This window comes from Pseudomonas sp. c313 (assembly GCF_055407145.1).
In genome coordinates this window covers 625976-680833 of record NZ_JBUZRD010000003.1, presented here as the reverse complement: position 1 = coordinate 680833, position 54858 = coordinate 625976, and the positions used below count along the sequence as shown (strand labels likewise).

At 59.0% G+C, this 54858-nt stretch carries 59 protein-coding genes, 1 tRNA gene and 1 pseudogene (1 of these 61 running past the window's edge); 30 read left to right on the top strand and 31 right to left on the bottom strand.

Features of this window, described 5'->3' with window-relative positions; translation table 11 throughout:
- Nucleotides 1-661: the start of an MDR family MFS transporter gene (locus ACZRKZ_RS12715; RefSeq protein WP_463970352.1), read on the bottom strand. 872 nt of this gene lie to the left of the window's left edge; the window shows 661 of its 1533 coding nt (coding positions 1-661); it begins with the start codon at nt 659-661; its stop codon lies beyond the left edge, outside the window.
- Between the two features lie 72 nt (nt 662-733).
- Entirely contained in the window at nt 734-1918 is a 1185-nt protein-coding gene (pobA, locus tag ACZRKZ_RS12710; protein ID WP_463970383.1) for a 4-hydroxybenzoate 3-monooxygenase, read from the bottom strand.
- Nucleotides 1919-2107: 189 nt separating this feature from the next.
- On the opposite strand from pobA, the gene ACZRKZ_RS12705 reads away from it, so the two are divergent.
- A complete protein-coding gene (locus ACZRKZ_RS12705; RefSeq protein ID WP_463970353.1) occupies nt 2108-2998 on the top strand; it encodes a helix-turn-helix domain-containing protein in 891 nt (296 codons plus the stop codon).
- On the opposite strand, the gene ACZRKZ_RS12700 is transcribed toward ACZRKZ_RS12705, so the two are convergent.
- Both ACZRKZ_RS12700 and ACZRKZ_RS12695 read right to left on the bottom strand, forming a co-directional pair.
- Nucleotides 2991-3167, bottom strand: a complete 177-nt coding sequence (locus ACZRKZ_RS12700; RefSeq protein ID WP_178114512.1) for a hypothetical protein — start codon at nt 3165-3167, stop codon at nt 2991-2993. The two genes, ACZRKZ_RS12705 and ACZRKZ_RS12700, sit on opposite strands and share 8 nt — an antisense overlap.
- Before the next feature lie 99 nt (nt 3168-3266).
- Complete coding sequence (locus ACZRKZ_RS12695) at nt 3267-4172, bottom strand: LysR family transcriptional regulator (RefSeq protein WP_463981744.1); 906 nt, start codon at nt 4170-4172, stop codon at nt 3267-3269.
- Nucleotides 4173-4276: 104 nt separating this feature from the next.
- Here ACZRKZ_RS12695 and ACZRKZ_RS12690 point away from each other — a divergent pair, with 104 nt between their 5' ends.
- Nucleotides 4277-5149 carry an MBL fold metallo-hydrolase gene (locus ACZRKZ_RS12690; protein WP_463981743.1) on the top strand — a complete coding sequence of 291 codons (873 nt, stop codon included), beginning with the start codon at nt 4277-4279 and terminating at the stop codon, nt 5147-5149.
- Between the two features lie 33 nt (nt 5150-5182).
- Nucleotides 5183-5797 (top strand): NAD(P)-dependent oxidoreductase, encoded by a 615-nt coding sequence (locus ACZRKZ_RS12685; RefSeq protein ID WP_463981742.1) that lies wholly within the window; start codon nt 5183-5185, stop codon nt 5795-5797.
- Nucleotides 5798-6366: 569 nt separating this feature from the next.
- Here ACZRKZ_RS12685 and ACZRKZ_RS12680 read toward each other — a convergent pair.
- Nucleotides 6367-7230, bottom strand: a complete 864-nt coding sequence (locus ACZRKZ_RS12680) for a LysR substrate-binding domain-containing protein (RefSeq protein WP_463981741.1) — start codon at nt 7228-7230, stop codon at nt 6367-6369.
- A gap of 110 nt (nt 7231-7340) precedes the next feature.
- Here ACZRKZ_RS12680 and ACZRKZ_RS12675 point away from each other — a divergent pair, with 110 nt between their 5' ends.
- From ACZRKZ_RS12675 to ACZRKZ_RS12665, 3 genes are all read left to right on the top strand, one after another.
- Nucleotides 7341-8966, top strand: a complete 1626-nt coding sequence (locus ACZRKZ_RS12675) for a 5-guanidino-2-oxopentanoate decarboxylase (protein WP_463981740.1) — start codon at nt 7341-7343, stop codon at nt 8964-8966.
- A gap of 98 nt (nt 8967-9064) precedes the next feature.
- Nucleotides 9065-10252, top strand: a complete 1188-nt coding sequence (locus tag ACZRKZ_RS12670; RefSeq protein WP_463981739.1) for a cyanate transporter — start codon at nt 9065-9067, stop codon at nt 10250-10252.
- Nucleotides 10253-10402: 150 nt separating this feature from the next.
- On the top strand, nt 10403-11344 hold the full coding sequence (locus ACZRKZ_RS12665) for a LysR family transcriptional regulator (protein ID WP_463981738.1): 942 nt from the start codon (nt 10403-10405) through the stop codon (nt 11342-11344).
- A 35-nt stretch (nt 11345-11379) separates the two neighbouring features.
- On the opposite strand, the gene ACZRKZ_RS12660 is transcribed toward ACZRKZ_RS12665, so the two are convergent.
- Nucleotides 11380-11745, bottom strand: coding sequence for a 5-carboxymethyl-2-hydroxymuconate Delta-isomerase (locus ACZRKZ_RS12660; RefSeq protein ID WP_463981737.1), 366 nt, complete (start codon nt 11743-11745; stop codon nt 11380-11382).
- An 80-nt stretch (nt 11746-11825) separates the two neighbouring features.
- Nucleotides 11826-12755, bottom strand: a complete 930-nt coding sequence (locus ACZRKZ_RS12655; protein ID WP_463970361.1) for a LysR family transcriptional regulator — start codon at nt 12753-12755, stop codon at nt 11826-11828.
- A 60-nt stretch (nt 12756-12815) separates the two neighbouring features.
- On the opposite strand from ACZRKZ_RS12655, the gene ACZRKZ_RS12650 reads away from it, so the two are divergent.
- Entirely contained in the window at nt 12816-13070 is a 255-nt protein-coding gene (locus ACZRKZ_RS12650; protein ID WP_463970362.1) for an LPXTG cell wall anchor domain-containing protein, read from the top strand.
- Between the two features lie 258 nt (nt 13071-13328).
- Nucleotides 13329-13721 (top strand): VOC family protein, encoded by a 393-nt coding sequence (locus ACZRKZ_RS12645; RefSeq protein ID WP_463981736.1) that lies wholly within the window; start codon nt 13329-13331, stop codon nt 13719-13721.
- 40 nt (nt 13722-13761) lie between these two features.
- Here ACZRKZ_RS12645 and ACZRKZ_RS12640 read toward each other — a convergent pair whose 3' ends face one another.
- The 6 genes from ACZRKZ_RS12640 to dapA all read right to left on the bottom strand — a co-directional run bounded on the left by ACZRKZ_RS12640 (nt 13762) and on the right by dapA (nt 17923).
- The gene (locus ACZRKZ_RS12640; RefSeq protein ID WP_178114513.1) at nt 13762-13908 is read right to left on the bottom strand and encodes a hypothetical protein; all 147 of its coding nucleotides are present in this window, start codon (nt 13906-13908) and stop codon (nt 13762-13764) included.
- 323 nt (nt 13909-14231) lie between these two features.
- Nucleotides 14232-14321: transfer RNA gene (locus tag ACZRKZ_RS12635), tRNA-Ser, on the bottom strand.
- Nucleotides 14322-14404: 83 nt separating this feature from the next.
- Nucleotides 14405-15118: a phosphoribosylaminoimidazolesuccinocarboxamide synthase gene (purC, locus tag ACZRKZ_RS12630; RefSeq protein WP_133101880.1), complete on the bottom strand. Its 714-nt coding sequence runs from the start codon at nt 15116-15118 to the stop codon at nt 14405-14407.
- 28 nt (nt 15119-15146) lie between these two features.
- Nucleotides 15147-15905 (bottom strand): MBL fold metallo-hydrolase, encoded by a 759-nt coding sequence (locus tag ACZRKZ_RS12625; protein ID WP_463981735.1) that lies wholly within the window; start codon nt 15903-15905, stop codon nt 15147-15149.
- A 6-nt stretch (nt 15906-15911) separates the two neighbouring features.
- Nucleotides 15912-17027 carry an outer membrane protein assembly factor BamC gene (gene bamC / locus ACZRKZ_RS12620; RefSeq protein ID WP_463981734.1) on the bottom strand — a complete coding sequence of 372 codons (1116 nt, stop codon included), beginning with the start codon at nt 17025-17027 and terminating at the stop codon, nt 15912-15914.
- A gap of 17 nt (nt 17028-17044) precedes the next feature.
- Entirely contained in the window at nt 17045-17923 is an 879-nt protein-coding gene (dapA, locus tag ACZRKZ_RS12615) for a 4-hydroxy-tetrahydrodipicolinate synthase (RefSeq protein ID WP_463970372.1), read from the bottom strand.
- Nucleotides 17924-18184: 261 nt separating this feature from the next.
- Between dapA and ACZRKZ_RS12610 the strand changes: the two genes are divergently transcribed.
- Nucleotides 18185-18745, top strand: coding sequence for a glycine cleavage system transcriptional repressor (locus ACZRKZ_RS12610; protein WP_133101884.1), 561 nt, complete (start codon nt 18185-18187; stop codon nt 18743-18745).
- Nucleotides 18746-18755: 10 nt separating this feature from the next.
- Nucleotides 18756-19229, top strand: a complete 474-nt coding sequence (locus ACZRKZ_RS12605; RefSeq protein ID WP_463981733.1) for a peroxiredoxin — start codon at nt 18756-18758, stop codon at nt 19227-19229.
- A gap of 108 nt (nt 19230-19337) precedes the next feature.
- Here ACZRKZ_RS12605 and ACZRKZ_RS12600 read toward each other — a convergent pair whose 3' ends face one another.
- A complete protein-coding gene (locus tag ACZRKZ_RS12600; protein WP_463970374.1) occupies nt 19338-20408 on the bottom strand; it encodes an AI-2E family transporter in 1071 nt (356 codons plus the stop codon).
- A 29-nt stretch (nt 20409-20437) separates the two neighbouring features.
- A complete protein-coding gene (locus ACZRKZ_RS12595; protein WP_133101887.1) occupies nt 20438-20677 on the bottom strand; it encodes a sulfurtransferase TusA family protein in 240 nt (79 codons plus the stop codon).
- Nucleotides 20678-20772: 95 nt separating this feature from the next.
- On the opposite strand from ACZRKZ_RS12595, the gene ACZRKZ_RS12590 reads away from it, so the two are divergent.
- Nucleotides 20773-22206 (top strand): M48 family metalloprotease, encoded by a 1434-nt coding sequence (locus tag ACZRKZ_RS12590; RefSeq protein ID WP_133101888.1) that lies wholly within the window; start codon nt 20773-20775, stop codon nt 22204-22206.
- A 130-nt stretch (nt 22207-22336) separates the two neighbouring features.
- On the opposite strand, the gene acs is transcribed toward ACZRKZ_RS12590, so the two are convergent.
- Nucleotides 22337-24292 carry an acetate--CoA ligase gene (gene acs, locus ACZRKZ_RS12585; protein WP_463981732.1) on the bottom strand — a complete coding sequence of 652 codons (1956 nt, stop codon included), beginning with the start codon at nt 24290-24292 and terminating at the stop codon, nt 22337-22339.
- Nucleotides 24293-24687: 395 nt separating this feature from the next.
- On the opposite strand from acs, the gene ACZRKZ_RS12580 reads away from it, so the two are divergent.
- The gene (locus ACZRKZ_RS12580; protein ID WP_133101900.1) at nt 24688-24957 is read left to right on the top strand and encodes a DUF2790 domain-containing protein; all 270 of its coding nucleotides are present in this window, start codon (nt 24688-24690) and stop codon (nt 24955-24957) included.
- Nucleotides 24958-25070: 113 nt separating this feature from the next.
- Here ACZRKZ_RS12580 and ACZRKZ_RS12575 read toward each other — a convergent pair whose 3' ends face one another.
- The gene (locus tag ACZRKZ_RS12575; protein WP_463981731.1) at nt 25071-25325 is read right to left on the bottom strand and encodes a pyocin S6 family toxin immunity protein; all 255 of its coding nucleotides are present in this window, start codon (nt 25323-25325) and stop codon (nt 25071-25073) included.
- A gap of 666 nt (nt 25326-25991) precedes the next feature.
- Between ACZRKZ_RS12575 and ACZRKZ_RS12570 the strand changes: the two genes are divergently transcribed.
- The 5 genes from ACZRKZ_RS12570 to ACZRKZ_RS12550 all read left to right on the top strand — a co-directional run bounded on the left by ACZRKZ_RS12570 (nt 25992) and on the right by ACZRKZ_RS12550 (nt 30499).
- Nucleotides 25992-27242 carry a ribonucleotide-diphosphate reductase subunit beta gene (locus ACZRKZ_RS12570; RefSeq protein WP_463981730.1) on the top strand — a complete coding sequence of 417 codons (1251 nt, stop codon included), beginning with the start codon at nt 25992-25994 and terminating at the stop codon, nt 27240-27242.
- A gap of 186 nt (nt 27243-27428) precedes the next feature.
- On the top strand, nt 27429-28145 hold the full coding sequence (locus ACZRKZ_RS12565) for an HNH endonuclease (RefSeq protein ID WP_463981729.1): 717 nt from the start codon (nt 27429-27431) through the stop codon (nt 28143-28145).
- A gap of 72 nt (nt 28146-28217) precedes the next feature.
- Entirely contained in the window at nt 28218-28859 is a 642-nt protein-coding gene (locus tag ACZRKZ_RS12560) for an HAD-IB family hydrolase (RefSeq protein ID WP_463981728.1), read from the top strand.
- Between the two features lie 107 nt (nt 28860-28966).
- Nucleotides 28967-29917, top strand: a complete 951-nt coding sequence (locus ACZRKZ_RS12555) for a hypothetical protein (protein ID WP_463981727.1) — start codon at nt 28967-28969, stop codon at nt 29915-29917.
- A gap of 195 nt (nt 29918-30112) precedes the next feature.
- Complete coding sequence (locus tag ACZRKZ_RS12550) at nt 30113-30499, top strand: XRE family transcriptional regulator (RefSeq protein ID WP_463981726.1); 387 nt, start codon at nt 30113-30115, stop codon at nt 30497-30499.
- A gap of 138 nt (nt 30500-30637) precedes the next feature.
- On the opposite strand, the gene ACZRKZ_RS12545 is transcribed toward ACZRKZ_RS12550, so the two are convergent.
- Complete coding sequence (locus ACZRKZ_RS12545) at nt 30638-31081, bottom strand: hypothetical protein (protein WP_463981725.1); 444 nt, start codon at nt 31079-31081, stop codon at nt 30638-30640.
- A 463-nt stretch (nt 31082-31544) separates the two neighbouring features.
- Nucleotides 31545-32600, bottom strand: a complete 1056-nt coding sequence (locus tag ACZRKZ_RS12540) for an MBL fold metallo-hydrolase (RefSeq protein WP_463981724.1) — start codon at nt 32598-32600, stop codon at nt 31545-31547.
- A gap of 131 nt (nt 32601-32731) precedes the next feature.
- Between ACZRKZ_RS12540 and ACZRKZ_RS12535 the strand changes: the two genes are divergently transcribed.
- From ACZRKZ_RS12535 to ACZRKZ_RS12525, 3 genes are all read left to right on the top strand, one after another.
- Nucleotides 32732-33352 carry a TetR/AcrR family transcriptional regulator gene (locus ACZRKZ_RS12535; protein WP_463981723.1) on the top strand — a complete coding sequence of 207 codons (621 nt, stop codon included), beginning with the start codon at nt 32732-32734 and terminating at the stop codon, nt 33350-33352.
- 221 nt (nt 33353-33573) lie between these two features.
- Entirely contained in the window at nt 33574-34632 is a 1059-nt protein-coding gene (locus ACZRKZ_RS12530) for a diguanylate cyclase (protein WP_463981722.1), read from the top strand.
- Between the two features lie 151 nt (nt 34633-34783).
- A complete protein-coding gene (locus ACZRKZ_RS12525; protein ID WP_149413832.1) occupies nt 34784-35299 on the top strand; it encodes a DUF1003 domain-containing protein in 516 nt (171 codons plus the stop codon).
- On the opposite strand, the gene ACZRKZ_RS12520 is transcribed toward ACZRKZ_RS12525, so the two are convergent.
- Nucleotides 35296-36186: a LysR family transcriptional regulator gene (locus ACZRKZ_RS12520; RefSeq protein WP_463981721.1), complete on the bottom strand. Its 891-nt coding sequence runs from the start codon at nt 36184-36186 to the stop codon at nt 35296-35298. The genes ACZRKZ_RS12525 and ACZRKZ_RS12520 overlap by 4 nt on opposite strands.
- A gap of 80 nt (nt 36187-36266) precedes the next feature.
- On the opposite strand from ACZRKZ_RS12520, the gene ACZRKZ_RS12515 reads away from it, so the two are divergent.
- Together ACZRKZ_RS12515 and ACZRKZ_RS12510 are read left to right on the top strand one after the other, a co-directional pair.
- On the top strand, nt 36267-36962 hold the full coding sequence (locus tag ACZRKZ_RS12515) for a CTP synthase C-terminal region-related (seleno)protein (RefSeq protein ID WP_463966839.1): 696 nt from the start codon (nt 36267-36269) through the stop codon (nt 36960-36962).
- Nucleotides 36959-37279, top strand: coding sequence for an antibiotic biosynthesis monooxygenase family protein (locus tag ACZRKZ_RS12510; RefSeq protein ID WP_463966840.1), 321 nt, complete (start codon nt 36959-36961; stop codon nt 37277-37279). The genes ACZRKZ_RS12515 and ACZRKZ_RS12510 overlap by 4 nt, the downstream gene beginning before the upstream one ends.
- On the opposite strand, the gene ACZRKZ_RS12505 is transcribed toward ACZRKZ_RS12510, so the two are convergent.
- Nucleotides 37276-37599 (bottom strand): DUF2025 family protein, encoded by a 324-nt coding sequence (locus tag ACZRKZ_RS12505; RefSeq protein ID WP_463966841.1) that lies wholly within the window; start codon nt 37597-37599, stop codon nt 37276-37278. The genes ACZRKZ_RS12510 and ACZRKZ_RS12505 overlap by 4 nt on opposite strands.
- 246 nt (nt 37600-37845) lie before the next feature.
- On the opposite strand from ACZRKZ_RS12505, the gene ACZRKZ_RS12500 reads away from it, so the two are divergent.
- On the top strand, nt 37846-38973 hold the full coding sequence (locus ACZRKZ_RS12500) for a glycerophosphodiester phosphodiesterase (RefSeq protein ID WP_463981720.1): 1128 nt from the start codon (nt 37846-37848) through the stop codon (nt 38971-38973).
- A gap of 99 nt (nt 38974-39072) precedes the next feature.
- On the opposite strand, the pseudogene ACZRKZ_RS12495 reads toward ACZRKZ_RS12500, so the two are convergent.
- Nucleotides 39073-39294 (bottom strand): annotated as a pseudogene (locus tag ACZRKZ_RS12495) (sterol desaturase family protein); the annotation flags it as partial.
- Nucleotides 39295-39461: 167 nt separating this feature from the next.
- Here ACZRKZ_RS12495 and ACZRKZ_RS12490 point away from each other — a divergent pair.
- Nucleotides 39462-39767 carry a PepSY domain-containing protein gene (locus ACZRKZ_RS12490; protein ID WP_133099475.1) on the top strand — a complete coding sequence of 102 codons (306 nt, stop codon included), beginning with the start codon at nt 39462-39464 and terminating at the stop codon, nt 39765-39767.
- 140 nt (nt 39768-39907) lie between these two features.
- Here ACZRKZ_RS12490 and ACZRKZ_RS12485 read toward each other — a convergent pair whose 3' ends face one another.
- The gene (locus ACZRKZ_RS12485) at nt 39908-41536 is read right to left on the bottom strand and encodes a methyl-accepting chemotaxis protein (protein ID WP_463966844.1); all 1629 of its coding nucleotides are present in this window, start codon (nt 41534-41536) and stop codon (nt 39908-39910) included.
- Nucleotides 41537-41815: 279 nt separating this feature from the next.
- Here ACZRKZ_RS12485 and ACZRKZ_RS12480 point away from each other — a divergent pair, with 279 nt between their 5' ends.
- A complete protein-coding gene (locus ACZRKZ_RS12480; protein WP_463981719.1) occupies nt 41816-42838 on the top strand; it encodes a transporter in 1023 nt (340 codons plus the stop codon).
- A gap of 206 nt (nt 42839-43044) precedes the next feature.
- The gene (locus ACZRKZ_RS12475; RefSeq protein WP_463966846.1) at nt 43045-44661 is read left to right on the top strand and encodes an inorganic phosphate transporter; all 1617 of its coding nucleotides are present in this window, start codon (nt 43045-43047) and stop codon (nt 44659-44661) included.
- A gap of 121 nt (nt 44662-44782) precedes the next feature.
- On the opposite strand, the gene ACZRKZ_RS12470 is transcribed toward ACZRKZ_RS12475, so the two are convergent.
- Nucleotides 44783-45220: a multidrug/biocide efflux PACE transporter gene (locus ACZRKZ_RS12470; protein WP_463966847.1), complete on the bottom strand. Its 438-nt coding sequence runs from the start codon at nt 45218-45220 to the stop codon at nt 44783-44785.
- Between the two features lie 89 nt (nt 45221-45309).
- Here ACZRKZ_RS12470 and ACZRKZ_RS12465 point away from each other — a divergent pair, with 89 nt between their 5' ends.
- Nucleotides 45310-46164 (top strand): LysR family transcriptional regulator, encoded by an 855-nt coding sequence (locus tag ACZRKZ_RS12465; RefSeq protein ID WP_463966848.1) that lies wholly within the window; start codon nt 45310-45312, stop codon nt 46162-46164.
- Between the two features lie 47 nt (nt 46165-46211).
- Here the strand turns inward: ACZRKZ_RS12465 and ACZRKZ_RS12460 are convergent, their stop codons facing one another.
- The 3 genes from ACZRKZ_RS12460 to ACZRKZ_RS12450 are packed head-to-tail and all read right to left on the bottom strand — an operon-like array spanning nt 46212 to nt 48322.
- A complete protein-coding gene (locus tag ACZRKZ_RS12460; RefSeq protein WP_463981718.1) occupies nt 46212-47453 on the bottom strand; it encodes an RNA polymerase sigma factor in 1242 nt (413 codons plus the stop codon).
- Nucleotides 47450-47944, bottom strand: coding sequence for an SRPBCC family protein (locus tag ACZRKZ_RS12455; RefSeq protein WP_463966849.1), 495 nt, complete (start codon nt 47942-47944; stop codon nt 47450-47452). The genes ACZRKZ_RS12460 and ACZRKZ_RS12455 overlap by 4 nt, the downstream gene beginning before the upstream one ends.
- Nucleotides 47945-47977: 33 nt before the next feature.
- Nucleotides 47978-48322 (bottom strand): YciI family protein, encoded by a 345-nt coding sequence (locus ACZRKZ_RS12450; protein ID WP_149413817.1) that lies wholly within the window; start codon nt 48320-48322, stop codon nt 47978-47980.
- Between the two features lie 279 nt (nt 48323-48601).
- Here ACZRKZ_RS12450 and ACZRKZ_RS12445 point away from each other — a divergent pair, with 279 nt between their 5' ends.
- Nucleotides 48602-49096, top strand: coding sequence for a GNAT family N-acetyltransferase (locus ACZRKZ_RS12445; protein WP_463981717.1), 495 nt, complete (start codon nt 48602-48604; stop codon nt 49094-49096).
- An 8-nt stretch (nt 49097-49104) separates the two neighbouring features.
- Here the strand turns inward: ACZRKZ_RS12445 and aac(6') are convergent, their stop codons facing one another.
- Both aac(6') and ACZRKZ_RS12435 read right to left on the bottom strand, forming a co-directional pair.
- Nucleotides 49105-49566, bottom strand: coding sequence for an aminoglycoside 6'-N-acetyltransferase (aac(6'), locus tag ACZRKZ_RS12440; RefSeq protein ID WP_463981716.1), 462 nt, complete (start codon nt 49564-49566; stop codon nt 49105-49107).
- Nucleotides 49567-49623: 57 nt separating this feature from the next.
- Nucleotides 49624-50106, bottom strand: coding sequence for a GyrI-like domain-containing protein (locus tag ACZRKZ_RS12435; RefSeq protein ID WP_463981715.1), 483 nt, complete (start codon nt 50104-50106; stop codon nt 49624-49626).
- A gap of 196 nt (nt 50107-50302) precedes the next feature.
- Here ACZRKZ_RS12435 and alaC point away from each other — a divergent pair, with 196 nt between their 5' ends.
- Entirely contained in the window at nt 50303-51511 is a 1209-nt protein-coding gene (alaC, locus tag ACZRKZ_RS12430) for an alanine transaminase (RefSeq protein WP_463966853.1), read from the top strand.
- Between the two features lie 59 nt (nt 51512-51570).
- Here alaC and ACZRKZ_RS12425 read toward each other — a convergent pair whose 3' ends face one another.
- Nucleotides 51571-52923, bottom strand: a complete 1353-nt coding sequence (locus ACZRKZ_RS12425) for a GntT/GntP/DsdX family permease (protein WP_133099489.1) — start codon at nt 52921-52923, stop codon at nt 51571-51573.
- Nucleotides 52924-53008: 85 nt separating this feature from the next.
- Entirely contained in the window at nt 53009-53542 is a 534-nt protein-coding gene (locus ACZRKZ_RS12420) for a gluconokinase (RefSeq protein WP_463966854.1), read from the bottom strand.
- Nucleotides 53543-53753: 211 nt separating this feature from the next.
- On the opposite strand from ACZRKZ_RS12420, the gene gntR reads away from it, so the two are divergent.
- Nucleotides 53754-54785, top strand: a complete 1032-nt coding sequence (gene gntR, locus ACZRKZ_RS12415) for an HTH-type transcriptional regulator GntR (RefSeq protein WP_463967406.1) — start codon at nt 53754-53756, stop codon at nt 54783-54785.
- Nucleotides 54786-54858 lie beyond the last annotated feature (73 nt).

Genomic DNA, 54858 nt, shown 5'->3' with positions numbered 1-54858 from the left:
CCGTGAGGCCAACGATCATCAGCACAGTGCCGAAGTAATCGATGATCGGCTTGCGCTGCGGTACCGGCAGCCCCACCAGGGTGCGATGGGCCACCCACCAGGCGCCAGCGCCCAGGGGCAGGTTGATCAGGAACACCCAGCGCCAGGACAGGTACTCGGTCATATAACCGCCCAGTACCGGCCCGGCCACGCTGGCCACCGCGTACATGCTGCTGAAATACCCCTGATAACGGCCGCGCTCACGTGGCGGGATAATGTCGCCAATGATCGCCTGGCTCACCGAAATCATCCCGCCCGCGCCGATGCCCTGAAGGATGCGCGCCAGCACCAGTTGCTCCATGCTTTGCGCCATGCCACAGAACAGCGAGGCGATGGTGAACAGGCCCATGCCAATCAGCATCATTGGCCGCCGCCCATACAGGTCGCCGAGCTTGCCGTAGATGGGTACCGCCACCGTCATCGCCACCATATAGCCGGAGATCACCCAGGCCAGCAGGTTAACGTCGTTGAACTGGGCGGAAATGGCCGGCATCGACACGGCGACGATGGTCTGGTCCAGAGCCCCAAGAAAAATCGCCAGCATCAGGGCGACCAGGACACTGCGGATGGCAATGACTGGCTTGGGTTGAGCGGGTTGAGCGCACTGATTGAGGTTGGTCACGACAGAGCCTGCTGGCAAGGCCCACGAGGAAAAGGGCCCGCGGGAATGCTCGTCAGTGTACTCGATAGGTCGCTATTCGATAGCCTCACAAGGAAGTCCGACGTAATTTTCTGCGATGGTTTTGCGCCCGGCTTCGGAGTCAACAAAGTACTCCAGTTCACTTTGGGCGATGCGCTGGCTGAATCCGTCCGCCTCCGGGAAGTGGTGCAGCATCGAGGTCATCCACCAGGAAAACCGTTCGGCCTTCCAGATCCGCCGCAAGCAGATGGCCGAGTATTTCTCCAACAGGTCCACCCTGCCCTCGCGGTAAACCTTGAGCAGAATATTGAACAAGGTGCTGACATCGCTGGCCGCCAGGTTCAAGCCCTTGGCGCCGGTGGGCGGCACAATGTGAGCGGCGTCCCCCAACAGGAACAGGCGGCCGTACTGCATCGGTTCGACCACAAAACTGCGCAGCGGCGCGATGCTCTTTTCGATGGACGGCCCAGTCACCAACTGCGCAGCCAGGTCCTGGGGCAGACGGGTTTTCAACTCATCCCAAAAGCGCTGATCGGACCAGTCTTCAATCGGCTCCTCTGCGGGTACTTGCAGGTAATAGCGGCTGCGGGTGGCCGAGCGCATGCTGCACAGGGCGAAGCCACGCTCGTGTTTGGCGTACACCAGTTCATCATGAATCGGCGGGGTATCGGCGAGAATGCCCAGCCAGCCAAACGGGTAGGCCCGCTCGAAAATCTTCAGGGCGTCGGCCGGGATCGACTGGCGCGCCACCCCGTGGAATCCGTCGCAGCCAGCAATGTAGTCGCAGTCCAGGCGAAACGTTTCGCCCTCATAGTCAAAGGTCAGCCAGGGCTGTTCGCTTTTCATAGCGTGCGGCTGCACATTACTGGCTTCATACAGCGTGATGGCGCCTGCGGCTTTACGTGCGGCCATCAGGTCGCGGGTGACTTCGGTCTGGCCGTAGATCATCACCGTCTTGCCGCCGGTCAGGGCCTTGAGGTCGATATGTTTCAACTGGCCGTTCAGCGCCAACTCGAAACCGTCATGGACCAGGCCTTCAGCGTCCATGCGTTGGCTGACGCCAGCCTGGCGCAATAGATCGACCATGCCTTGCTCCAGCACACCGGCACGGATACGACCTTGCACATAGTCGGGCGTCTGGCGCTCTAGAATAAGGGTCTCAATGCCTGCGTTGTGCAGCAACTGGCCGAGCAACAGCCCGGAGGGACCTGCGCCGATAATGGCGACTTGGGTTTTCAGCGTTTTCATTATTTTTATGGCCCGCAAACTTCACGCGAACGTATTCGGTGAAAGAGTTGTCTTTGGTTCTGCTGCTGGCATTTTTCACTTGAGTGGTCGGCATGAGAAGGTGAAAACTGCGCCAAACCCTGCGCTTTTTGCCAATAGGGGCGATTACCGCACCACCATCCTGAGTACCGGATTTAAAACATGACTAAAACTGCCAGCCCCGTGATTCCGGTGTTCAAACTCTACGGAGAAAGCCAGCAGTGGCCGACGCCGGATTTGTTGCACTGTGAAACCATCTCCCGGCGCAGCCGTGAGTACCAGTGGGAGATCCAGCCCCACCGGCACGCGGACCTGTGTCAGTTGCTGTATGTGCACAAGGGCCAGGCGCAACTGGAGATCGAAGGCCAGCGCAGTACGCTGACCGAGTCGACGCTGCAGGTGCTGCCACCGCTGTGCGTGCATGGTTTCCGTTTTTCCGAGGACATCGAAGGTTATGTGGTGACGCTAGCGGCACCACTGGTGGCGCACTTGCAGGGGCAACTGGGCTCGACGGTGGACGGTTTGAGCGCCTTGGGCAATTATCCGGCGGGCAGGGACAATAACTACCTCAACAGCCTCTTCGCCCGCCTGCAGGACGAATACAACGACGACTTCCCGGCGCGGGACATGATGATGCACGCCCTGGTCAGTGTGCTGCTGGTGTGGGTCAGCCGTCAGGCCATCCGGCACCGCCATCCTCGGGCGCCGCGGGGTCGCGAGTACTTTCGCCGCTTCACCCAACTGGTGGAGCAGCACTACCGCGAACACCCGAAGATCGAGGACCTGGCGCACAAGCTGGGGATCTCGGTGTCGCACCTTAACGGCACTTGCCGGGAACTGGGGGGACAACCGGCGCTGCAGATCATGCATGACCGCCAATTGCTGGAGGCCAAGCGCCTGCTGACCTACACCAGCATGACCATCAATGAAATGTCGGAAGTGTTGGGCTTTTCCGACCCGACCAATTTCTCACGGCTGTTTCGCCGACGTGTCGGGTTTTCGCCCAAGGCGTTTCGGGAGCAGTTGAAGGTCGATTCCCAGGCAACTACCTGAGGGCACTCAACGTCGCTGTATATGGAATGCATTGATCATGGTTGCAACTGGCAGCCATGCTCGGCTGCATGCGGGTCTGTTCGGCGCGATACGCGGCAGTGCCGTAGAGCAGTGTAGCGCCGGCGCACAGGGTGAAAATCATCAGGTACTTTCTTGTTTTGATCGTCATGGCATTGACCTCTAAACAGATCAAGAAGGTGCTGTACTAAGCATAGGCCAGCCAAAGCGAGTTGCCAGTATCGGGCGGTATTCAGCACCTTTATGACGTTTAAAGACCGACATCCCACGCCGGCTCTTGCGCAAACCTGAGCACCAGGAAATCCAGCAGGCTGCGCAGCGCCGACGGCATGTGTTTGCGTGAGGCATACACCGCGTACATGTTCATCTGACGCGGCTCGGCGCCAGGCAACAGGCGGATCAGTTCGCCACTGCGGATGTAATCGCCGGCCTGGTAGCTGGGCAACATCGCCACTCCCGCTCCGGCGAGTGTCACCTTTAGCAAAGTGCTGGCCTCGTTGGCGGTGATATTGCCTTGCACCTGCACCGAGACGGGCTCGCCGTCTTCCTCGAAGTGCCAGAGACTTTTGCCGAAGTAGGAATGGGTCAGGCAGTTGTGCCGCGCCAGGTCTTCCACCCGCTGTGGCTGGGCATGTTCCAGCAGATAAGCGGGCGATGCGCAGATCACCGAACGACACACCGTCAGCTTGCGGGCGATCAAGCTGGGGTCCAGGTCGTTGCTGGTGCGGATCGCTAGGTCGATGCGTTCATCCACCAGGTTCACCGTGCGGTCGAGCATCTGCAGGTCGACACTGACCAGCGGGTAGCGCTTGACGTATTCAGCCATGGCGTCCGCCAATTGCGCCTGGCCGAACGAAGTGCTGACACTCAGGCGTAACTGGCCACGGGGCGCGTCATCTGGCTCGCTGACGGCGGCCTGCATGTCGCTGCACAGCTCCAGCATCTGTCGGCAGCGAGGCAAGGTTTCGCTGCCGGCGGCGGTCAGGCTGAGTTTTCGGGTGGTGCGGTGCATCAGGCGCGCGCCGACCCAGTCCTCCAGCTCCGCCAGGTAACGCGACACCACCGGGCGCGACAGATCCAGATGATCGGCAGCGGCCGATTGGCTGCCCAGGTCGACCACCGCGACAAACACACGCATTGCTTGAAGACGATCCATGATTTGCCCGATTTTAGAAACAAACTATGTCCCAGCATCGCATTTTTTGTAGCGTTCAGTGCAACTAAGCTCTGCCCATCGCCTACCGATTGCTGGAGTTGCACATGTTTGGATTCTCGACCCTCAACCGCTTTGCACTGGCTTGCGCCGTCCTGGGCTTTGCCGCCCATGCCGCAGCCGCCGACCTGACCCTGGACGTCTATAACCCAGGCGAGGCAGCAATCTTCCCGGTCAGCTCGGTGCTGGTCAGCGGTGAGAAAGACGCCATCCTGGTGGACGCGCAATTCGGCAAGGGCCAGGCCGAGCAACTGGTGCAGAAAATCCGTGCCAGCGGCAAGCAACTGACCACCATCTATATCAGCCATGGTGACCCGGACTACTACTTCGGCCTCGATACCCTGACCGCTGCGTTCCCCAAGGCCAAGGTCCTGGCACCGCAGCCGGTGGTGGACCATATCAAGGCCACGGCTGCAGGAAAAATTGCGTTCTGGGGCCCGAAAATGGGTGCCGACAAACCCGCCAAAACCATCATCCCGCACGTGCTTGAAGGCCATAGCCTGACCCTCGAAGGGCAGACCCTGGAAGTGATCGGCCTGGACGGCCCGCAGCCGGACCGCAGCTTCGTGTGGATTCCATCGATCAAGGCCGTGGTCGGTGGCGTGGTGGTCTCGGAAAACATCCACCTGTGGATGGCCGATACCCAAAGCGCACAATCCCACGCCGACTGGCTGGCGACCCTGCAACGCATTGAAAGCCTGAAACCGAACACCGTGGTGCCGGGTCATTACCTGGGCACGCCTTCGCTGAAGTCGGTGGCGTTCACGGCTGACTACATCAAGGCCTTCGACCAGGAAACCGCCAAGGCCAAGGACTCTGCCGCACTGATCAATGCAATGAAAAAGCGCTACCCGAACCTGGCCGACGAAAGCTCCCTGGAGCTGAGCGCCAAAGTCGCCAAAGGCGAAATGAAGTGGTGAATTGATCCAACCCTTACCGCACTGGAGAACGTCATGAGCAAGATTGCAATCATTGGTGCCACCGGCCGCACGGGTAGCCAGCTGTTGGAAGAAGCCCTGCGTCGTGGCCACAGCGTCACGGCCATCGCCCGTAACACCGACAAGATCGAAACACGTCCTGGAGTGACCATCAAACAAGTGGATGCCCTGGACGCCGAAGCTCTGCAAAAGGCCATTAGCGGTAGCGACGTAGTGATCAGCGCGGCGCACTTCGCTACGCTGCCTGCCACCGCCGTGATCGGCCCAGTGAAAAAGGCCGGGGTGAAGCGACTGTTGGTAGTGGGCGGTGCGGGCTCGTTGTTGTTGCCTGGTGGTCAGCGAGTGATCGACAGCGCTGGTTTCCCTGAAGAGTACAAGGCTGAGGCCAGCGCTGGCAGTGTGTTTCTTGACACTCTGCGTCAGGAGAAAGAACTGGACTGGACTTTTCTTTCGCCGTCGGCGGAGTTCGTTGAGACCGAACGCACCGGCAAATTCCGCGTGGGCCAGGATGATTTACTGGTAAGCAGTGAAGGCAGGAGCTGGATCAGCTTTGCTGACTATGCCATTGCGTTGGTGGATGAAGTGGAAACACCCAAGCATTCCCGCCAGCGGTTTACCGTCGGATATTAAGGCTGGCGCGGGCTATGTGGGAGTGGGTTGCGGCATAGGTTGGGTTGGGTACAAAAAGCGGCAAAGTAACCAAAGCGCTCTTGCCCCACCACTTGATGCCTCGCTTAGGCCATCGTGGTTAACGGGGCGCCTAAGATCAAAATCAAAAACCTATCCCATGCCCACTGTAGGAGCGAGCTTGCTCCGGGCGGCGTTCCGACGATGGTCGTTAACGATGACGCTGGCATCCTGAATCACCGCGGCGCCCTCAGGTTCTTCGCGAGCAAGAACTAGGCGTCCCCCTCGCTCCTACAGGAAAGCGGATTGGCACTGGCTTTTGCTCTGCCTGCCCATAAAACCAGAGGCCGAACGCAGGTGTTGCGCAGTGGGTGAGTCATACCCCAGCAGGAGCGCTTTGGTTACTTTCGTCTGGGCCGGCATTCCGGCTTTTCGAAAGTGACACGCCGTAAGGGCGTAACCCTAAGCAGCCGTTACCGCAACAACGGATATGTACTCAAACCTGCCCCCAAATATCAGCAACGGCAACCTCAAGAAATGAACTGACCCCACAAAGTTGGACGGTTTTCTATCTACGCCTGCCCGACCAACCAGTTCATCAACGCCTCAAGCCCCACCGAAGGCTTGGTCCCCGGTGGATACACCAGGTAATAGCCCATCCCCGTCGGCACCTTCAATTCAAACGGTGTCACCAGCCGCCCGGCCTTGAGGTCTTCGCCGATCAATGCGCTGTCGCCAATGGCCACGCCAGAACCTTGGGAAGCCACGGTCATGGCCAGATCCAGTGTCTCAAAATGATGCCCTTGGTTGAGGTTACTCAAGCGCGTACCGGCCGCCTTCAGCCACAACGCCCAATCCCGACCATCGCGCGTGGGGTGCAACAGCACCTGCTGCTGCAAGTCCGCCGGGGTACACAAGCCGCCGAGCAAGGCCGGCGCACACACCGGCGTCAGTTGCTCATCAAACAAATGCCTGGCCTGGGCCGACTGCTCGGCAATCGGGGCGTAGACCACCGCCGCATCAAACTGCTCGCGGCGAAAATCCACGGTGTAGGCCACGGTAGTGGTCAGTTCCACCGGCACGTCCGGCCGCTCCTGTTGCCACTGCATCAAGCGCGGCAACAACCAGCGCATCACGCAGGTGGAGGCTTTCAACTGCAAGGTCTCGCGACGGGAGCCGATCTGCTCTGCCGCCTGCGAGATCAGGCCGAATACCTGTTGCACCCGCAGCGCCCATTCACGGCCCTCCTCGGTCAGGCTCAAGCCTCGGGCCTGACGCTGGAACAGCGCGTAACCCAAATGGCTTTCCAACCCGGCAATCTGCCGGCTCACCGCGCCTTGGGTGATGTGCAACTGCTCGGCCGCGCGGGTGAAGTTGCAGTACTGGGCGGTGACCCAGAACGTGTGCAATGCGGGCAGCGGCGGAAGGCGTTTCATCAGATGACAGCCATGACGTGAGGACATGGCTAGTATGACTTTTAATCGATTGTGGTCGCTACAGCCCAGCCGTTCCAATACCGCCTTCAATCAATAACAAGAGCGACGATATGGCGACGTGCGGCGAAGTATTGGTCAACCTTCTGGAAGGCTACGGCGTGGAACAGGTGTTCGGCATCCCCGGCGTACATACCGTGGAGTTGTACCGTGGCCTGGCCCGCTCCGGCATCCGTCACGTCACCCCACGCCACGAACAGGGCGCCGGTTTTATGGCCGACGGCTACGCACGCACCAGCGGCAAGCCCGGCGTATGTTTCATCATCACCGGCCCTGGCATGACCAATATCAGCACCGCCATGGGCCAGGCCTACGCCGATTCGATCCCGATGCTGGTGATTTCCAGCGTGCAGTCCCGCAACCAGTTGGGCGGCGGGCGCGGCAAGTTGCATGAACTGCCGAACCAGGGCGCGATGATCGCGGGCGTCTCGGCGCTCTCCCATACTTTGATGTCGGCAGCAGAATTGCCCGGCGTACTGGCGCGGGCCTTTGCCTTGTTTCAGGCCGGACGGCCGCGCCCGGTGCATATCGAAATCCCCCTCGACGTGCTGGTGGAAAACGCCGACGCCCTGCTGGGCAGCGCACCCGTCAGCGTAGCCCGCGCCGGTGCCGCGCCCTCGGCAATCAAGCAGATGAGCCAGCTACTGGCCGCCGCCAAACACCCGTTGATCCTCGCGGGCGGCGGCGCCATTGATGCTGCCCCCGCGTTGACCCGCCTGGCCGAAACCCTCGGCGCGCCGGTGGCCCTGACCATCAACGCCAAAGGCATGTTGGCGGCCAATCATCCGTTGCTGATCGGCTCGACTCAAACACTGGTCGCCACCCGCGCCCTGGTGGCCGAGGCCGATGTGGTGCTGGCCATCGGCACGGAACTGGCGGAAACCGACTACGACGTCACCTTCGCGGGTGGCTTCGAGATTCCCGGCGCCTTGCTGCGCATCGACATCGACCCCGACCAGACCGTGCGCAACTACCCGCCACAAGTGGCGCTGGTGGCCGACGCACAGATCGCCACCGAAGCGTTGCTGGCCGAGTTGAGTGCTCAATCAATGGCCCCTCGCAACACTGACTGGGGCACAAACCGCGTCGCCCGACTTTGGGCTGAGTTGGCGCCCACTTGGGATGCTGCCACTCGCGCGCAAACCCTGTTCCTCAATACAGTGCTGGAAGAGTTGCCCGACGCCGTGATCGTGGGCGACTCCACCCAACCGGTGTACACCGGCAACCTGACCCTGAACCTCGACCAGCCACGCCGCTGGTTCAACTCATCCACTGGCTACGGCACCCTCGGCTATGCCTTGCCAGCGGCCATCGGTGCGTGGCTGGGGCGCGGCGCTACTGCGCCAGTGGCGTGCCTGATCGGCGACGGCGGCCTGCAATTCACCTTGGCAGAACTGGCCAGCGCGGTGGAAGCACGCACACCGATCATCGTCCTGCTGTGGAATAACCAGGGCTATGAAGAGATCAAGAAATACATGGTCAACCGCGCTATCGAACCCGTAGGAGTGGACATCTACACCCCGGACTTTATCGGTGTGGCCAAGGCGCTGGGGTGTGCGGCGCAGGCGATCAAGGGTGTTGAAGAGCTGCGCCAGGCATTGCGCGCCGCCATGGATCGCCAGGGGCCGACGTTGATTGAAATCGATCAAGGCATTTGGACCAAGGCAGTATTGGTATGAGCGTCGGCGCATTTTTTCAATAGCCCCAGCGACTTTCTCATTTGCGCCCCTCCCCCGTGCGCGGCCTAATAATGCCCTTGTCATTTCAAGGCCCGCCCATGGAAAACGTTCACGCAAAACCCGCCACTGCCCTCTGGCTGATGATCAGCGTGGTACTGGTTGCCCTTAACTTGCGCCCGTCGATGGCGGCGGTCGGCCCCTTGCTGTCATCGATTCGCGGCGATGTGCCGTTGAGTTTCAGCAGTGCGGCGTTGCTGACCATGTTGCCGGTGATGGCCATGGGTTTGGCGATGTTTTTCGGCATGGGCCTGGCCAAGCGCTTTGGTGAGCACCGCAGTATCGTCGCGTCACTACTGGTGATTGGCCTGGCGACTGCGTCGCGGCTGTTTCTCGACTCCGCCGCCGAGTTGATCGTCAGCGCCATTGCCGCCGGGGTGGGCATTGCGATGATTCAGGTGCTGATGCCGGCGCTGATCAAATCCCGTTTCAGCGATAACGTTTCGCTGTTTATGGGCCTTTACGTCACCGCGATCATGGGCGGTGCCGCCCTCGCCGCGTCGTTCTCGCCGCTTGTCCAGGTGCAGACCGGCAGCTGGCGCATCGGCCTGGCAATCTGGGCCGTGCTTGCTGTGCTGGCGCTGGTGTTCTGGTACGCACAACGCTCGACATTGCCGCCACTGCCGCAAACCTCTGCGGGCCCTCAGGAATCGTTTTTCGGCAATCGCCGGGCCTGGTTGCTGGCGATCTTTTTCGGCCTTGGCACCGCGTCCTACACCTGTGTACTGGCCTGGCTGGCGCCGTACTACGTTGAGCAAGGCTGGAGCGAACAGAACGCCGGTTTGCTGCTGGGTTTTCTGACTGCCATGGAGGTGGTTTCCGGCCTGATCACCCCGGCCATCGCCAACCGGCGCCGGGACAAGCGTAGCGTGGTGGCGGTGTTACTGGTGCTGATCATCGCCGGGTTCTGTGGCCTGATCCTTTCCCCGCAGCACCTTAGCCTGCTGTGGCCGTGTCTGTTGGGCCTGGGAATTGGCGGTTTGTTTCCAATGAGCCTGATCCTGTCCCTTGATCACCTGGACAACCCGCGCCGCGCCGGTGGCCTGACGGCCTTCGTGCAGGGCATCGGCTACTTGATCGCGGGTCTGTCGCCGCTGATCGCCGGGATGATCCGCGATCAACTGGGCAGTTTCGAATGGGCCTGGTGGTCGCTCACCGCCGTCGTGGTCGTGATGCTGCTGATCGTGTTGCGCTTCGATCCACGGCATTACCAGCAGCATATTCAATAGCGCGGACTAGAGCGTCGCGTTCGAAACATTATTTGTCCCACAGCAAACATAGAAGAGCCCTACAGACCTTTCTATTGGTACGAGCGTTCCGTTAACATTTTGTCCTTGTCGTGCGCTGTACCAGTGCCAAGGGCTTACCGGACGGAACAGATGCTAAACAGCAACTTGCTTAGAAAGCTCGATATGCAGGACTTGATGGTATTTATCGCTGTGTATGAGCAAAGCAGCGTCACCGACGTGTCCGAAACCCTCTTTGTCAGCCAGTCCACGGTCAGCTACAGCCTGAAGAAACTGCGTACCAGCTTCGAGGACGAGTTGTTTATCAACACCCGCGCGGGCATGCGTCCGACCTACAAGGCCGGTGCCATGTACGGTCATGTGCAAAAGATTCTGGAAAGCATCAACCTGTGCCACGCAGGTAGCCAGGTGTTCGACCCGACCCAAAAAGCCGCGACGTTCAACGTCTGTGCCCCCGAGTATTTTGAGCAGTTGATCCTGCCTCGCCTGCTGAAGAACTTCGACAAGGCCGACCTGCCGGTGATCGTTAATGTGCAGAAGCTGGAAACCGATATTCCCGCCGAGGCCTTGCGCGACGGACGACTGGATCTGGTGATCTGCTTCGGGCCGCACTTTCATCGCGAGCACAAGGATTTGAAGACGCAGAGGCTGCTGGAAGATGACTTGGTGTGTGTCTTTGACAAGCATGCGGCGCCACGGGAACCGGCGTTCAGCCTGCAATCCTTCGTCGCACGCCGTCATGTGTTTCCGACGCCCTGGACCTCTACCACCAACATGATCGACGGCTGGCTGGCACGCCAGGCCCACAAGCGCCAGGTGATTGCCCGCGCCAATAGCTATAGTGCGGCGCTGAAGATGATTACTGGCACCGACTTTATCGTCACCCTGCCCCGCCGAGTGCAGAAGCTGCTGGCGCTGGAACCGGTATTTGGCCACTGCGAAGCGCCCAACGGCCTGCCGGGGTTCACCCTGGACATGCAATGGAACGAGTCAAGCGAGCAAGGCTGCGCCAACGCCTGGTTCCGCGAGCAAGTGCTGAAGGTGTGTGCAGGAGAGCTACAAGCTAAAAGCTAAAAGCTAAAAGCTGCAAGAACTTAGATAGCTTGCAGCTACTGTCCTATAGCGACCTTACTGTAGGACTCACGATCAATGTCCAGCAACTCGACACTGAGTTGAACTTGAATATCGGCAGGCCACGGCCCCAACTCCTGCAACACCGCCAGCAGGTTTTCCGAGAGTTGCTTCTTGATTTGCGGCGAACGTCCGCTGAGCAAGGCCAACCTCACCGCGACAAAACCGCGTGGGTTCATCGCAGTACCCACACGAAAGCTTTCGACCTTCACCGCACGGCTCTTGATGTCGAACTCGGCACCGAACTGCCCCGAGGTCACCAAGGTGTGATTGAGCCGCAACAGGGCCTTGTCAGTGTCCAGCTCCGGCAGGTTGGCGGTGTATTCCAGATGCAGGTGAGGCATGAAAGGCTCCGAGTTATTGCAGGAAAAGAGTCATAGATATAGCACGAGACGCAAAGTGCTCCGGATGAAAGCGGTTTCACTCAGGGCTTTGCCAACGGCAACAATTCCCGATCACTCATGAACGCTTCCAACCGCGAGCGCATCCAGCGTTCCGCCGGGTCAGTGTCGACATGGCTGAGCCAGACCATGGACAAATCCAGGGTCGGGGTTTCAAACGGAAACGGCTCGCAGAACAGGTTGCCCGAAGCGGCCATGGCCTGGGCGGTGTAGTCCGGCAGGCTGGCGATCATGTCGGTGCCGGCCAACAGCGCCGGCAGAGAGCTGTATTGCGGCACCGACAACACCACATGGCGTTTGCGGCCGATTTCCGCCAGCCATTCATCGGCGAATCCGGCGACGTTGGCGGTGTGGGACACCAGCACATGGGGCCGCGCACAGTATTCATCGAGGGTCAGCGGGCGATCCGAGGCATCAGCGCGCAACACACTGGGGCGGATATGGCGCAGCAACTTGCGCTTGGCATTGGCCGGCAAGCCACGGGTTTGGGTAATGCCGACGGTGATATCGCCGGAGGCCAGCAGGTCCGGAATGCGCCAGTAATCGACATGCTGTACCACGAACACTACCTGAGGCGCTTCCACTCGCAGGGTGCGCAGCAACGGCGGCAGCAGGCCAAACTCGACGTCATCGGACAGGCCGATGCGAAAGGTCATGGTGCTGATGGTCGGATCGAAATCATGGGTCAGGCTCAAGGCCACCGACAACGAGTCCAGGGCCGGCGACAAATACCGGATAATTTCCTCGGCCCGCGCCGTCGGCTCCATGCGATGGCCGACGCGGATAAACAGTGGGTCGTTAAACAGGGTGCGCAGGCGATTGAGGGCAGAACTGATGGTCGGCTGGCCGAGAAACAACTTCTCCGCCACCCGCGTCACATTGCGCTCAAGCATCAGCGTTTCGAAGACCACCATCAGGTTGATGTCGGCCTTGCGTAGTTCATTACGATTCATCGGCGCCCGCCCACTGCACAAAACAAGGGGCAGTTTAGAAACACAGTGGGCCCTGCGTCTATGCGCAGACTATCCAACCGCCTTCATTGGGACTATAAATCAGCTTCCACGGGTTACGAGAACACCAACGTGCTGGTCATTCTTGCCTTGGCCGTCCTGATGGCCGGGTTCTTTATCTGGCTAATCAAATTCATTGCCCATCCGACCGCCAGGACCCTGTTGCGGGTGTTTGTCGGAGTGTGCCTGGCGGCCGTCGTGGCGTTTTTGTTTCTCGCTTCAGGATTTCCCACCTCATTACTGCTCTCGTCTGGCTGACCTCCGTACCGCAGTTGTCGAGCCCCTGCGAGGCTACGTCGGCCACAACACCGCCATCAGATCAGCCCCCTGGCACAAACGCAGCGCCGCCATGGCCGCCGATAATGTTGGCCGGGCATACACCCAAGAGGAAATAACCGGTGGCACGGGCCCGCCGCCCCAGCGCACAACCGCCGCCGCATGTAGTGGTGACCGTCATGGCCCGTTGATGATTAACTGGCCGCTCATTTCAACCACGTACGCAAGGATCGCTCACCCATGAAATTCGCCTACACCATCGTCTACGTTCCCGATGTATCCGCTTCGCTGCAGTTTTTCGAAAACGCCTTCGGATTTACCCGCCGTTTCCTGCATGAATCGGGCACGTATGGCGAGTTGGAAACGGGGAGTACCACCCTTTCCTTCGCGGCGCATGAATTGGGCGAGATGAATTTCAGCGGTGGGCATGTTGAGGCTCATGCATCAAGGCAGCCTCTGGGGATGGAGCTGGGTTTTGTCACGAATGATGTCACCGTCGCACACGCCAAGGCGCTGGCCGAGGGGGCTATTGAGTTGTCGCCGCCCGCCGCCAAACCCTGGGGACAGGTGGTGTCTTATGTGCGTTGCCCAGACGGAACATTGGTAGAGCTGTGTACCCCAATTCAAGGCTAAAAAAAAGCCCCGCCAAGTAGGCGGGGCTCCGACGCCTGGGTCATGGCTTGAGCGGGCGCTCTTCGTCCCGCTCGGAAAGCTCCTTGCCATCGTCCGGATGCTTCCAGGTCTGGGGCCGCTCTTCCTCATGACCTGGTTTGGAGCGCTCGTGATCCGAATCTTCCTGCTGCTTTTGTTCTTTGGTCATACCCACCTCCCATCCGTAAGAATTGGACACACTGGGCAAGCATAGAACAGAGAAGGCTCTTGCGTGACAGGATTGGTTTGGGTGTGTTTGATACCCTCGATACGAATGCATCCGCCATCGCAGCTAGAATTCTGAAGCTGAGGCAATAAACGCTATCAAATACCTTGAGATGACGGAGAGATTACCGCGCGGCATGCTCTGAGCGAGATACCGGAATGCAGCTGATAGCGCGGGAAAAAAGTAGTACCACTGAGTAGTACAGTCGGAAATGAAAAAGCCCCCGGAATCAGCAACGATTACGGGGGCTTAGTCTTATTCAATAATGGCGGAGAGATAGGGATTCGAACCCTAGGTACCGGTGAAGGTACAACGGATTTCGAATCCGTCCCATTCGGCCACTCTGGCATCTCTCCAACGGCGCGCATCATAACAGCCTGTTACCGGGAAGCAAAGCTCCTGGTGGATTTTTTTCCGTGCTATCAGATGCTTGCGTCGATTACAGCGGTACGCCGAGACGGTTGGCGACTTCTTCGTAGGCTTCGATGACGTCACCGAGACCCTGGCGGAAGCGGTCCTTGTCCATCTTCTTGCGAGTCTCCTTGTCCCACAGGCGGCAGCCGTCCGGGCTGAATTCGTCGCCCAGGACGATGGAGCCGTCGTGGAACACGCCGAATTCGAGTTTGAAGTCGACCAGCAACAGGCCCGCGTCGTCGAACAGTTTGCTCAGGACGTCGTTGACCTTAAGGGACAGTTCTTTCATGCGCACGAGCTGTTCAGCGGTGCCCCAACCGAACGCCACGACGTGGGATTCGTTGATGAACGGGTCGCCCTTGGCGTCATCCTTGAGGAACAGTTCGAAGGTGTAGGGGTTGAGCTTGAGGCCCTCTTCCACGCCCAGGCGCTTGACCAGGCTGCCGGCGGCGTAGTTACGCACGACGCACTCGACCGGGATCATGTCGAGCTTTTTCACCAGGCATTCGTTGTCGCCCAGCAGTTTGTCGAATTGAGTCGGCACGCCGGCTTCTTCGAGTTTCTGCATGATGAAGGCGTTGAACTTGTTGTTCACCATGCCTTTGCGGTCGAGCTGTTCGATACGCTTGCCGTCGAACGCCGAGGTGTCGTTGCGAAACAGCAGGATCAAGCGGTTAGCGTCGTCGGTCTTGTAAACCGATTTGGCTTTGCCGCGGTAGAGTTCTTCACGTTTTTCCATGATGGGCTCCGCTTGCTAAGTAGGTGGGCTAGGCGATATGTCGCCAGTCGAGCCCTGAATCTTGATCGGCCAGTTGCAGCCAGTCCGGGTCGCACCCGAGGGTGTCGACAAAACATTGCCGGGCCAGCTGCGGCAGGTTGTTCTTGCTGCTCAGGTGGGCCAGGACCAGGTGTTGCAGGTCTTGCCAGCCCAACTCATACACCAGGTACGCCGCCTGATGGTTGTTCAAATGTCCCAGTTCCCCACCAACCCGCTGCTTGAGAAAGTACGGGTAGTGACCACGGGCAAGCATGTCACGGCAGTGGTTGGACTCGATCATCAATGCATCGAGGTCCCGATAACCGTCCAGCACCTTGGCGCAGTAGGAACCCAGGTCGGTGAGCAGGCCGAAGCGTCGCTCACCGTCACTGAACACGTACTGTGTCGGTTCCTGGGCATCGTGAGCCACGGCAATGACGTCAATGCTCAAGGCACCAATCTGCAGTTGCTCGCCACCGGCCAACAAACCTGCGGGCTCTATGGGTTTGCGCATCCCGCGCAAGGTACCGCGACTCAGGTACACCGGAAGATTGTAGCGCCGAGACAGCAAACCCACGCCATGCACGTGGTCGGCATGTTCGTGGGTCACCAGAATCGCGCTCAACTGCGAGGGGTGAACCCCCAGGCGCAGCAGGCGCCGCTCGGTTTCCCGCAGGGAGAAACCACAATCCACCAGGACGTACGTGTCGTCGTGGGCTACTAGCGTGCCGTTCCCTTGGCTACCGCTGCCGAGAACGGCAAACCGCATTGGATATCAGCCCAGGTTGTCCTGAATCACGCCCAACACTTTGCGCGCCACTTCTGCCGGCGCCACGGTGTTGATGTTTTTCTCTACGGTGACTTGCACGTTGTCGCCTACCTTGCTCAGGCGAACCTGATAACGCTCGGCGCGGGTTTCGACTTCTTCCTTGCTTGGCTTGCTGCCGAACAATTTGCCGAAGAAACCTGGCTCTTCGTCTTTCTTCTCGGCTTTTTCGGCCAAGTTGATGTAGTACAGGCCCAGGCTGCGGTTGATGTCTTCAACGCGCCATTCGCCTTGTTCCAGCGCACGGCCGACACTCGACCAGGCACGGTCCAGGTCTTCACCCAGGTTGAGCACGACGTTACCGCTACCGTCTTCGGTGAGGCTGACGCGGTTAGGCGTGTCGTAATCACGAGCGGCCAGAAGGGAGACGGAACCGCCCTTCTCGGAAATGCGGCTCATGCTGGCGAGCATCTCGTCGACCAGCGCGGAATCGACACCGGTGTTGACCGAGCGATTGGTGAAGTCGACGTTGGCGGTGCTGCCGGCAGGACGCTCGGCGCTGACTACGTAGACTTCACTGGTATTGCGTTGCACGCCAGGTTCGATGCGCACACGAATGCGGCTTTCGCCGTCAGCCGCGATGCCACCGGCTTGCAGGCGCTTGGCCATGTTGGCCGATAATTCATTGGGCTGCTGCCACGCGGTGGTGAACTCACCGGTCTGCGGGCGCTGCTCATCGATACGGAAACCGTTGTCCTGGAAGAACTGCAAGGCTACCGGCCAGACTTCGGCAGGCGGGCGCTGAGCCATGATCCAACGGGAATCACCGCTCTTCTGCAGGCTGTAGTCGCTGGCATCGGCCACGGCCGAGATCGGCAGTGGGCGTGGCACTTCGTACTCGCCCTTGACGGTGTCGTCGGCCACGTTGCGCGGAATCGGCAGCAACGGGTCAAGACGCTTGGCGACGTTGACGTCCGGCGGCAATTGCATCGGTGCGGTTTGTTGTGCTTCCAGGTAATCGCTGCCGCGGTCACGGAAGTAGCCTTCCGGGCCCCAGATCCAACCGCAGCCACTGGTGCTGGAGATAATCAAGGCAAGTGCGGAAAGTCCGGCCAATCGCTTCATGCGTAATGCTTCCTCAATTAAACCAGGACGCCGGACTGGCGCAGGGCCTGTCGCAGCGGTTCGTGACAGGCTTCGCTGAGCCAGGTGAGCGGCAGACGGATACCGTCCGGCATCATACCCATCTCATGCAGCGCCCATTTCACGGGAATAGGGTTGGATTCGATAAACAGGTTTTTGTTGAGCGGCACCAGTTGCTCATGGATCGCACGGGCCTTGACGGCATCGCCAGCGAGAGCAGCGGCACACAGCTCGCTCATGAGACGGGGAGCAACGTTGGCAGTTACCGAAATATTGCCCTTGCCACCCAGCAGGATCAGCTCGACAGCAGTCGCGTCGTCACCGGAATACAGCAGGAAGTCGCTGCTCACGCCCGCCAGGATGTCCTTGGCGCGTTGCAGGTCGCCAGTGGCTTCCTTGATGCCAATGATGTTCGGCACGGTAGACAGGCGAATCACGGTCGCAGCCTGCATGTCGCAAGCAGTACGGCCTGGGACGTTATAGAGGATCTGCGGGATGTCGACGGCTTCGGCGATGGTGCGAAAATGCTGGTACAGGCCTTCCTGGGTCGGCTTGTTATAGTACGGCGTCACTAGCAGGCAGGCATCGGCGCCGGCTTTCTTGGCGTTGGTGGTCAGCTCGATCGCTTCGCGGGTCGAGTTGGCGCCGGTACCGGCGATCACCGGGATGCGCCCGGCAACCTGCTTGACGACAAACTTGATCACCTCGATATGCTCTTCCACGCTGAGCGTCGCGGACTCACCAGTGGTGCCGACCGCCACAATGGCGTTGGTGCCCTCTTGCAGGTGAAAGTCCACCAGTTTGCCCAGGCTGTCCCAGTCGAGATTACCTTGTGCATCCATGGGTGTGACCAGTGCCACCATACTGCCCGCAATCATGCAACCGCTCCTGCCGGAAAAAGAGAGCCGTAATGGTACTGGCGCCAAGATGCTTGTACAAGCGAAGTACCGCCTGAGTATGCGTTCTGGATCAACTTAGCGCTCGTCGACGCCATCATTGGGCGAAAGCAGGGTTTGATGAGGGTGATTACGCAATGAAAACGCCACCTCCTAGCCCTCGGCGACGGTTTTCGCTACCCTTCATCCTTTGATCGAGACGCCTATCGACGTATCGACCGCTCATCGCTTTAGGAAGGCTGCATGTCCACCCCCACAGTCCGCGAACAATTCCTTGTCATCAGTGCCCTCGGCGCCAACCCCATGGAGCTGACTAACGTCCTGTGCCGCGCCAGCCATGAAAACCGCTGCGCCGTCGTAACTTCCCGCCTGACCCGCCATGGCGAGTGCAGCGCGCTGGTCCTGCAGATCTCCGGGACCTGGGATGCTCTTGCACGCCTGGAGACCGGTTTGCCGGGCCTGGCCAAGAAGCACGACTTCACCGTTAACATGGTGCGCAGCGCTGCCCTGGAGAATCGTCCACAGGCCCTGCCCTACGTCGCCTATGTCAGTTCGGCCTACCGTTCGGACATCGTCAACGAGCTGTGCCAGTTCTTTATCGACCATAACGTCGACCTGGAAAACCTGACCTGTGACACCTATCAGGCCCCACAGACCGGCGGCACCATGCTCAACGCCACCTTTACCGTGACCTTGCCGGCCGGCGTGCAGATCAGTTGGCTGCGCGACCAGTTCCTGGATTTCGCCGATGCCCTGAACCTCGACGCACTGATCGAGCCATGGCGCCCACAGAACCCAATGTAAGGAAGTTTTCATGGCGGTAGTCATCGACAAACCGGTAGCCGACTTCGAAGCCCAGGCCACCAGCGGGCAAACCTTCAGCCTCGCCGGGCTCAAGGGCAAACAAGCGGTGATCTACTTCTACCCAAAAGACAACACCCCCGGCTGCACCACCGAAGGACAGGGTTTTCGTGACCAGTACGCAGCGTTCCAGACGGCCAACACCGAGGTGTTTGGCGTGTCCCGGGACAGCGTGAAGTCCCATGAAAACTTCAAGGCCAAGCAGCAATTCCCCTTTGAGCTGATCAGCGACAAGGATGAAGCGGTGTGCCAGTTGTTTGATGTGATCAAACTGAAGAAGCTGTATGGCAAGGAATACCTGGGCGTTGATCGCAGCACCTTTCTGATCGACAAGGACGGTGTGCTGCGTCAGGAATGGCGTGGTGTGAAAGTGCCGGGGCATGTGGATGCTGTTCTGGCAGCGGCCCAGGCTTTGAATAAGGCCTGATGCATACCTGAATTGTAGGAGCGAGCTTGCTCGCGAAGGACTCGCAAACACCGCGCTCATTCAGAATGGGCGCGTTATCGTTCACGCCCATCGCGAGCAAGCTCGCTCCTACAGTAGCGGCGCTACGACAGGCTCCTGCCGCGGCCACGCATCCAGCACCGCCTTGAACAGCGTCGCCAGGGGAATCGCAAAAAATACCCCCCAGAAGCCCCACAACCCGCCAAACAACAACACCGCACAGATGATCGCCACCGGATGCAGGTTCACCGCCTCGGAGAACAGCAGCGGCACCAGCACGTTGCCGTCCAGGGTCTGGATGATGCCGTAGACCGCCATCAGGTAGATGAACTGATCGCTCCAGCCCCACTGGAACAGTGCGATCAACATCACCGGCACGGTGACCACCACGGCGCCGACGTAGGGCACCACCACTGACACGCCTACCAGCAGCGCCAGCAACGCGGCGTAGTTCAACCCCAGCGTCACGAACGCGATGTAGGTCACCCCGCCGCAAATGAAAATCTCGATGACCTTGCCACGAATGTAGTTGGCGATCTGTCGGTTCATTTCCTGGGCCACCCGAGTAATCAGCGCTCGTTCGCGCGGCAGATAGCCGCGCGCCCAGCGTCCGATCATTTCCCGGTCCTTGAGGAAGAAAAAGACCAGGATCGGCACCAGCACCAGGTAGATCATGATGTTGACCAGCAATGGCAGGCTGGACAGGGAAAAGGTCAGCGCCCATTGCCCGAACTTTCCGATCTCGCCCCGAGCGACTTCGATGGCCTGCAGCACTTGCTCGTCCGACACCAGGTGCGGATAGCGCTCGGGCAACAGCAGCAACAGCGACTGCCACTTGGCAAGCATGCCCGGCAGTTCGTTGAACAACGTGATCAACTGATGCCACAACAACGGCAGCACCACCACGATAAACACCAGCAACAGGCCCATGAACAAGGCAAACACCAGCCCCACTGCCACGCCGCCCGGCAAGCGCATGCGCTCCAGGGTTGTGACCAGGCCTTGCATCAGGTAAGCCAGAACCATCCCCGCCAATACCGGCGCCAGCATGCCACCCAAGGTAAGTACGGCCGTAAAGGCCAGAAACAGCAGGACTGCCAATATCACCGCTTCTTCGTCGGAGAAGTAGCGCTGAATCCAGTCGCGTAACACTTTGAACATCAATCAACCTCGGGTAATGGGGGCGGGCTTTAGGCCTTGCGCAACCAGTAACGATAGACGCCAGCGTCTTCTTCTTCGCGCAACAATGTGTGACCAGCCAACTTGGCGAAGGTCCGGAAATCTCGCAGGGAGCCCGCGTCCGTGGCAATCACTTTAAGTACCGCGCCACTGGCCAGCCGATTGAGCTCCATCTTGGCCTTGAGCAATGGCAACGGGCAGTTGAGGCCGCTGGCATCAAGCTCGGCATCAAAGGCGACAGAGTCGGTCATGGTTTAGCTCCTGGCGGGCATCGGGGGTGCTTAGAATATCTGGTCCCAAGCTCAGTGTCCGGCTACAGTAAGGTCTTTGTCGAAAGGCTTTGTGCATGACTTTTTTGCGCCCTACCCTGCTGACGCTGGCTTGCCTGCTTGCCTCTCCAGGCTTCGCTGACGACCTGCCGTCACTTGGCGACGCCAGTTCTGCCATTGTCTCGCCTCAGCAGGAATACCAACTGGGCCGGGCGTGGCTGGCTTACCTGCGCGGCCAGGTCTCGGCACTCAACGACCCCCAGCTCAAGGATTACGTCGAAACCAGCGTGTACAAACTGGTGGAGACCAGCCAGGTCAATGACCGACGCCTGGAATTCATTCTGATCAACAGCCCGCAATTAAACGCCTTCGCCGCGCCCGGTGGCATCATCGGGGTCAACGGTGGGTTGTTCCTCAACGCCCAGACCGAAGGTGAATATGCTTCGGTACTGGCCCACGAACTGGCTCACTTGTCCCAACGCCACTTCGCCCGTGGCGTCGAAGCCCAACAACGAATGCAGATTCCGATGATGGCCGCCCTGCTCGGCGGGATCATCGCGGCTGCAGCCGGGGCAGGTGATGTCGGCATTGCCGCGATTGCCGGCAGCCAGGCCGCAGCCATCCAGGAACAGCGACGCTTTTCCCGGCAAAACGAACAAGAGGCTGACCGCATTGGCATTCTCAACCTGGAGAAAGCCGGTTACGACCCGCGCTCCATGCCGACCATGTTCGAACGCTTGATGCGCCAGTATCGTTTCGATGCCAAGCCACCCGAGTTCCTGCTGACTCACCCGGTGACCGAATCGCGGATCGCCGACACCCGCAACCGCGCCGAACAGTCCAAGGCCGGCGGCAAGGAAGACAGCCTGCGCTATCAACTGATTCGCGCCCGTGTGCAGTTGTATTACGAAGACACTCCGGGACTGGCTGCCAAGCGCTTCCGTGCCCAACTGGACGAAAACCCGAAAAGCGATGTGGCGCGCTATGGCCTGGCCATTGCCCAGATCAAAGGCACCCAGCTCAACGAGGCGCGGGAAAACCTCAAGCTGCTGCTGGCCAAGGCGCCCAACGACATCACCTATAACCTGGCGCAGATTGAGCTAGACATCACCAACAACCGCATACCGGACGCCCAGCAGCGTACAGACCGGATGCTGGCGCAATACCCCGGCAACTATCCGCTGAACCAGGTGCGCGTGGATCTGCTGCTCAAGCAGAATCGCACCGCCGATGCCGAGAAAGCCCTGGAGGGGTTGCTCAAGACCCGCCCGGACGATCCGGACGTCTGGTACATGGTCGCGGAAACTCGCGGCTTGTCGGGCAACATCATTGGCCTGCACCAGGCACGTGCTGAGTACTTCGCACTGGTGGGCGACTTCCAGCAGGCAATTCAGCAGTTGGACTTCGCCAAGCGCCGCGCCGGCAGCAACTTCCCACTGTCCTCACGCATCGATGCTCGCCAGCGTGAGCTGATCGAACAGGAACGCCTGGTCAAAGGGATGATGAGCTAAACCTCTCGCCCCATCGGCATAGGGGCAGCCTTACGGCGGGACGCTCACCCACAAGAGTGCACCCATGCCGAGCACAAAAAAAAGCCCCATCCGGCTCACACCGAATGGGGCTTCATTCACACCACCCGCCTTACGCGGCGTTCATGGTCTTGTGGGTTTCAATCAGATGCTGCACCACGCCCGGATCGGCCAGGGTGGAGATATCCCCCAAGCCGTCGTATTCGGCCGTGGCAATCTTGCGCAGGATGCGGCGCATGATTTTCCCCGAGCGAGTCTTCGGCAAGCCCGGTGCCCACTGGATTACATCCGGCGAAGCAATTGGTCCGATCTCCTTGCGCACCCAGTTTTTCAATTCCAGGCGCAGCGCTTCACTGGTTTCTTCGCCAGCATTAAGAGTCACATAGACATAAATGCCCTGCCCCTTGATGTCGTGCGGCACGCCAACCACCGCCGCTTCCGCGACTTTGGGGTGGGCAACCATGGCACTTTCGATCTCGGCGGTGCCCATGCGGTGGCCGGAAACGTTAAGCACGTCATCCACCCGGCCGGTGATCCACCAGTAGCCGTCTTCATCGCGACGCGCGCCGTCGCCGGTGAAATACATGCCACGGAAGGTCTTGAAGTAAGTGTCGACGAAACGGTCATGGTCGCCGTAAAGCGTCCGTGCCTGGCCCGGCCACGAATCGAGAATCACCAGATTCCCTTCGCCTGCGCCTTCGATGATGTTGCCCAGGTTGTCCACCAGCGCCGGCACTACACCGAAGAACGGCCGTGCCGCAGAACCTGGCTTGAGGGCGTGAGCACCCGGCAGCGGGCTCATCAAGGTTGCGCCGGTCTCGGTCTGCCACCAGGTGTCGACGATCGGGCAACGGGACTGGCCGACGTTCTTGTAGTACCAGGCCCACGCTTCAGGGTTGATCGGCTCGCCTACCGAGCCCAGCAGACGCAAGCTGCTGCCATCGGCGCCTTCGCACGCGGCGGTGCCGGAGGCCATCATCGCGCGGATCGCAGTCGGTGCGGTGTAGAGGATATTGACCTTGTGCTTGTCGACAATCTTCGCCACCCGAGTGATGTCCGGGTAGTTCGGCACGCCTTCGAACAGCAGCGTAGTCGCGCCATTGGCCAGCGGGCCGTAGACAATATACGTGTGGCCAGTGACCCAACCGACGTCGGCGGTGCACCAGTAGATTTCGCCAGGACGATAGTCGAACACGCGCTCATGGGTCAGCGCCGCATACAACAGATAGCCGCCAGTGGTGTGCTGCACGCCCTTGGGCTTGCCGGTGGAGCCAGAGGTATAAAGGATGAACAGCGCTTCTTCAGCACCCATCTCTTTCGGCGCGCACACGGTGCCCGCCACTTTCATCAGGTCTTCGTACCAGATGTCACGATGCTGGTTCCATTTGATGTCGCCACCGGTGCGCTTGCACACGATGACTTTCTGGATGCTGCTGGTTTCCGGGTTGGTCAGGGCGTCGTCGACGTTGGCCTTGAGCGGAATCTTCTTACCGGCACGAATGCCTTCGTCGGCGGTGATCACCACCTTGGAACGACAGTCGATAATCCGACCGGCCAGGGCTTCTGGCGAGAAACCGCCGAACACCACCGAGTGAATCGCGCCGATCCGGGTACAGGCCAGCATGGCGACCACAGCTTCGGGAATCATCGGCATATAGATAGTCACCACGTCGCCGCGGTGCACATCCTGGCCGCGCAGGGCGTTGGCGAACTTGCAGACTTCTTCGTGCAGCTCGCGATAGGTGATGGTGCGGCTCTCGGCAGGGTCGTCGCCCTCCCAGATGATTGCTGCCTTATCGCCACGCTCAGCAAGGTGACGGTCCAGGCAATTGTAGGAAACGTTGAGGGTGCCATCGGCAAACCACTTGATGTCGACATGGTGATCGTCGAACGAGGTCTGCTTCACCGTGGTGAAAGGCTTGATCCAGTCAAGACGCTGAGCCTGCTCGCGCCAGAAACCGTCGGGGTTGACCACCGACTGCTGGTACATGGCCTTGTAGGTCGCCTCATCGGTTAGCGTGTTTGCTGCTACTTCGGGGCGAACGGGGTACAGAGAAGCCGCACTCATCTTTCTTACCTCGGTGACAATAGTTGTTGTTGTATGCCCCTGTTGTAGCCGGGGTGGACCTATAGAACCATTCGACGATGGTAGTAACAAGCCCCTACAAATTACCCTGCTTTACGCCCATAGCGCTCTGGCCCGCGGCCTACGTCGCTTTTCACCGCTTCAAAAAAACCTTCAATTCGGGATTGTTACAAAAACCGCCAACAGTCTTTATCAAAAGCACGGGTATATGAATATAACGAGGACGCCTAAAATCAGCCTCGCCAACAAAGGCACCGTGATTAACCAAGTTGCAGCCCCCACGAAGGCACGTTAATCCGAACTCTCCAATCAAGTTACACACGTGGCCTCACAAGGGGCCCGTGACCCCCTTCGACCGCAAAAAGGTAAAAATAGAAATGAAAGCTTTATTAGTTATGGCCCTTACCAGCTTGTGCGCTACCGCCGCCCTGGCCGACGAGACCCCGACTGACGTAGCCAGCCAGAACACCCCCATTGTTGAGGAATACAGCTACTCCTCCAACCTGGACATCGCCAAAGTCGTGTCCATGAGCTCAGTTCCGAATGTTTGCGAAGTTGTACCGGCGCGTATGGAATATGAAGACCATCAGGGTCAGCGTCATATTCTTAATTACAAAGTCATGGGCAATGGTTGCTCTAACGGTTAATCAACTCGTTAGTGGGTAGTTACCCCAGACAGTATTCGCCGCAAGAAATCGTTCTTGCGGCAAAAAACCGACCTAACCAATTGCTGACCACCAAGCCCCCTCATACTCGAAAGCTAGCTGATTGACGCGTCAGACCTCGACTCCGATAAAAAAATCAGGTTCTCCGGTAGGGTTTTGTTCAATACAGCCTCTATTTTGCCGACCTGTTCGTCAGTCAATCGCAGCTCGCCATTGGCGTGTTCGATAAGCGCTTCCCACCCCAACACGTCCGTGATCGACTGCTGATACTCGGGTGCGACATCCAGTTCAAACTGCAAAGAATCGTCTTCGTGCTCATCTGAAAAAAAACCGGTGATGCATAAGTACATGTCCGCCTCCTTGATTATTTCAACCGATTACAGCAGGTCTAGTGAACCCAATCTTCGTATGACAACAACCCTACAACACGACTGAATTCCCGCACGTTGTCCGTCACCAACATACAACTCGAGGCAATCGCATGCCCCGCAATAGCTGTGTCGCTCTGACCAATAATCAAGCCCGCATCAACAGCGCTCAACCCCCAGGCAAAACCTCATCCAGCCGCTTCACAAACACATCCACCAAAATCTTATGCTTGGGTGATGCCAGCGACCGCCGGTAGATCTCTGACAACCCATCAAAAAGATCCACATGCAGCAAACCCTTATAAACCCTCGCCCTAGCCGTAAATGCCTGCATTTTGCCAGTCCACTGAGGCCATCTGCTGCAACACAAAAGCAATTTTTTCCCTATAATGCGCGAGTAAATCGGGCCTGCAATATCCCTTTACATGGGACGAAGAGCCAGACCTGAGGCCCCGCCGGAGCAAGCAACCGTCGCTGCGCACCTCAAGCCTCAAGCAGAGCACCCGAGACAACTTCCGTTTAATGCCTGGCGTCAGCTGTTGCAAGAAACGATTCCTTAAGATCCACCGCGGCCCCAAGGCCGTGTGAACACCCAACCATCCGGTTTCACACGGGCACCTTTGGCCCTCACGCAGGAGACGACACGTCATGCTGAGCTGGGACGAATTCGACAAAGAAGAACAAGGCGAAGTAACCGCCAAAGGCGCCAACGCCGGCCACGCCACCGAAGCCAACATGGACCGCCTCGACGGTGCCGGCGCTGCTGCCGCCATCGAAGCCCGCGCCGTCACCGCCAGTGACTCCGCCGCGATCGTGCGCGCCAAGGCCGCCCTGGACAAACTCGACGTTGCCGAAGGCCTCGCCGAGTTGGAAGGTGCTGCCGCCCGCGTCGCCGTCGACGAAAAGCGCATGATCAACTGCCGCGCCGACCTCAACCAACTCGTGCCCTTCAAGTACGACTGGGCCTGGCAGAAATACCTCGACGGCTGCGCCAACCACTGGATGCCGCAAGAGGTCAACATGACCGCCGACATCGCCCTGTGGAAAGACCCCGAAGGCCTGACCGACGACGAACGCCGCATCGTCATGCGCAACCTGGGCTTCTTCTCCACTGCTGATTCGTTGGTCGCCAACAACCTGGTCCTGGCCGTGTACCGCCTGATCACCAACCCGGAGTGCCGCCAGTACATCCTGCGCCAGGCCTTCGAAGAGGCGATCCACACCCACGCCTACCAATACTGCATCGAATCGCTGGCCATGGATGAAGGCGAGATCTTCAACATGTACCACGAGATCCCATCGGTCGCCAAAAAGGCAGCCTGGGGCCTGAAATACACTCGCGCCATCTCCGATCCAAAGTTCGAAACCGGCACCGTCGACACCGACAAAGAGCTGCTGCGCAACCTGGTCGCCTACTACTGCGTCCTGGAAGGCATCTTCTTCTACTGTGGCTTCACCCAGATCCTGTCCATGGGTCGGCGCAACAAAATGACCGGCGTAGCCGAGCAGTTCCAATACATCCTGCGCGATGAATCGATGCACCTGAACTTCGGTATCGATGTGATCAACCAGATCAAAATCGAAAACCCACATTTGTGGGATGCCGAAATGAAGGAAGAAGCGACCCAGATGATCCTGCAAGGGACGCAACTGGAGATTGAATACGCTCGCGACACCATGCCGCGCGGAGTGCTGGGGATGAATGCGGCGATGATGGAGGACTACCTCAAGTTCATCGCTAACCGTCGCCTGTCGCAGATTGGCTTGAAGGAAGAGTATCCAGGGACCACGAACCCGTTCCCATGGATGAGCGAGATCATGGACTTGAAGAAAGAGAAGAATTTCTTTGAGACCCGCGTGATCGAGTATCAGACGGGTGGTGCGCTTAGCTGGGATTGATTCCTAAGCCAATTAGCACTTGGCTGATTTGAGCTAATAGCTATCACGTTCTAAAGAAGCCCTGACTAGCTCAGGGCTTTTTTGTATTCGCTGAACGCAAAAAATCCTACAAGGACTTAGGAAATTTCGTAGACGTGATAATGGCCGCTCAGTATCGTCCGAGGGTTTTCTACCCTCGGCGACTGTATGGATACGCAAAAAGGTAATACGGGCTGGAGTGACGCGGAGCTTGAGGCTTCGGTCGATGCCTATTTGAAAATGTTGAAGCTTGAGCAGAGTGGCCAGGCGTTCAAAAAGTCGGTGGAGAACCGTTTGTTACGCGAAGGGCCGTTGAGCCTGCGCAGCGCTTCGTCTATTGAGTACCGCATGCAGAATATTTCTGCGGTGATTCAGCTGTTGGGTTGGCAACCCATCAAAGGTTACGTGCCAGCTAAAAACGTTGGCGTCGGTGTGAGTGCTCGTATTCGCGCGGTGCTGGAAGCTAAAGCTGTTTTGGAGGCAGAGACTTATGTCGCTACGGCCGATGAAGCGGAGCTAGAGACACGTGCCGCCACGTTGCAGAAACTGGCGATTACCGCAGAGCCACAAGGGATAGTGAACCCGCAGCAGGTCAGTACTACCAGCACTTCTTATGTGCGGGCCCCTCAGGTGCGAGCTTGGGTTCGACAAAAAGCAAAGGGTATTTGCGAAGGCTGTGGTGAACCGGCGCCGTTCACAGGACATGACGGCACGCCGTTTCTTGAAGTGCACCATGTTAAGTTTCTAGCTCAGGACGGTTCGGACCGGACCAGTAACGCAGTGGCACTGTGCCCGAACTGCCATCAACGTTGCCACCGGTCGAGTGATCGACACGTTTTTACAGCAGAGTTGTACTCGAAAATCGCGAGGTTGCGGGAAGAGTAAACTCCGGCAGTTATAGAACATGTATTTCGAAAACCCGCTCCACAAAATCGAGACCATCCAGTGAACCCAGACATGCTCGAATCCGGCCCATTAGGCGCCAAGGTGCTGTCGGTCTTTGACTTCGACGGCACCCTGACCCACCACGATAGTTTTGTGCCCTTCCTGAAATTTGCTTTTGGCAAGTGGGAGTTCAGCCGGAGAATGCTGAAACTGGCCGTGCCTGGTATGCGGTTCCTGCTGCGCCAGATCAGTCGTGATGAGCTCAAGGCGCAATTGATCCGCACGTTTATGACCGGAGTGGAGAAAGCGTGGGTACAGCAGAAGGCCGAGGAGTACTGCCAGGCGAACTGGGCGCGATTGATGCGTCCGGCGGGTGTGCAATCGGTTGAGGATGAGATTGGGTCTGGGGCGGTGGTGACGTTGTGTTCCGCTTCGCCGGCGTTGGTGTTGCAGCCTTTTGCGGATCGGCTTGGGATCAAGTTGATTGGGACGGAACTTGAGGTGCTGGATGGGGTGCTGACGGGGCGGCTCACGGGTAATAACTGTCGGTGTGAGAATAAGGTGCTTCGGCTTGAGGCCGTTTATGGGGATCTGGGTGAGTATCGGCTCAGGGCTTGGGGCGATACTCGCGGGGATCGGGAGTTATTGGCGGCGGCGCAGGATGCGCATTTTCGGCACTTTCATTCGGCCAGGCGGCGGGGGCGGCAGCGCTGATGCCATCGCAGCCTCGCTAAAGTTCGACCCACATTGGATTTCCTTCGCGGCTGATATTTGGGCAATATCCCGCTATTAATAGCGAAATATCTCACGGACCCGAGCCCATGAAATTCGATACGGCCTACTGCCTGAGTCTCGACGAAAAGGTGTCGATCTACGACGTTCGGGATCTGAATTTCGATGAAACCGCCGCCTTCAATTCGGACAAGGACAGTTTCCTCTGCCCTAACGATGAATGCCGGGCGGCATTTGCGGCGGGCAACGCGCTGGGCACATTCAACGCGAAGAACGTCAACTACCTGCGCACGCCCCACTTCAAAAACATCCCCAGCACCCGTCACATTGACGGCTGTCGCTACGCCAGTCACAGGGCAGCAATCGGCGAAGCCGAGGATGCACGCGAGGAAAACTTCCCGTCGGAATTTGTCCTGGCCCGCCGTCAGTACGAGCGTAAAGCGCCAGTGGTCGAAACCGAGGGCGCTGCCCTGCAGGCCTTAGTGAAAACGCCCTCAAACCGCAACACTGAATCCCACAGTTCCAGCGACACTACGCCAGAAAAGACCAGCGTCTTCGCCCACCCGGTGGAATGCTACGTCTCCAACATCGACGACAAGGACAAGCTCAAGGGCATGCCGCTGAAGATCGGCGAGCATAGCGCGACTTACTGGGCGTTTTTCAAGAAGATCGAATACCTGCAGGACAACAAAGGGCTGATCTACTGGGGACGGATCAAGGAGATCAAGGATTACCAACGCAGCTTTCGCATCGACTTCGAAAAGAAGGTCTGGCTCGACAAGAAGCCCTATTCAGTCAACGTCTACCTGAGCAAGGCACTCATCGAAAACTACCGCAAGCGCAAGGCGTTCCTGGAGCAGATCAAGGCGGCGGTGGACAGTAAGCGGGCGTTGTATTGCTTCTTCTATGGGGTTACGCCGGAGTTGAAACAGGTCCCGAGCAAGAAAGACCCCGAGCAGACGTTCGGGGTGTTCAGTGCCGATATTCAGAACCTGGATCACCTGATTATTCGGGAAGCGCCGGGGCTGGAAGAAAAATGAAAAAATCGCACGCGGCTTTAGAGCTGTTGAAGGCTAACATCGCGGTAGTCATGAAAAGGTTTGTATTGAAACCTGGAAGTGGCGAAATAGAGCAGCGCAGGCCCAGAGAAAAATTCCAGTTGATGAGCGGTCAAAACAACTGTACAAAAACACAGTATAGTTTGTCCTCCCCCGTCGGACTCCTGGAGAAAGCCCATGTCCTCTCTGGCAATGAGCAGCACCGTAGATCAACAAATCGTCCTCCATCAATTCACCCCTCGGCATAGCGTCCAGGCCCGCGCGATGCTGGGCTGGAGCCGGGAAGACTTCTCCCGTGAAGCCTTGGTGGAGGTAGACGCGATTCAACACTTTGAAAGCCATGGCGAGGTCGATGACAAGACCCGCCTCACCCTGGCATTTCGCCTGGAGGCTGAGGGGCTGGTGTTTTTCCCGGGGTTCGCGCCAGGTTGGGGAATGAATGTGCGGCGCCCCACTGCCGTGATGGCTACTGCCGAGATTGCCCCCAGAGGCATCATCTCGCGGATTCTGGGCTCAGCACCTGCATCAACTGCCCCAGCAACGCCTCAACCGAATGGTGCGTAGAGTCCAGTCGAATCAGCGGGCAACCGAGTTCCTTCATCCAGGTTTCATGCCGGCGCAGGCTGTGGAGGCTATGGCTATGATGGCCGTCGTCGTAACGGGCGGCCCAGGCCAGGAAGGCGGTGCTTTTTTCGTAACGACTCAAGCATCCGGAAGGGTACTTTGCCGCAACGCCTGCTGATAACCCCGTACCAGTGCCGACAACGAATCACGGGCCCAGCGCGCACCGTAGAACCACAGCACAACGCTGGTGCCACTGGCATCTTCGCCAAATGTGACGCAAATCCCGGGGTATCCGGCCTTGCAGGAAGCATGAAAGGCGGTGCTCTGCCCATCGGATACCAGCGCATCCAGGCGATGCTCTGTCACGCACTCATCAATCTCATTGCTGGACTCATGGGTGAAGTACAGAGCGTCATCCGGTAATTTCGCAGGCACCGGCACCAACTGGGCGCCTGCGATGCGCAGCACCTCCAGTGCCTGTCGAAAAGAGAGGCCGTGTTCAACGGTTTCGCGCACCTCGCCGCGCACGTATTCGTCAGCAAAGCCGATACGCCAACCGACCAGTGCAAGAGGAGACTTCAAAGCACTGTTATCCCGAATCGGGGGGACTTCCACCATGACCGGGCCCACCGGGTCGACGCCACTCAAAGCGGTGAGCGATAAGGCGGGATCGCGCACAGTCCTCATCATCGGCCCTGGTATGTCGAACCTGGGACTGTAAGCAAGTACTACCGAATGCGCGGCATGACCTACGCCAGGGTCGAACTCGATACCCCCATGGTCGGTAGCATTTCCCTGAATACCCACCGTCCCTCCCTGGACCTGCGGTGCGCAAAACAAGGCTTGAACGTTATTGATTGCCAAAGGTATCCCAAGGGCGCATGAGACGCTCGACGGGAAGGTTTCCCTACACTTATCCTCCATAAGAAACCACTCCCGAAAAATGAATTCCCGGGAATCATCGCACCCTTTTCTCCTGTTCTCCCAAGACAGAAACACCTTGAAAAGCCCTTTTGCCAAAGCGGCCCTCAAGCCTACCCGTGCCTCAACCCAAGGCGTGTTCTTCAACCCCATCAGGCTCGACATCCAGCCACCAGGCTCGTCCCCGATCAGGTTGCGTCAGCATGAATGCCTGGCCCATGGGCGGCGTGGCAATCGACACATTACGCTCCCAGGCCAGCACCATGATGCGATCAAAGGGTTCGTGCCAAGCGTGAAATGCCAGGTCGAAGGTGCCGTTGTGGATCGGCAGCAACCAGCGACCCTTGAGGTCAATGTGAGCCTGCAAGGTTTGCTCTGGTTGCATATGAACATGGGGCCAGTCGACGTTGTAGGCACCGGTTTCCATCAGGGTCAGGTCAAACGGCCCGTACTGCTCGCCGATGTGCTTGAAACCGTCGAAATAGCCGGTATCGCCACTGAAGAAGATCCGCCGCGCATCATCGATGATCACCCACGAGGCCCACAGTGTTTGGTTGCCATCGAACAGGCTGCGGCCGGAAAAATGCTGGGCCGGGGTGGCGACAAAACGAATGCCGTCGACCTCGGTGCCTTGCCACCAATCCAGTTGCCGGACTTTACTGGCGTCCACGCCCCACTTGATCAGAGTGTCGCCAACACCCAGCGGCGCCAGAAAGTAGCGGGTCTTGTCCGCTAGTTGCACCACGGCTTGGCGGTCCAGATGGTCGTAATGATTGTGGGAAAGAATTACTGCTTCAATCGGCGGCAGCTCATCAAGGCTGATGGGCGGTTGGTGGAAACGCTTGGGGCCGGCCCAGCTGAAGGGCGAGGCGCGCTCGGCGAACACCGGGTCGGTAAGCCAGAATTTGCCGCGCATTTTCAACAGGACCGTGGAGTGACCCAGTCGAAACACGCTGTGGTCGGGGGCGGCAAATAGCTGCTCGCGGGTCAGGCGTTGCACCGCAATCTCGCCCACAGGGCGGGTACTGCGGGGCTTGTGGAAGAGCATTTTCCAGAAAATCCGTAAAGTCTTGCCAAACCCCGCGTGCTGCACGCAAGCGTGATTGCTGAAGTGACCTTCCTGCTGCTTGGAAGATTTCAGCGTAGAAGATGAAATGAGACGGGGCGATATCGTGGCCATTACGGGGTGACTCCTACATGACATGATGCGTGCCAACAACTACACTGCACAGTGTAGTTTCAAGGTTGCTACAAAACCCGGAACAAGTAAACTACCGAGTGTAATTTTCTCCACAGAGCCGAAATCCCCTCATGACTGCACCCCAGCGCCTCACCGACCGTAAACGCGAAGCCATCGTGGCGGCTGCCATCGCCGAGTTTCGCGACAACGGTTTCGAGGTCACCAGCATGGACAAGATCGCCGCCACGGCCGGTGTGTCCAAGCGTACGGTGTACAACCATTTCCCCAGCAAGGAAGAATTGTTCACCGAGATCCTGCATCAACTGTGGGCCAGCAGCGTGGCGCAACTGGACGTCAGTTACAGCAGCGAACGCCCCTTGCGCGACCAATTGCGGGTGTTGCTGCAAGCCAAGATGAAGATGATGTCGGACGCCAATTTCCTCGACCTGGCGCGGGTGGCAATTGCCGCCACTATCCACTCACCGGAGCGAGCCCAAGACATTGTCAACCGCCTGAGCGAGCGGGAAGAAGGTTTCACCCTGTGGGTCCGAGCCGCACAAGAGGATGGCCGGCTCAAGGCGGTCGACTCGTGCTTCGCCGCTCACCAGGTGCAAAGCCTGCTCAAGGCTTTCGCCTTTTGGCCGCAAATCACCCTCGGCCAGCCCACCCTGGATGCGGCCACTCAGGCCAGCGTCATCGAGTCGGCCATGGATCTGTTTCTGGCCGGCTACGAGATCACCGACCGCCGTTAAGCCGTTTCCTCGCAAACGGCCCCAGCCAATCCTGTCGCCGGCGCGACATCAGCAGGTCGTTTTTGCCTAAACCCCCCGGTTTGTGCGCAAATGGCCTGGAAGGACACTGATTATTCCTGCGCGGATCGCTGACAATATTCGCCTATCATCTGGCATATATGGCCTTTCGATAATGTGCGCCTTCGTGTTCGCAAAAAAAGAAAACCCTGACGCAGGAATCTATGGAAAACCTACGAGGCAAAGGGCTGTCATTTGCCAGACGCATTTATCGGCCAAGGATTATCGGGCTGGGCATTGGCAGCATCTGTGTGCTTGCCGCCCTGTACCCGCTGCCGATGCCGAGTTGGGTCTGGGGCTTGTGGCTGTTCAACGCCTTTATCTGGCCGCACCTGGCGTATCAGCTGTCGAGCCATTCGCCGTTTCCCTACCAGGCAGAGCGGCGCAACCTGCTCTATGACTCGCTGTCGGGCGGATTTTGGGCGGCGGCAACCCAATTCACACCACTGACCGCGGTGACCATCCTCGCGATGATGACCATGCACAACGTCGCGGCGGGCGGCAAGCAGCTGATGATTCGGGGTGCCCTCGCGCAATTGGTGGGTATCGCGCTGGCCTGGCTGGTGTTCGGGCCTTCGTTCAACCCCAATGTAAGCCTGGTCCAGGTGTATGCCTGCCTGCCGATGTTGACCCTCTACCCGGTAGCCATCGGCATGGCCAGTTACCGTCTGGCCATCAAGCTGTCCGAACACAAGCGAGCCTTGAGCGCCCTCGGCCGTACCGACAGCCTGACCGGCCTGCTCAATCACGGCTCCTGGAAGGACCTGCTGCAACTGAAGTTTCACAAGTGTCAGCAGCAACAAACCCAAGCCACCATCGCCCTGATCGACATCGATCACTTCAAGAAAATCAACGACGCCTACGGCCACATCGTCGGCGACCGGGTGCTGCGGCAACTGAGTAAGGAACTGCGGCGCAGCGTGCGGGAAAACGACCTGACGGGGCGTTATGGAGGAGATGAGTTCTGTGTGATTCTTCCAGACGTGTCCCAGGAGCAGGCTAGCTATGTGATGGAGCGTTTGCGGGAAATGTTCAGCCGTTACCGCGACCCGCAAGTCCCTGAGCTACGGGTCAGCCTGAGCATCGGCCTGGCCTCCTACCAACCGCAATTCACCCAGGCCCACATGTGGCTCAATGCTGCTGACAAAGCGCTGTATGCCGCTAAAGGCACGGGGCGCAACCGCGTTGCTGTCGCAGAAAGCGTGATTGCCCATTCTGCCTGAACATACGCTGATAACAGGTGCGAGCGGCGGGCCTGTAACACCCTTCGCCCCTGTCACGGCCTTGGAGGGCAACAGCGGGGATTTTCACGTGTTCGACAGGGTCATCGGTCTATAGTGGATCACTGTCTTATGCCGATGATCCGAGCCCGCCATGACCCCAGATAAACCTCAAGCCAAAGTCGATCACCTGCGTTTCCATCGCGCCCACGCTCACCTGGAGCCGACCTTTGGTAACGACACCTTCGCCCTGAAAGCCGAAGCCTTTGCGCGCTTCTTTGGCACGCCGACCTTCCTCGGTGCGCAAACGGCGATTGTGGTGCTGTGGGTGGTACTCAACGGGACAGGCGTCACCCACTTTGACGTCTACCCATTCATCCTTCTCAACCTGGCGTTCAGCCTGCAATCGGCCTATGCCGCGCCGCTGATTCTACTGGCCCAAACGCGCCAGGCCGCCCGGGACAAAGCCCAGTCCGACGCCGATGCGCAACACCGCGAAGCCCTGGCCGTCGCCAACACCGAGCGCCAAGCCCAGGCCGCCCAGAACACCGCGCAACTTCTGGAGTTGCTGGAGCAGAACACCCGGCTGACGGAGATGACCAAACAGTTGACCGAACGCATCGAAAGCCTGACCAGCGAGATGCATCAGCAGTTTGTGCGCAAACCTTAGCCCCCAGGCAACCGCACATGCTGGCCCAACTCATCGAACAAGGTCACCACTGAGCGCAGTGCTCGGCAGTCAGGCCGGGTCAGCAACCACAGGGCCGTGTCATGTCCGGCGAGCGCCGGCCCCAGGGGTTGTAAGCCGTGATGCTCACCCAAGAGAAAATCCGGCAACGCCGCTACGCCCAACCCGGCGCGCACCAACTCAGTGACTGAAAGCATGCTGTTGCAGCGGTAGCTTGGCAGCACTCCCGGCAAGTGCTGGCGGCGCCAGGCCACCGTCGGGTGATCGGGTAAAAAGTCATCCGGCGCGATCCAGGCCAGGGCCGCCAGGTCATGCCCGTCATGCTGCTGCCCGTAACTGGCGCTGGCACAGACCCGATAAGCGACCGTCCCCAGGCAACGGCCCACCAAATGCTCCGGTGGGGCCTTGGTCAACCGCAGGGCAATGTCAGCGTCGCGGCGGCTGAGGTTGGCGAAGTCATTGGATGTGCTCAACTCCAGGGTCAGCGCCGGGTACCGGGGCATGAATTGCGCCAGGGCCGGCAGCAACAAGCCTTGCAACACCGAGTCGGTGCAGGTCAGGCGCACCGTACCGCTGATCACCTCACCGCCCTGTTCCACGCCGATACGTGCGGCTTCCAGAGCCTGCTCAGCGCGTTCGGCCTGCTCGGCGAGAGCGGTGGCCAAGGTGGTGGGCAAGTAGCCAGCGCGGCTCTTTTCAAACAAGGCCTGGCCCAGCGCAGCTTCCAGACGCCGCACCGCCCGGAACACCGTGGACACATCGACTCGCAGCAACGCCGCCGCCCGCGCCAGGGTGCCGCCGCGCACCAGGGCGAGGATCAATGAAAGGTCGGAGTAGTCGATTCGATAGTGCGCAGCTGCATTGAGCATGTGTAATAACGCCAATATTGATTGCGTGAACGCCAATCTATAGTGGCCACTAGGACTCAACAAGCCAAGGAATACAACCGATGACTAAAACCTCCGTGCACCTGGCCCTGATCGGCGACTACGACCCGCAGGTCACTGCGCACCAGGCCATCCCCGTGGCCCTGCAACTGGCTGGCGATGCTTTGGGGCTGACCGTGGATTTCGACTGGTTGGCTACCGACACCATCAACTCCATTGAACAGTTACAGCACTTCGACGGATTCTGGTGTGTCCCCGCCAGCCCCTATCGGGACTTGGATGGCGCACTCCTGGCGATCCGTTATGCCCGCGAACAGCAGCGCCCCTTCCTCGGCACCTGCGGCGGTTTTCAACATGGCGTGCTGGAATACGCCCGCAATGTGTTGGGCTGGGCCGATGCCGAACATGGTGAACTGGCGCCGGATTCGCCCCGCGCGGTGCTATCGCCACTGAGTTGCACACTGGTGGAGGCGACCGACAGCATCCATCTACTGGAAGGCTCGCGTACTGCCAACGCCTATGGCAGCCAAGACATCAGCGAAGGCTACCGCTGCCGCTACGGCGTCAATCCCGACTTCGCTAACGCCCTACTGAGCGGTGCCCTGCGTGCCACCGGCCATGACGCTGCTGGCGACTTACGAGTGGTGGAACTCGATGATCATCCGTTCTATGTCGCGACGCTGTTCCAGCCGGAACGGGCCGCCTTGAAAGGCACCGTCCCACCGTTGGTCAAGGCATTGCTCAGGGCCTCGGCATGATCGCCCAAACACCGGCCCCGCCCTACTACGCGGTGATTTTCAGCTCACTGCGCACCGAGGTGGATCAAGGCTACGGCGAAGCGGCCGAGCGCATGCTGGAACTAGCCCACGAACAGCCAGGCTTTCTCGGCGTTGAGTCGGCCCGAGGTGAGGATGGCTTGGGGATTACCGTGTCCTACTGGAGCAGCGAGGCAGCGATCCTCGCCTGGAAGCAGCATGGCGAACACCGTGAAGTGCGTGAACAGGGCCGGTCCACCTGGTACTCGGCGTTTCATACGCGGGTATGCAAGGTGGAGCGCGCCTATGCGTTCGCTTAACTGACCAGACTGCGCACCGCACTGATCTGCGCGATTTCCACCCGGCGCATGTACACACGCAGCGGTTCGGTGATGTTGATGCGGTCGTCGATGTTCTGGTCCAGCAGCAACTGAATGTGCTCACGGGACAGGGTCATGGTCTGCTCATCAACAGGCAGCCAGACAAACTCACTGGTGGGGATGATGCCGTCGTCGGCGACGTCCATGCCGAAGGAATCTTCGCTGAAACGCACGATGTAATGGCCGGTCTTGCGGTTCAGGCCAACAAAACCGTTGAGTTGGTCGGCTGCCTGGCAGATAAGCTCGGACGTGATGCGCATGGTAAACCTCACTGAAAAGTCCCACAGGGGAAGTGAACGATGGTTTACACACGAGGCAAGAAAAGAAGGCAATGCAGGTTTCCCTCTAGTGGGGAAACTCGGGCCAAGAGTACTGCAAAGCACAGCACAAAAGCGCAGAAAAATGGCCCATGCGCACGTTAATGTCGGTTTGGTGATAGCGCACTTTGCATTCAATTGTTAAAAAGGAAGCCTTCTTGAAGCTACCTCCACGAAAGGACCTCGCATATGCCTGTCACGTTTACCAAGAGTGCCCTGCTGCTCGCCCTGATGCTGGGCCTTGGCCACGCACAGGCTGACAGCCCGATCAGCTCGACTGAACTGGCGACCAAGGAAGGCATTCCCCATCCTGCGGTCATTGCTCATCGAGGCGCGTCCTTTGATGCTCCGGAGTCCACCGCCGCAGCCTATAAAGTGGCCCGCGACCTGGGTGCCGACTACCTGGAATTGGACCTGCAACGTAGCAAGGACGGCGTGCTGTTCGCCCTGCACGACAACAACCTGCAACGCACCACCGACGTCGCCACCAAATTCCCTGAACGCAAAGACAGCCCGGCCAACGAGTTCACCATGGCCGAGCTGAAAACCCTGGACGCCGGCAGCTGGTTCAACACCGCTTACCCGGATCGCGCACGGCCAGGGTTCGTCGGGCTGAAAATCCTTACCCTCGATGAAATCATCAAAATTGCAGAAAGCAACCCGCAACATAAACCAGGCTTGTACATCGAAACCAAAGAGCCGAAGCAGTTTCCGGGGATCGAGAGCGACCTGAAAAACAAGCTGTTCGATAAGGGTTGGCTGAGTTCCACCGGTTCCAACCAAGCCCAGAAGGTCATTGGGGTCGGCCAAGGCAAGGGCCGCGTGGTGCTGCAAACCTTCGAGAGGGACAGCCTCAAGGAGCTGCAGAAGGAAATGCCTAACACGCCAAAAATCCTCCTGCTGTGGGTGGGTGAAGGCAGCATCGAACCCAAGTCCAAAGTGACCTTCGCCGAATCCGGCGAGACCACCAAAGCCGCCTACTACGCCAAGCAGGAACCCAAGGACAACGCTGAGTTCGAAAAATGGATCGACGAGGCCAAGAGCCTTGGCGCCATCGGCACCGGCCCGTCGGCCCTGCTGACCAACAGTGGTGACCAAAGCTATTCGGACCTGGTCCAGCCATGGATGAACCAGATGACCCACGACAAGGGCCTGCTGGTGCACGTCTACACTGTCGACGAGCCAGTGGACTTCAAGAAAGTGATGGACGCCGGTGTCGATGGCATCTTCACCAACCGCGCCGCCGAACTGCTCAAGTACTACAATCGCGCGCCGGCTTCGAGCGTGTCGAATCTGCTGGAGGACAATGGTTACTGAGTGGCCCGCCAAAAAAAACGAGTGGTCAGGTCACCTGTGGCTGTGGCGTGATTACGGCCTGACCTTCGGCGAGGGCAATGTGCTGATGGCTTATGCCGAGCCAAGGGCGTTGAGGTTTTCATTGACCAGACCGTGGACGATGTCGCGTCGGCAGTCACCCTGATTGCGATTCCATTGAGGCTCATACGGCAACCACCACTCCGCCAGAAAAGACACCGCCACCGCAGCGATAAACACCAAGGGCAACCATCCCGTTGCAGCGTTGTCTACCAACCACAGCGCCCATCCGATAAATCCCGCGCAGAATAAAGGCGCATACACTCAAGCCACCAACTGTTTCATCTGCGTCTCCCATGATTGAGACAGCAGCATGAAATCGCGCTGCGGTAGCCACAAACGACGCAACCGTCCGGCACAATTAAGGATAAGTTAAGTTGCGCTGGTTAACCTGATCCCACTTAAACAGCTCACCCAGAAGGATCCACACTATGAAAAAGCTGACTGCTCTGTTCGCCGCTACCGCCCTGACCCTGACCGCAGGTCTTGCCCAGGCCGATGTCCGCCCTGATCAGATTCCAGGCCTGCTCAAGTCCGGCGCCGTCATGGATTTCGAGAAGCTCAACGCCGCAGCCCTGGCTAAACACCCTGGTGCGACCATTGTCGACACCGAACTGGAAGATAAAGCCGGCCGCCTGATCTATCAGACCGAGCTGCGTGACACCAGCAACGTGAAATGGGACGTGGACCTGGACGCCAAGACCGGCGAAGTCCTGACCAACAAACAAGACACCTGAGTTAAACCCTGAAAACGCCGCGCCACCCTCGGGTCGCGCGGCGTTTTTTATGGGGCAAAAAGCCGCCGACATTGCCACCATTGGCCGAATCAGTGCTGTGCCGGCCATTCTTTAGCTTACCCACCTGCTGATGTGATTGATCACGCGCCCAAGCGTGCGGTCACCTCGTTCAGCTCACCGGACAATCCTCTCAGGTTCTGGCTGGCCGCCTCTGTACGCTGGACGTTATCCAGATTGGCCGTCGCCACCGTGGTGATTTGCGTGATATTGCGCGAGATGTCTTCAGCCACCGAGGTTTGCTCCTCTGCTGCCGTAGCGATCTGACTGTTCATATCACGGATCGCTTCCACCGCCTGGGTGATGTGATTGAGCATGGCGCCGGCCTGGGAGACTTTTTTCACGCTGTCTTCACTGCATGACTGCCCAGTGATAATGGCCTTGGCCGCGTCGATGGCACCGGTTTGCACTGCCTGGATGATCTGGTTGATCTCGATGATCGACGCCGCCGTACGCTGTGCCAGGCTGCGTACTTCATCGGCAACCACGGCGAAGCCACGTCCGGCCTCGCCGGCCCGTGCAGCCTCGATCGCCGCGTTGAGCGCCAGCAGGTTAGTCTGTTCGGCGATCGCGCGAATCACCTCCAGCACCTTACCGATGCGTACGCTATCGGTTTCCAGACGACGAATGATCGTGCCGGTGTTGAGGATCTCTTCACGCATCTGGCCGATGGTGGCAATCGTTACCTTCATCACTTCACCGCCCTCACGGGCCGAATGGTCCGCCTCATCAGCGGCCCGCGAAGCACTGGCGGCATGACGGGCAACTTCCTGGGCGGTGGCAGACATTTCGGTCATGGCCGTGGCCACCTGGTCCGTACGGTTGAATTGCTCCTGGGTGCCTGTGGCCATTAGCCCGGCAATCGAACTCAACTCGCCACTGGCACTCACCAGGTCCGTGGCACTGCGCTGCAAGCGGCTGAAGGTCTCGGCCAGAAAATCCCGCAAGGTGTTGGCGGCATCGGCAAGGCGCCCCAGTTCGTCTTGGCGGCTGATGGCCACACGCTCGGCAAAACGTCCGTGGCTCAGTTGCGCCACATAGTCGATCAACCCACGGATCGGCAAAATCAGGTTTCGGTTAATCAGCCACAAACTGAACAAGCCGATCAGCGCTCCTGACAATAGCATCACGGCCAGCCCGATCATCACGGTGCGGTCGGCATAGGCGCTGATCATCAGCGATTGCTGCGCACCCTGTTCATGCAACTCGCTGACCAGCGCGCTCATCTGCTCACTGACCATGCGGTCCACGCCCTTGACCGCGTTATCGCCTGCCGCGGAGTCCGCCCCGGCAGCCAAGTAGGCATCACGGCCCTTCTGGTAAGCAGCCATTAGCACGCTGTGCTCCCGGCGCAAGGTTTCAATACGGCCACTCAAGGCTTGATCGCTTTTGGTCTGCGCCACCAGGCGACCCAGAATACCTTGCACATCCCGTTGCCGAGCCTGGAACTGGCCCCAGTACTTCTCCATGTCCTGGGGTTGTTTACCCCGCAGCAGGACGTTTTTCCATTCCTGGACCTGCACTTTGAATTGCAGGTTCGCCTCATCAATCAGTTGTGAAGTCAGCAGAGGCCCCTCCAGCAAACTGCGATAACTCTGCACACCGCTGGAGAGAAAATGAAAACACGTCAAGGCGATCAATAGCATCGCCAGAAGGCTGCCACCAAGTAACGACAAGATCTGTGCTCTCAAAGACTTTCGCAAAAAATTCATAGGGGAAAAGCCTCGAAACAAGGGAAGTTGTGTATCCACACCGCAACATCCCTGTCATCGAAAGTACCGCGGATACACATAAGTGCTTATGCCTTGAATCGGCCGTTCCAGACACTTCTTGAGGCTATTGGGTCGGTAGTTAAAAAGGTGTTCAAAAGTACCTCTTCACATTCCGACAGTTGGATGACTAAACGGTAACAAAATTGTCAAAAACCCTTGCCATGATGCGCTCAAGCGAACCTGTGAAATCTCCTACAGGCGCCTCCTCTGTGAGCCTCCATGAACCACAGCATCGACCATGGCCATCAGGATTCGGATCTGTTTGGCCTGCTTTACGGTTTCCGTTTCAGGCCGGGTGAAAAAGCCGAGCAGATCGATTCGGCTGCTGCTCTGAAAGCCTTGCAGCAGCCCACTGATCCCGACGAATTCCTTTGGCTGCACCTGAACCTGGCCCACGCGGCATGCGAACGCTGGATGCAGGCGCATCTGGAGTTGCCGGAAGAGTTTTTCGAGGCCTTGCACGAAGGTTCACGCTCCACTCGCATCGAGCATGTGGACTCGGCCTTGCTGGCGGTGGTCAACGATGTGGTGTTCAACTTCAGCAGCATGATGTCTTCGGACATCTCCACCCTGTGGGTCTGCGCCCGTAGCCGATTGCTGATCAGCGCACGCCTGCAACCGCTGCACTCGGTGGACAAGCTGCGCTCCTCGGTCAAGGCCGGCGAACGCTTTCGATCGCCCCTGGAGTTGCTCGTGCATTTGCTACGGGACCAGGGCGAAGTGCTGACGCAGATCGTGCGCAAGACCAGTATCAGTATCGACCAGATCGAGGATCAGCTGTTGTCCTCACGCCTGTCCACCAACCGCTCGGAACTGGGAGCCATGCGCCGGGTACTGGTGCGCCTGCAACGCCTGCTGGCGCTGGAGCCGGGTTCGTTGCTGCGCTTGCTCAACCGCCCGCCGCAATGGCTACAGAAAGAAGACGTGAAGGAGTTGCGTAAATCCACCGAGGAATTTGCGCTGATCATCAACGACCTGATGGCCCTGGGGGAGCGGATCAAACTGTTGCAGGAGGAGATCGCCGCCAACCTCAACGAACAGAGCAACCGCACCCTGTTCACCCTGACCGTGGTCACGGTACTGGCGCTGCCGATCAATATCATTGCCGGGTTCTTTGGCATGAACGTCGGTGGTGTACCGCTTTCCCAGGACCCCGAGGGCTTCTGGATTCTGGTGGCGCTGGTGGCAACGTTTACCTTGATTGCCGGTCGTTGGGCGTTTCGCAAGCGCAAGGATTATTGAGCCCCTCTGCCTTGAAAATAAGGGCGCAATGCTCCTCGTAACCGTCGAGCCCCAGCGAGGCTCGACAATTGCTACAGCCGGTCATGCCAGAGGCTGATTTATGGACCAGCGGCACACTCAATCCTCTAAAGACTGACTTACCGCAGTACCCCTGTAATATTCTGCAATGATCATGGGCGGCATCCTTCCTCACTGGATGCCCCTGCATGGCCACCCCTTCCCTGACCGCTTCCACACGGGCTCACGCAGCCGATTCAAAACCCCAGTTGGACCAAAAGCCCAGCCTGTTGACGGTGATCACTTTCTTCACCGTCCTCGCCATGGGCCTGCTGTTCACCGCCTACAGCCTGATGCGCGACATGCACGAACTGGGCACGGTGGTGACTACTTGGATGCCATTCCTGCTGCTGGGTGTGGCGCTGCTGATCGCCCTGGGCTTCGAGTTCGTCAATGGTTTCCATGACACTGCCAACGCCGTGGCGACGGTGATCTATACCAACTCGTTGCCGCCACATTTTGCCGTCGTGTGGTCGGGATTCTTCAATTTTCTCGGGGTGCTGATGTCCAGTGGCGCAGTGGCGTTCGCCATCATTGCCTTGCTGCCGGTGGAGTTGATTTTGCAGGTCGGTTCATCCGCCGGTTTCGCCATGATCTTCGCCCTGCTGATCGCGGCGATCCTGTGGAACCTCGGCACCTGGTGGCTGGGCCTGCCGGCGTCTTCGTCCCATACCCTGATCGGTTCGATTATCGGCGTCGGCGTGGCCAATGCCCTGATGCACGGACGTGACGGCACCAGCGGCGTGGATTGGAGCCAGGCATTCAAAATCGGCTATGCGTTGCTGCTGTCACCGCTGATCGGCTTCGTCTTCGCGGCACTGCTATTGCTGGCACTGCGCGCGTTTGTGAAAAACCGCTCGTTGTACAAGGCACCCAAGGGCAACACCCCGCCGCCGTGGTGGATTCGCGGCATGCTGATCGCCACCTGCACCGGCGTCTCTTTCGCCCACGGCTCCAACGACGGACAGAAAGGCATGGGCCTGATCATGCTGATCCTGGTGGGTACGTTGCCGATGGCCTACGCGCTGAACCGCACCATGCCGGCCGATCAGTCGCTGCAATTTGCCGCAGTAGCCCAAGTCACCCAGCAAGCCTTGGTGAAAAGCGCACCGCAACCGGCCCCAGCCGACCCGCGTCCGACCCTGTCGGCCTACGTACGCACCAAGGAAGCAACGCCAGAATTGATCCCCGCCCTCGCCGCCCTGGCCGGGCATATTGGTGAAGAAGTGAAAGGCTATGGCTCGTTGGCCAAGGTGCCCGCCGAGGCCATGGGCAACGTGCGCAATGACATGTACCTGACCAGCGAAACCATTCGCCTGATAGACAAGGGCAAGGTCGGTAATTTCGACGCCGACACCCAAGGCAAGCTGCAACTGTTCAAGCAACAGATCGACAACGCCACCCGTTTTATTCCGCTGTGGGTGAAAATTTCCGTGGCCATTGCCCTCGGGCTTGGGACCATGGTCGGTTGGAAGCGCATCGTGGTAACGGTGGGCGAGAAGATCGGCAAAACCCACATGACGTACGCCCAGGGCGCTTCGGCGGAGATGGTAGCGATGCTGACCATTGGCGCAGCGGACATGTTTGGCTTGCCGGTGTCCACCACCCACGTGCTGTCCTCGGGCGTGGCTGGGACCATGGTCGCCAACGGCGGCGGCTTGCAGATGAAGACCATCCGCAACCTGCTGATGGCCTGGGTGCTGACCTTGCCGGCGGCGATTGTGTTGTCGGGGAGTTTGTACTGGTTATTCACCCAATTGTTCTGAGTTGTGGCGAGGGGCTTGCCCTAATTGCTCGCTGACGGCAGCAACTGGATCACCCGTCAGCGGATCGAAGCTTCGGGCGTGATGTTCCTGTAATACCAGCGGTGCAAACGTCGGCGCTGTCTTACACAGTGAGCGCCCGACGTTGCATCAGTTTCTCGCGCAGTACGTCATACCCCCAGTGGTACACGTAGGTGTACGGCAGGAAGAACAGCAGCACGCCGATGTCGAGGATGAACGCCTGCAACAGGCTGATATTCAGCCACCAGGCAATCAACGGGACACAGCCAATCACCAGGCCGCCTTCAAACAGCAAGGCGTGCAGCACACGGGTCCAACCGCCGCTGGCCAGTTGCAGGCGCACCTTGAGGCGGTCGAACAGGCTGTTGAAAACGATGTTCCAGCTTAGCGCCATCAGGCTGATCGCCAGGGTCACCATGCCCATTTCCAGGGCCGGTTTATCCATGATCCATGCCAGCAGCGGTGTGCAGATCGACAAGGCCAGGATCTCGAAACCGATGGCCTGGAAAACGCGTTCAGTAATTGACTTGGTAGGGTTCATGACCCGGCTCCATGAGTGACAACGGTTGCCATAATTACCCGTCAGACCGATACTCCATAACCAATAACCATCGATCAAGGCGATAGAGCGTGGCCTCTCATGAAGTGTTGCAGGCGTTTGTCCAGGCGGCGACCCAAGGTTCGTTTTCAGCGGCGGCGCGCAAGCTTGGCAAGAGCCAGTCCACCGTCAGCGCGGCGGTGGCGAGCCTGGAAATTGACCTGAACGTGATGCTGTTTGATCGCAGCAGCCGCAAACCCAGCCTCACCCCGGCTGGCCATGTCTTGCTGCAACGGGCCGAACAGGTGCTGGAGGCCAGCAGCCGCCTGGAACTGGCGGCCAGTCAGCTGTCCCAGGGGCTGGAACCCAGGCTCAGTATTGCCATGTCCGATACTTACCAGTCGCAGCGTTTTGAAACCGCCATCATCGCTTTTGCAGAACGTTACCCCGACCTTGAGCTGGAATGGCTGATCGCCGAATGCGATGACCTGATCGATCTGGTGCAAAGCGGCCGGGCGCAGATTGCCTTTATCGAACAGCAGAAGGTTTATCCGCCGGATCTGACCAGTTCCCCGGTGGAAGAACGCACGGAAATCGCCTTGTTCGTTTCACCCCAACATGTGCTGGCCAGCCTTGAGGTCGTCGATCAGCAGACCTTGCAGCAACACCGCGAGCTACGCCTGGCGAGCATCGTCAACCCTTATGACAACCGCGCCACAGGCCGGGTGTGGTCGGCGGCCAGTTACCTGATGCTGATGGAAATGGCACAGCTGGGTTTCGGCTGGGCGCCGCTGCCACGCTGGCTGGTGGAGCGTTTCGGCAACGATAGCCTGCAGGAACTCAACGTGCGCGGCTGGCCGCGTTTGGTGGCGGTGGATGCGCTGTGGTCACGCCAACGTCCGCCTGGGCCAGCCGGGAGTTGGATGTTGGAGAAGATACTGGAGTAATCCCGGATAGCGACGCGCCAGCCAGCGTTAAGCGAGCGTGCTCGCGTCTACAGGTGATCATCCATGTTCAGTTGCATCAGGCGCCGCTCGATGAATCGCCGCTCCGGTGTTTGCTGGGTCAGTTCTAGAGCCCGCTCAAAGGCCGCCCTTGCCTCTGCCACCCACCCCAACTGCCGACAAAACTCCCCCCGTGCCGAATGCGCCAGGTGGTAGTCCAGCAACTCCCCTCGCGCCAAAACCCCATCGACCTGCCGCAACCCCGCCAACGGCCCGTCGCGCATGGCCAGCGCCACCGCGCGGTTGAGTTCGATCACCGGCGACGGCATAGCTCTGAGCAGCACGTCGTAAAGCCCGACAATCTGTGGCCAATCGGTCTCGGCGGCGCTCAAGGCCTCAGCGTGCACGGCGGCAATTGCCGCTTGCAGGCAGTAAGGCCCGAAACGCCGGGTGGTCAGCGCCTTCTCCACCAGGAGACAGCCTTCGGCAATCAAGGACGCGTCCCACAATGAACGGTCCTGCTCGTCCAGCAGCACCAACTCACCGCTTGCCGAGGTACGCGCCGGGCGCCGGGATTCGTGGAGCAACATCAGCGCCAGCAGGCCCATGACTTCCGGTTCCGGCAGCAACTCCATCAACAACCGCCCTAGGCGAATGGCTTCGCGGGTCAGGTCATCACGGGTCAAGTCCGCGCCCATGGATGCCGAATAACCTTCGTTGAACACCAGGTAAATCACCCGCAACACACTGTCCAGGCGTTCGGGTAATTCGGCCAGGGACGGCACTTGATAGGGAATCCTGGCCTCACGAATCTTGCCCTTGGCCCGCACGATACGCTGGGCGATGGTGGCCGGCGCAACGAGAAAGGCCCGGGCGATTTCCTCGGTGGTGAGGTCGCAGATTTCACGCAAGGTCAGCGGCACCTGAGCATCCGCCGCCAGCGCCGGGTGGCAGCAGGTGAAGATCAGGCGCAGGCGATCGTCTTCCACGTCTTCAGCGCTCCAATCGACCTCTTCCAGCTCTTCAGCCTGGGCCAGCAGCAGCCTCTGGGACGCGGCGAACCGTGCCTGTCGACGCAAGCGGTCAATCGCCTTGAAGCGCCCGGTAGACACCAGCCAGGCGCGAGGATTTTCTGGTACACCGTCCTGCTGCCAGCGCTCGACGGCGACGAAGAACGCCTCGTGCAAGGCTTCTTCAGCGAGGTCGAAATCGCCCAGCAAGCGAATCAGCGTGGCAAGGATGCGCCGCGATTCGCTGCGGTATACCGCTTCAACCTGGGCCTGGACTGTCAATCGACCATGCCCTCAGTGACCAATGTCACCAGCCTATCCAGGCTCTGGCCCCAGCCCTCATGAAAGCCCATGGCTTCGTGGGCCTGCTTATCGGCCTCGGTCCAGTGCATGGCCCGAGCGGTGTAGAGGGTTTTACCGTCGACTTCTTCGAGGGTCACTTCGGCGGTCATGAACGGCTTGCTCGACGGAATCCAGCCTGGAGTGAAGGCATCGGTGAACACCAACCGCCGTGGCGCAACGATCTCCAGGAATACGCCCTGGGTCGGGTACTCGGTGCCATCCGGGGCGCGCATCAGGGTGCGAAACAGCCCACCGACCCACAGGTTCATTTCGCACTCGGGGGTGGTCATACCATGGGGGCCCCACCATTGTTGCAACAACGCAGGTTCCGTCCAGGCGCGAAACACCCGGCGGCGTGGCGCGTCGATCAAGCGGCTGATGGATAACTCGAATTGGGCGGGCTGTACACCCGCCTGGGGTTGAGTGCTCATGGGTAAATCTCCAGAGTTTTATGATTGTTTTGTTCAGAGATTCAATTCACGCACAGGGCGTACTTCCACGCTGCCGACCCGTGCCGCCGGAATGCCCCCGGCGAGCTGGATCGCTTCATTCAGGTCCCTGGCGTCGATAAGGTAAAAGCCCGCCAGTTGCTCCTTGGTTTCGGCAAACGGCCCGTCGGTGATCGACAACTTGCCGTTGCGCATACGCACGGTGGTGGCTGTCGTGACCGACTCCAGCGCCTCGGCGGCAATCATCCGCCCGCTGCCTTGCACCGACTCGGCATAGGCCTGGCATTCGGGATCATTCGGGCTTTCAGGCAAGCTGTGAAGCAACTGCTCGTCGCTGTAGACCAGGCATAGGTACTTCATAAAATTCTCCGCTTTCGGACTATCAACTATGGCTGCAGATGAGCGGGCCGGCTGAATTCCCGACGATCAGGGTTTGAGCTCAAACAAGCCCGCGCCGGTTGCCATGTCAAAGGGTGTCGACCAGTGTTCATGGCGATGCTCCTTTTATGGGAAAAATCACGGAAGACACCCTTAGTCGAGTGGGCATTCGGCAAATCGACAAGTCGGCGAAAAATAATTGCGCTCACGGCAAACCCGCTAGAATCCGCGCTTCTTTGTAGGATTTCGGATGCCCTGCCGATGGAAACCCGCCTCGTCGCCTATGAGACGCTGAACGCTGTGCAGCAACAGCAACTGAGCGCCCTTGAAGTCCATCCCGAGCAACTGCCGTATTCCGGCGACATCTACTGCGCGCTGAACACGCTGCTGGTCAACCCCAGCCCAGGCATCAAAGGCTTCGCGCTGTTGGCCGACGAAATTCCCGTCGCCTTCCTGTTGCTCAAACGCCCGCCCTGCCTGCCCCATTGGGCCGACGAACACAGCGCCACCCTGCATGCCCTGCAAGTCGACCGTAGCCAGCAAGGCCGGGGGTTTGGCAAAGCCTGCCTGCAGGCGTTGCCCGCCGCTGCGCAATTGGCGTGGCCGCAGATCAAGGCCCTGGAGTTGTCGGTGGACAATGACAATGTGGCGGCGATGGGGCTGTATTTGCAGCAGGGTTGGGTAGATAGCGGTGAGGCTTACAAAGGACGAATTGGCTATGAGCGCCGGCTGGCATGGGTGTTTGCTCAGGAGTAAAAGCCCGACTACTCCGACTCGGGCGCCCCCAAAGGCTTCAAGAAGTAAACCACTCGTTCGGTTTCAGCGAAGCCCAGAGATTGATGCATGGCGTGGCTCCCCTGGTTATCCAGCAGCGCATCCGAGGCCAGTTCCGTGCAGCCCATTTCCCTGGCCCACTGTTCGACAGCCGCCACCAATTGCCGGGCCACCCCGTTACCACGACTGGCTGGCACTACGTACAAACCTTCGAGAAAGGCCACCGGTGAGGTACTGGTGCCGTTGACGTAATCACGCCGGATCGACGCCTCGGTAAAACCGAGGGCGTTGCCGCTGTCATCGTTGAAAGTCAGCACACGATAGCGGTCTGGAGCGCTCAACAGAGTGTGCATTTCATGCTCATTGCCTGGTTCCGAATCCGAACCCGGCCACAGGGCAACGCGCAGAGCCTGCCAGCCAGCGAAGTCGAGCAAAGTACAGTGCCTGATCATCAAAGGGCCACTCGAGAGAAAACGGCCAAAGAGCATAAATCATCTTTGGCCACGGTTTCAGGCCTTTGCTTCAACCGGCAACCAAATCTCCACGGTGCCAGTACCTTTATCTGCATTGAAGTCGGCGCTATAGCGCTCAAAATCAGGCCCTACGACCTTGTATCCAGAGCTTGGCAGCCACTCATATATAACCCGCTCATAGGTCTGTTTAAGTGCCTGCACCGGGCCGTAGTGGGGGAAGACCGCATAGCGGTGGGCCGGGATTTCAATCGACTGGAAGTTGCTCGGCACATCGCGCTTGGCAAGCACTTCGACCCCGGCGACGTAGTCGAACTCATCGTGCTTGTTGTTGTAGCAGACGCCGTAGCTCATGCCGCCAACGCGTTTACGAATACCCTTGATGCAACTATCGAACAACTCCCACAACCTGGGAATATCCCCCATCGTGGCCTTGCCGTAACGGCCGCCAACACCCGCGATCACCAGGGCCTTGCCCTCTTCCATGCGCGGTTCCAGTGATAGCTTTGCCTGTTGATTCATCTGAACAGTCTCCATCAATGAGTGAATAAAGCCTTACCGAGTATAGGGTCATACAGGCGTTTCACTCAAAGCACAAAATATTCATCGCGCCATCTGGACAACTGGCCATCATCGCCCGTATCGTCTGCCCGCAGGCCACCGCAGTGGCCGACGTCGCTCGGACGGTTCCGGGCGCTTACGTACTTCGAGGCAACACATGGCAGACCAAGGTTCGCCGCGCCGCTTTGCGCGCATAGATCGACTCCCCCCTTACGTATTCAATATCACTTCCGAGCTGAAGATGGCCGCCCGTCGTCGTGGCGAAGACATCATCGACTTGAGCATGGGCAACCCCGACGGCCCCACTCCACCGCATATCGTGGAAAAAATGGTGACCGTCGCCCAGCGTGAAGACACCCACGGCTACTCCACTTCCAAAGGCATTCCGCGTCTGCGCCGGGCGATTTCGCGCTGGTACAAGGACCGCTATGAAGTGGACATCGACCCGGAAACCGAGGCCATCGTCACCATCGGTTCCAAGGAAGGCCTGGCGCACTTGATGCTCGCCACCCTCGACCAGGGCGACACCGTATTGGTGCCCAACCCCAGCTACCCGATTCACATCTACGGTGCCGTGATTGCCGGTGCCCAGGTGCGTTCGGTGCCGCTGATTCCCGGCGTGGATTTTTTCGCCGAGCTGGAACGGGCGATTCGCGGCTCGATCCCCAAGCCGAAGATGATGATCCTGGGCTTTCCATCCAACCCCACCGCACAATGCGTGGAGCTGGATTTCTTCGAACGGGTGATCGCCCTCGCCAAGCAGTACGACGTGCTGGTGGTGCATGACCTGGCCTACGCCGACATCGTCTACGATGGCTGGAAAGCCCCCTCGATCATGCAGGTGCCCGGCGCCAAGGACATCGCGGTGGAGTTTTTCACCCTGTCCAAGAGTTACAACATGGCCGGCTGGCGCATTGGTTTCATGGTCGGTAACCCGGAGCTGGTCAACGCCCTGGCACGGATCAAGAGTTACCACGACTACGGCACCTTTACCCCGCTGCAAGTCGCCGCGATTGCTGCATTGGAAGGCGATCAGCAGTGTGTGAAGGACATTGCCGATCAGTACCGCCAACGCCGCAACGTGCTGGTCAAGGGCCTGCATGAGTTGGGCTGGATGGTGGAAAACCCCAAGGCATCGATGTACGTCTGGGCGAAGATTCCCGAAGCTTATGCGGCGATGGGTTCGCTGGAGTTTGCCAAGAAGTTGCTGCTGGAGGCGAAGGTTTGCGTATCACCGGGGATCGGCTTTGGCGAGTATGGGGATGATCATGTGCGCTTTGCGCTGATCGAGAACCAGGACCGGATTCGCCAGGCGATACGAGGGATTCGCGGGATGTTCCGGGCGGATGGGCTAGTGCAAAAATAACGGCTGACACGCATGTAGGAGCGAGCTTGCTCGCTCCTACAGTGGTTCGCTGATGTGGCCTACACCACCAACGACAGCAACATGATGAACCCCAACGCCACGATGGACAGAATCGTCTCCATCGCCGTCCAGGTCTTGAAGGTCTCGGCCACGGTCATATTGAAGTACTGCTTGACCAGCCAGAACCCCGCATCGTTGACGTGAGAAAGAATCAACGACCCTGCACCCGTCGCCAGCACCAGCAACTCCAGGTTCACCCCCGGCACCATCCCCACCACCGGCACCACGATGCCTGCACCGGTAATGGTCGCCACCGTCGCCGAACCGGTCGCCACGCGAATCACCGCCGCCACCAGCCACGCCAGCAGGATCGGATTGATCTGCGCTGTCACCGCCATATGGCCGATTACGTCACCCACGCCACTGGTCACCAGCATCTGCTTGAAGCCGCCGCCTGCACCGATGATCAGGATGATGGCTGCGGTCGGCGCCAGGCTGGCGTCGAGCCACTTGAGGATCTGTTTGGAACCGATGCCCTGGCGATGGCCAAAGGTGTACAGCGACAGCAGCAACGCCAGGAGCAAGGCGCTGATGGGGTGGCCGATCATGTCCATCCAGTTGCGCACGATGTGGCCGTCCGGCAGGGCAATGTCGGCGAAGGTTTTCAGCAGCATCAGGAGGACGGGCAGCAACACGGTGATCAGGGTCACGCTGAAGCTCGGCAGCGTTTTGGAGTCTGATTCGCGAGCCAGTTGATCCACCAGTTCCTGGGACGGGTTGCCGGGGATGTACTTGGCAATGAACGTGCCGTAGAGCGGGCCGGCGATGATTGCCGTAGGCAGCGCGACAATCAGGCCGTAGAGAATGGTCTTGCCGATATCGGCACCAAACACGCCAATGGCCAGCAGCGGGCCCGGGTGCGGTGGCACCAGCCCGTGGACCGCCGACAGGCCGGCCAGCAGCGGGATACCGATCTTGATCAGCGACACGCCGGTGCGGCGGGCGACGATAAACACCAGCGGGATCAACAGCACAAAGCCGATCTCGAAGAACAGCGGGATGCCCACCAGGAACGCCGCAAACATCATAGCCCACTGCACCCGCTCCTTGCCGAAGGCGCGGATCAGGGTCTGGGCGATCTGATCAGCACCTCCCGATTCGGCCATCATCTTGCCGAGCATCGTACCCAGCGCCAGGATAATCCCGACAAAGCCAAGCACCCCGCCGAAGCCGTCCTGAAACGCCTTGATGATCTTGTCCACGGGCATGCCCGAGGTCAGCCCAAGGAAGCCTGCCGCGATGATCAACGCAATGAACGGATGGAACTTGAACCGAGTGATCAAGACTATCAACCCGATAATGGTGACCACTGCATCAAGCAGCAGGTAGGAATCGTGGGACATGCCAAACATGGGGGGTGTCTCCTGTTTGTTGTTGTTATTAAAGCGGGTATTGAATTTCCTGCGTCAGGACAGCGCTACCTTGTCCGGCAAAAAATCATTTGATTAGTTCAAAGCCGTGTTGACGCCACCAGACATCGGTTTGCTCGGCCAATTGCTCGACGCTGTCTTTGCTGGCATTCAACGCCAGGGTCAACGGCTCGCCCACCGGGGATTGGAGGGTGGCGAACTGGCTGTCGATCAGGCTCGCTGGCATGAAATGGCCGGGGCGATGGGAGACGCGGTCGGCGGCGACCTCACGAGTCAGATCCAGGAAGACAAAACCCAGGCCCGGCGCAGCCTCGCGCAGGTGGTCGCGGTATTTCTTCTTCAGGGCAGAACAGGTCAGCACTGGATGCTCGCCAGCTTTAAGCGAACGGCGCAGTTCCTCACAGAGGATGTCGAGCCAGCCGGCACGGTCGTCGTCGTTGAGGGGGTGGCCAGCGCTCATTTTTTCAATGTTGGCGGCAGGATGAAAGCTATCGCCTTCGATGGCCGTGGCGCCGTTCAACAGGCACAAAGCCTCGCTGACGCTGGACTTGCCACAGCCAGAAACACCCATGATCACCAGGGCAGTAACAGGTTGACTCATGAAACACCTCAGGACGCAGACAGCGCTACCTTTGCCAACCGTAAGGCTAATGCAAAAATAGGCTTTCCCGCGCCTTCTTGTCATTTTTATGGAGTGACGCGTGCATCCTCGCCAGGGACTCAAACAGGATCAGGCAACCCGACGCTCAAGTATTTGCAGGCTTATGGAGACAGCGCTACCTTAGTGCCTCGATTTTTGTTTGGCAAGCCGCCTGATGACCTCCAAGAACGATAAAAATACCCGCACGACGGGACGCCCCACCCTCAACGAAGTTGCACGCCTGGCCGGTGTCAGTCCGATTACCGCCTCCAGGGCCTTGCGCGGTATCAGCACCGTGGCCACCGAACTGGTGGAAAAAGTGCAGAAGGCCGCCGCCGAGCTGAGCTACGTGGTCAACCCCGCCGCCCGCGCCCTGGCTTCGGCCCAGAGCCAGTCGGTGGTGGTGCTGGTACCATCGTTGTCCAACCTGCTGTTCATCGAAACCCTGGAAGCCATTCATCAGGTGCTGCGGCCCAAAGGCTTTGAGGTGCTGATTGGCAACACCCATTACTCCCGTGACGAAGAAGAAAACCTGCTGCGCAACTACATGGCCTATCAGCCGCGTGGCTTGCTGCTGACCGGATTTGATCGCACCGAAAGCGCCCGACGCATGGTCGAATCGAGCAATGTGCCGTGTGTCTACATGATGGATCTGGACCCTGGCGCCGGCTTGAACTGCGTTGGCTTCTCGCAAACCAGCGCCGGCGAAACCGCTGCCAAGCACCTGATCTCGCGGGGCCGCAAGCGCCTGGCCTACATCGGCGCACAACTGGACCAGCGCACCCTGCTGCGAGGCGAAGGCTTTCGCCGGGCATTGCAACAGGCCGGGCTGTATGACCCGGACCTGGAGCTGCTGACACCGCGTCCGTCATCCGTTGGCCTGGGCGGTGAACTGTTCCTGCAAATGCTGGCCAGTCATCCCGATGTGGATGCGATCTTTTTCGGCAACGACGACCTGGCCCAAGGCGCCCTGCTGGAAGCCCTGCGCCACTCAATCAAGGTGCCGGAACAAGTGGCAGTATTGGGTTTCAACGACCTGCCCGCCTCCTCATTTATGGTGCCGCGCCTGAGCAGCATCAGTACGCCTCGGGAGGCCATTGGGCGACGGGCAGCGGAGCATTTATTGACGCTGTTGGCGGGTAACAAAATTGCCAGGCCGGTAGTGGATATGGGATTTGAGTTGATGGTGCGCGAGAGTACCTAAACCGATCGCGCATGGCTCAACCCCTGCGTACTGGTGACGCAGAACGTGGGAATGATCTTAAACAACCTCGTCG

Coding starts and splice junctions, on each gene's coding strand:
- ACZRKZ_RS12705 (WP_463970353.1), top strand. CDS start 2,108: ATGACTAAAACTGCCAGCCCCGTGATTCCGGTGTTCAAACTCTACGGA.
- ACZRKZ_RS12700 (WP_178114512.1), bottom strand. CDS start 3,167: ATGACGATCAAAACAAGAAAGTACCTGATGATTTTCACCCTGTGCGCC.
- ACZRKZ_RS12695 (WP_463981744.1), bottom strand. CDS start 4,172: ATGGATCGTCTTCAAGCAATGCGTGTGTTTGTCGCGGTGGTCGACCTG.
- ACZRKZ_RS12690 (WP_463981743.1), top strand. CDS start 4,277: ATGTTTGGATTCTCGACCCTCAACCGCTTTGCACTGGCTTGCGCCGTC.
- ACZRKZ_RS12685 (WP_463981742.1), top strand. CDS start 5,183: ATGAGCAAGATTGCAATCATTGGTGCCACCGGCCGCACGGGTAGCCAG.
- ACZRKZ_RS12680 (WP_463981741.1), bottom strand. CDS start 7,230: ATGAAACGCCTTCCGCCGCTGCCCGCATTGCACACGTTCTGGGTCACC.
- ACZRKZ_RS12675 (WP_463981740.1), top strand. CDS start 7,341: ATGGCGACGTGCGGCGAAGTATTGGTCAACCTTCTGGAAGGCTACGGC.
- ACZRKZ_RS12670 (WP_463981739.1), top strand. CDS start 9,065: ATGGAAAACGTTCACGCAAAACCCGCCACTGCCCTCTGGCTGATGATC.
- ACZRKZ_RS12665 (WP_463981738.1), top strand. CDS start 10,403: ATGCTAAACAGCAACTTGCTTAGAAAGCTCGATATGCAGGACTTGATG.
- ACZRKZ_RS12660 (WP_463981737.1), bottom strand. CDS start 11,745: ATGCCTCACCTGCATCTGGAATACACCGCCAACCTGCCGGAGCTGGAC.
- ACZRKZ_RS12655 (WP_463970361.1), bottom strand. CDS start 12,755: ATGAATCGTAATGAACTACGCAAGGCCGACATCAACCTGATGGTGGTC.
- ACZRKZ_RS12650 (WP_463970362.1), top strand. CDS start 12,816: ATGCGCAGACTATCCAACCGCCTTCATTGGGACTATAAATCAGCTTCC.
- ACZRKZ_RS12645 (WP_463981736.1), top strand. CDS start 13,329: ATGAAATTCGCCTACACCATCGTCTACGTTCCCGATGTATCCGCTTCG.
- ACZRKZ_RS12640 (WP_178114513.1), bottom strand. CDS start 13,908: ATGACCAAAGAACAAAAGCAGCAGGAAGATTCGGATCACGAGCGCTCC.
- purC (WP_133101880.1), bottom strand. CDS start 15,118: ATGGAAAAACGTGAAGAACTCTACCGCGGCAAAGCCAAATCGGTTTAC.
- ACZRKZ_RS12625 (WP_463981735.1), bottom strand. CDS start 15,905: ATGCGGTTTGCCGTTCTCGGCAGCGGTAGCCAAGGGAACGGCACGCTA.
- bamC (WP_463981734.1), bottom strand. CDS start 17,027: ATGAAGCGATTGGCCGGACTTTCCGCACTTGCCTTGATTATCTCCAGC.
- dapA (WP_463970372.1), bottom strand. CDS start 17,923: ATGATTGCGGGCAGTATGGTGGCACTGGTCACACCCATGGATGCACAA.
- ACZRKZ_RS12610 (WP_133101884.1), top strand. CDS start 18,185: ATGTCCACCCCCACAGTCCGCGAACAATTCCTTGTCATCAGTGCCCTC.
- ACZRKZ_RS12605 (WP_463981733.1), top strand. CDS start 18,756: ATGGCGGTAGTCATCGACAAACCGGTAGCCGACTTCGAAGCCCAGGCC.
- ACZRKZ_RS12600 (WP_463970374.1), bottom strand. CDS start 20,408: ATGTTCAAAGTGTTACGCGACTGGATTCAGCGCTACTTCTCCGACGAA.
- ACZRKZ_RS12595 (WP_133101887.1), bottom strand. CDS start 20,677: ATGACCGACTCTGTCGCCTTTGATGCCGAGCTTGATGCCAGCGGCCTC.
- ACZRKZ_RS12590 (WP_133101888.1), top strand. CDS start 20,773: ATGACTTTTTTGCGCCCTACCCTGCTGACGCTGGCTTGCCTGCTTGCC.
- acs (WP_463981732.1), bottom strand. CDS start 24,292: ATGAGTGCGGCTTCTCTGTACCCCGTTCGCCCCGAAGTAGCAGCAAAC.
- ACZRKZ_RS12580 (WP_133101900.1), top strand. CDS start 24,688: ATGAAAGCTTTATTAGTTATGGCCCTTACCAGCTTGTGCGCTACCGCC.
- ACZRKZ_RS12575 (WP_463981731.1), bottom strand. CDS start 25,325: ATGTACTTATGCATCACCGGTTTTTTTTCAGATGAGCACGAAGACGAT.
- ACZRKZ_RS12570 (WP_463981730.1), top strand. CDS start 25,992: ATGCTGAGCTGGGACGAATTCGACAAAGAAGAACAAGGCGAAGTAACC.
- ACZRKZ_RS12565 (WP_463981729.1), top strand. CDS start 27,429: ATGGATACGCAAAAAGGTAATACGGGCTGGAGTGACGCGGAGCTTGAG.
- ACZRKZ_RS12560 (WP_463981728.1), top strand. CDS start 28,218: ATGCTCGAATCCGGCCCATTAGGCGCCAAGGTGCTGTCGGTCTTTGAC.
- ACZRKZ_RS12555 (WP_463981727.1), top strand. CDS start 28,967: ATGAAATTCGATACGGCCTACTGCCTGAGTCTCGACGAAAAGGTGTCG.
- ACZRKZ_RS12550 (WP_463981726.1), top strand. CDS start 30,113: ATGTCCTCTCTGGCAATGAGCAGCACCGTAGATCAACAAATCGTCCTC.
- ACZRKZ_RS12540 (WP_463981724.1), bottom strand. CDS start 32,600: ATGGCCACGATATCGCCCCGTCTCATTTCATCTTCTACGCTGAAATCT.
- ACZRKZ_RS12535 (WP_463981723.1), top strand. CDS start 32,732: ATGACTGCACCCCAGCGCCTCACCGACCGTAAACGCGAAGCCATCGTG.
- ACZRKZ_RS12530 (WP_463981722.1), top strand. CDS start 33,574: ATGGAAAACCTACGAGGCAAAGGGCTGTCATTTGCCAGACGCATTTAT.
- ACZRKZ_RS12525 (WP_149413832.1), top strand. CDS start 34,784: ATGACCCCAGATAAACCTCAAGCCAAAGTCGATCACCTGCGTTTCCAT.
- ACZRKZ_RS12520 (WP_463981721.1), bottom strand. CDS start 36,186: ATGCTCAATGCAGCTGCGCACTATCGAATCGACTACTCCGACCTTTCA.
- ACZRKZ_RS12515 (WP_463966839.1), top strand. CDS start 36,267: ATGACTAAAACCTCCGTGCACCTGGCCCTGATCGGCGACTACGACCCG.
- ACZRKZ_RS12510 (WP_463966840.1), top strand. CDS start 36,959: ATGATCGCCCAAACACCGGCCCCGCCCTACTACGCGGTGATTTTCAGC.
- ACZRKZ_RS12505 (WP_463966841.1), bottom strand. CDS start 37,599: ATGCGCATCACGTCCGAGCTTATCTGCCAGGCAGCCGACCAACTCAAC.
- ACZRKZ_RS12500 (WP_463981720.1), top strand. CDS start 37,846: ATGCCTGTCACGTTTACCAAGAGTGCCCTGCTGCTCGCCCTGATGCTG.
- ACZRKZ_RS12490 (WP_133099475.1), top strand. CDS start 39,462: ATGAAAAAGCTGACTGCTCTGTTCGCCGCTACCGCCCTGACCCTGACC.
- ACZRKZ_RS12485 (WP_463966844.1), bottom strand. CDS start 41,536: ATGAATTTTTTGCGAAAGTCTTTGAGAGCACAGATCTTGTCGTTACTT.
- ACZRKZ_RS12480 (WP_463981719.1), top strand. CDS start 41,816: ATGAACCACAGCATCGACCATGGCCATCAGGATTCGGATCTGTTTGGC.
- ACZRKZ_RS12475 (WP_463966846.1), top strand. CDS start 43,045: ATGGCCACCCCTTCCCTGACCGCTTCCACACGGGCTCACGCAGCCGAT.
- ACZRKZ_RS12470 (WP_463966847.1), bottom strand. CDS start 45,220: ATGAACCCTACCAAGTCAATTACTGAACGCGTTTTCCAGGCCATCGGT.
- ACZRKZ_RS12455 (WP_463966849.1), bottom strand. CDS start 47,944: ATGAGCACTCAACCCCAGGCGGGTGTACAGCCCGCCCAATTCGAGTTA.
- ACZRKZ_RS12450 (WP_149413817.1), bottom strand. CDS start 48,322: ATGAAGTACCTATGCCTGGTCTACAGCGACGAGCAGTTGCTTCACAGC.
- ACZRKZ_RS12445 (WP_463981717.1), top strand. CDS start 48,602: ATGGAAACCCGCCTCGTCGCCTATGAGACGCTGAACGCTGTGCAGCAA.
- ACZRKZ_RS12435 (WP_463981715.1), bottom strand. CDS start 50,106: ATGAATCAACAGGCAAAGCTATCACTGGAACCGCGCATGGAAGAGGGC.
- alaC (WP_463966853.1), top strand. CDS start 50,303: ATGGCAGACCAAGGTTCGCCGCGCCGCTTTGCGCGCATAGATCGACTC.
- ACZRKZ_RS12425 (WP_133099489.1), bottom strand. CDS start 52,923: ATGTTTGGCATGTCCCACGATTCCTACCTGCTGCTTGATGCAGTGGTC.
- ACZRKZ_RS12420 (WP_463966854.1), bottom strand. CDS start 53,542: ATGAGTCAACCTGTTACTGCCCTGGTGATCATGGGTGTTTCTGGCTGT.